The sequence below is a fragment of the Algoriphagus boritolerans DSM 17298 = JCM 18970 genome (assembly GCF_900108085.1).
GTDB classification, from domain to species: domain Bacteria; phylum Bacteroidota; class Bacteroidia; order Cytophagales; family Cyclobacteriaceae; genus Algoriphagus; species Algoriphagus boritolerans.
In genome coordinates this window covers 115,343-167,251 of record NZ_FNVR01000002.1, presented here as the reverse complement: position 1 = coordinate 167,251, position 51,909 = coordinate 115,343, and the positions used below count along the sequence as shown (strand labels likewise).

General features: G+C 43.8%; 39 protein-coding genes and 1 tRNA gene (1 of these 40 running past the window's edge). 15 read left to right on the top strand and 25 right to left on the bottom strand.

Annotation, left to right across the window (positions count from 1 at the left end):
• Nucleotides 1–6: 6 nt before the first annotated feature.
• Nucleotides 7–936 carry an L-serine ammonia-lyase, iron-sulfur-dependent, subunit alpha gene (gene sdaAA, locus C4S61_RS02790; RefSeq protein ID WP_103923279.1) on the bottom strand — a complete coding sequence of 310 codons (930 nt, stop codon included), beginning with the start codon at nt 934–936 and terminating at the stop codon, nt 7–9.
• A 277-nt stretch (nt 937–1,213) separates the two neighbouring features.
• Between sdaAA and C4S61_RS02785 the strand changes: the two genes are divergently transcribed.
• Both C4S61_RS02785 and lipA read left to right on the top strand, forming a co-directional pair.
• Nucleotides 1,214–1,942: a hypothetical protein gene (locus C4S61_RS02785; protein WP_103923278.1), complete on the top strand. Its 729-nt coding sequence runs from the start codon at nt 1,214–1,216 to the stop codon at nt 1,940–1,942.
• Nucleotides 1,943–1,997: 55 nt separating this feature from the next.
• Nucleotides 1,998–2,876, top strand: a complete 879-nt coding sequence (lipA, locus tag C4S61_RS02780; RefSeq protein ID WP_103923277.1) for a lipoyl synthase — start codon at nt 1,998–2,000, stop codon at nt 2,874–2,876.
• Nucleotides 2,877–2,927: 51 nt separating this feature from the next.
• Here lipA and gcvP read toward each other — a convergent pair whose 3' ends face one another.
• On the bottom strand, nt 2,928–5,822 hold the full coding sequence (gcvP, locus tag C4S61_RS02775; protein WP_103923276.1) for an aminomethyl-transferring glycine dehydrogenase: 2,895 nt from the start codon (nt 5,820–5,822) through the stop codon (nt 2,928–2,930).
• Between the two features lie 191 nt (nt 5,823–6,013).
• Between gcvP and C4S61_RS02770 the strand changes: the two genes are divergently transcribed.
• Complete coding sequence (locus C4S61_RS02770) at nt 6,014–7,510, top strand: M28 family peptidase (RefSeq protein ID WP_103923275.1); 1,497 nt, start codon at nt 6,014–6,016, stop codon at nt 7,508–7,510.
• 38 nt (nt 7,511–7,548) lie between these two features.
• Here C4S61_RS02770 and C4S61_RS02765 read toward each other — a convergent pair whose 3' ends face one another.
• The 3 genes from C4S61_RS02765 to C4S61_RS02755 all read right to left on the bottom strand — a co-directional run bounded on the left by C4S61_RS02765 (nt 7,549) and on the right by C4S61_RS02755 (nt 11,646).
• Nucleotides 7,549–8,694 (bottom strand): alpha/beta fold hydrolase, encoded by a 1,146-nt coding sequence (locus tag C4S61_RS02765; protein ID WP_103923274.1) that lies wholly within the window; start codon nt 8,692–8,694, stop codon nt 7,549–7,551.
• A gap of 2 nt (nt 8,695–8,696) precedes the next feature.
• A complete protein-coding gene (locus tag C4S61_RS02760; RefSeq protein WP_103923273.1) occupies nt 8,697–9,809 on the bottom strand; it encodes a DUF4221 family protein in 1,113 nt (370 codons plus the stop codon).
• A gap of 478 nt (nt 9,810–10,287) precedes the next feature.
• The gene (locus tag C4S61_RS02755; RefSeq protein WP_103923272.1) at nt 10,288–11,646 is read right to left on the bottom strand and encodes a DEAD/DEAH box helicase; all 1,359 of its coding nucleotides are present in this window, start codon (nt 11,644–11,646) and stop codon (nt 10,288–10,290) included.
• Nucleotides 11,647–11,780: 134 nt separating this feature from the next.
• On the opposite strand from C4S61_RS02755, the gene C4S61_RS02750 reads away from it, so the two are divergent.
• The 5 genes from C4S61_RS02750 to C4S61_RS02730 all read left to right on the top strand — a co-directional run bounded on the left by C4S61_RS02750 (nt 11,781) and on the right by C4S61_RS02730 (nt 18,043).
• Nucleotides 11,781–13,124, top strand: a complete 1,344-nt coding sequence (locus C4S61_RS02750; RefSeq protein WP_103923271.1) for a dihydroorotase — start codon at nt 11,781–11,783, stop codon at nt 13,122–13,124.
• 78 nt (nt 13,125–13,202) lie between these two features.
• A tRNA-His gene (locus C4S61_RS02745) sits at nt 13,203–13,278 on the top strand.
• A 344-nt stretch (nt 13,279–13,622) separates the two neighbouring features.
• Complete coding sequence (locus C4S61_RS02740; RefSeq protein ID WP_103923270.1) at nt 13,623–15,539, top strand: amylo-alpha-1,6-glucosidase; 1,917 nt, start codon at nt 13,623–13,625, stop codon at nt 15,537–15,539.
• A 12-nt stretch (nt 15,540–15,551) separates the two neighbouring features.
• Nucleotides 15,552–16,841, top strand: coding sequence for a glycosyltransferase family 4 protein (locus tag C4S61_RS02735; protein ID WP_103923269.1), 1,290 nt, complete (start codon nt 15,552–15,554; stop codon nt 16,839–16,841).
• A complete protein-coding gene (locus tag C4S61_RS02730; protein ID WP_103923268.1) occupies nt 16,838–18,043 on the top strand; it encodes a glycoside hydrolase family 57 protein in 1,206 nt (401 codons plus the stop codon). Before C4S61_RS02735 ends, C4S61_RS02730 begins: the two co-directional genes overlap by 4 nt.
• Before the next feature lie 52 nt (nt 18,044–18,095).
• Here C4S61_RS02730 and C4S61_RS02725 read toward each other — a convergent pair whose 3' ends face one another.
• The 9 genes from C4S61_RS02725 to C4S61_RS02685 form a co-directional block, all read right to left on the bottom strand.
• Nucleotides 18,096–19,142: a DUF4249 domain-containing protein gene (locus tag C4S61_RS02725; RefSeq protein WP_103923267.1), complete on the bottom strand. Its 1,047-nt coding sequence runs from the start codon at nt 19,140–19,142 to the stop codon at nt 18,096–18,098.
• 4 nt (nt 19,143–19,146) lie between these two features.
• On the bottom strand, nt 19,147–21,549 hold the full coding sequence (locus tag C4S61_RS02720) for a TonB-dependent receptor (RefSeq protein WP_103923266.1): 2,403 nt from the start codon (nt 21,547–21,549) through the stop codon (nt 19,147–19,149).
• Between the two features lie 10 nt (nt 21,550–21,559).
• Complete coding sequence (locus C4S61_RS02715) at nt 21,560–23,023, bottom strand: IPT/TIG domain-containing protein (protein ID WP_103923265.1); 1,464 nt, start codon at nt 23,021–23,023, stop codon at nt 21,560–21,562.
• Nucleotides 23,024–23,136: 113 nt separating this feature from the next.
• A complete protein-coding gene (locus C4S61_RS02710) occupies nt 23,137–23,844 on the bottom strand; it encodes a tRNA1(Val) (adenine(37)-N6)-methyltransferase (RefSeq protein ID WP_103923264.1) in 708 nt (235 codons plus the stop codon).
• Nucleotides 23,844–24,446: a DUF2179 domain-containing protein gene (locus C4S61_RS02705; RefSeq protein WP_103923263.1), complete on the bottom strand. Its 603-nt coding sequence runs from the start codon at nt 24,444–24,446 to the stop codon at nt 23,844–23,846. Before C4S61_RS02705 ends, C4S61_RS02710 begins: the two co-directional genes overlap by 1 nt.
• Before the next feature lie 75 nt (nt 24,447–24,521).
• On the bottom strand, nt 24,522–25,691 hold the full coding sequence (locus tag C4S61_RS02700; RefSeq protein ID WP_103923262.1) for a CynX/NimT family MFS transporter: 1,170 nt from the start codon (nt 25,689–25,691) through the stop codon (nt 24,522–24,524).
• Nucleotides 25,692–25,844: 153 nt separating this feature from the next.
• Nucleotides 25,845–26,876, bottom strand: a complete 1,032-nt coding sequence (gene hemH, locus C4S61_RS02695) for a ferrochelatase (protein WP_103923261.1) — start codon at nt 26,874–26,876, stop codon at nt 25,845–25,847.
• A gap of 123 nt (nt 26,877–26,999) precedes the next feature.
• Nucleotides 27,000–28,238 carry a cation:proton antiporter gene (locus tag C4S61_RS02690; RefSeq protein WP_103923260.1) on the bottom strand — a complete coding sequence of 413 codons (1,239 nt, stop codon included), beginning with the start codon at nt 28,236–28,238 and terminating at the stop codon, nt 27,000–27,002.
• Nucleotides 28,239–28,241: 3 nt separating this feature from the next.
• Entirely contained in the window at nt 28,242–29,069 is an 828-nt protein-coding gene (locus C4S61_RS02685; RefSeq protein ID WP_103923259.1) for a universal stress protein, read from the bottom strand.
• A gap of 209 nt (nt 29,070–29,278) precedes the next feature.
• On the opposite strand from C4S61_RS02685, the gene C4S61_RS02680 reads away from it, so the two are divergent.
• The 5 genes from C4S61_RS02680 (at nt 29,279) to C4S61_RS02660 (ending at nt 35,332) form a co-directional block, all read left to right on the top strand.
• Complete coding sequence (locus C4S61_RS02680; protein ID WP_103923258.1) at nt 29,279–30,865, top strand: M14 family metallopeptidase; 1,587 nt, start codon at nt 29,279–29,281, stop codon at nt 30,863–30,865.
• A gap of 9 nt (nt 30,866–30,874) precedes the next feature.
• Nucleotides 30,875–32,614: a M14 family metallopeptidase gene (locus C4S61_RS02675; RefSeq protein WP_103923447.1), complete on the top strand. Its 1,740-nt coding sequence runs from the start codon at nt 30,875–30,877 to the stop codon at nt 32,612–32,614.
• A gap of 221 nt (nt 32,615–32,835) precedes the next feature.
• Nucleotides 32,836–33,627, top strand: coding sequence for an SDR family NAD(P)-dependent oxidoreductase (locus C4S61_RS02670; RefSeq protein WP_103923257.1), 792 nt, complete (start codon nt 32,836–32,838; stop codon nt 33,625–33,627).
• Between the two features lie 6 nt (nt 33,628–33,633).
• Entirely contained in the window at nt 33,634–34,221 is a 588-nt protein-coding gene (locus tag C4S61_RS02665; protein WP_103923256.1) for a flavodoxin family protein, read from the top strand.
• Between the two features lie 124 nt (nt 34,222–34,345).
• Nucleotides 34,346–35,332 carry an SAM-dependent methyltransferase gene (locus tag C4S61_RS02660; RefSeq protein ID WP_103923255.1) on the top strand — a complete coding sequence of 329 codons (987 nt, stop codon included), beginning with the start codon at nt 34,346–34,348 and terminating at the stop codon, nt 35,330–35,332.
• Between the two features lie 112 nt (nt 35,333–35,444).
• Here the strand turns inward: C4S61_RS02660 and C4S61_RS02655 are convergent, their stop codons facing one another.
• The 7 genes from C4S61_RS02655 to gltX form a co-directional block, all read right to left on the bottom strand.
• Nucleotides 35,445–36,506 carry an aminotransferase class V-fold PLP-dependent enzyme gene (locus tag C4S61_RS02655; protein WP_103923254.1) on the bottom strand — a complete coding sequence of 354 codons (1,062 nt, stop codon included), beginning with the start codon at nt 36,504–36,506 and terminating at the stop codon, nt 35,445–35,447.
• The gene (gene aroQ / locus C4S61_RS02650) at nt 36,503–36,931 is read right to left on the bottom strand and encodes a type II 3-dehydroquinate dehydratase (protein ID WP_103923253.1); all 429 of its coding nucleotides are present in this window, start codon (nt 36,929–36,931) and stop codon (nt 36,503–36,505) included. Before aroQ ends, C4S61_RS02655 begins: the two co-directional genes overlap by 4 nt.
• Before the next feature lie 73 nt (nt 36,932–37,004).
• The gene (locus tag C4S61_RS02645) at nt 37,005–37,655 is read right to left on the bottom strand and encodes an outer membrane beta-barrel protein (protein WP_103923252.1); all 651 of its coding nucleotides are present in this window, start codon (nt 37,653–37,655) and stop codon (nt 37,005–37,007) included.
• Nucleotides 37,656–37,689: 34 nt separating this feature from the next.
• Nucleotides 37,690–40,446, bottom strand: a complete 2,757-nt coding sequence (locus C4S61_RS02640) for a TonB-dependent receptor (RefSeq protein WP_103923251.1) — start codon at nt 40,444–40,446, stop codon at nt 37,690–37,692.
• A gap of 45 nt (nt 40,447–40,491) precedes the next feature.
• On the bottom strand, nt 40,492–43,128 hold the full coding sequence (locus tag C4S61_RS02635) for a carboxypeptidase regulatory-like domain-containing protein (protein WP_103923250.1): 2,637 nt from the start codon (nt 43,126–43,128) through the stop codon (nt 40,492–40,494).
• Between the two features lie 88 nt (nt 43,129–43,216).
• Nucleotides 43,217–43,405, bottom strand: coding sequence for a hypothetical protein (locus tag C4S61_RS02630; protein WP_103923249.1), 189 nt, complete (start codon nt 43,403–43,405; stop codon nt 43,217–43,219).
• A gap of 7 nt (nt 43,406–43,412) precedes the next feature.
• Nucleotides 43,413–44,951 carry a glutamate--tRNA ligase gene (gltX, locus tag C4S61_RS02625; protein ID WP_103923248.1) on the bottom strand — a complete coding sequence of 513 codons (1,539 nt, stop codon included), beginning with the start codon at nt 44,949–44,951 and terminating at the stop codon, nt 43,413–43,415.
• Nucleotides 44,952–45,203: 252 nt separating this feature from the next.
• Between gltX and C4S61_RS02620 the strand changes: the two genes are divergently transcribed.
• On the top strand, nt 45,204–45,743 hold the full coding sequence (locus C4S61_RS02620; protein ID WP_103923247.1) for a hypothetical protein: 540 nt from the start codon (nt 45,204–45,206) through the stop codon (nt 45,741–45,743).
• Nucleotides 45,744–45,841: 98 nt separating this feature from the next.
• Here C4S61_RS02620 and C4S61_RS02615 read toward each other — a convergent pair whose 3' ends face one another.
• From C4S61_RS02615 to C4S61_RS02605, 3 genes are all read right to left on the bottom strand, one after another.
• A complete protein-coding gene (locus C4S61_RS02615) occupies nt 45,842–46,966 on the bottom strand; it encodes an App1 family protein (protein ID WP_103923246.1) in 1,125 nt (374 codons plus the stop codon).
• 87 nt (nt 46,967–47,053) lie between these two features.
• Nucleotides 47,054–47,998, bottom strand: a complete 945-nt coding sequence (locus C4S61_RS02610; RefSeq protein ID WP_103923446.1) for a pyridoxal-phosphate dependent enzyme — start codon at nt 47,996–47,998, stop codon at nt 47,054–47,056.
• Between the two features lie 258 nt (nt 47,999–48,256).
• Complete coding sequence (locus tag C4S61_RS02605; RefSeq protein WP_103923245.1) at nt 48,257–48,742, bottom strand: peptide deformylase; 486 nt, start codon at nt 48,740–48,742, stop codon at nt 48,257–48,259.
• Between the two features lie 262 nt (nt 48,743–49,004).
• Here C4S61_RS02605 and C4S61_RS02600 point away from each other — a divergent pair, with 262 nt between their 5' ends.
• Nucleotides 49,005–50,921 (top strand): ABC-F family ATP-binding cassette domain-containing protein, encoded by a 1,917-nt coding sequence (locus C4S61_RS02600; protein WP_103923244.1) that lies wholly within the window; start codon nt 49,005–49,007, stop codon nt 50,919–50,921.
• A gap of 818 nt (nt 50,922–51,739) precedes the next feature.
• Here the strand turns inward: C4S61_RS02600 and C4S61_RS02585 are convergent.
• Nucleotides 51,740–51,909, bottom strand: partial view of a nucleoside phosphorylase gene (locus tag C4S61_RS02585; RefSeq protein WP_103923242.1) — the final stretch only. The gene runs 694 nt beyond the window's last position; 170 of the gene's 864 nt are visible here — the last part of the coding sequence; the start codon falls outside the window, past its right edge; its stop codon occupies nt 51,740–51,742.

Below are 51,909 nucleotides of genomic sequence, written 5' to 3'. Positions count from 1 at the left end.
TTATAATCATCCCAGTGTGTGACGATCTTCGTCATGCTCGATTTCATCTGGAAGGATTTCAATATCCTGAATCAGAATACGATTGGAAATTTCCTGACCAGTTAAGGTGGCAGCCAGCCCTCCCATAGCAGTCTCTTTGTATCTACTTTCCATGGACGCACCAATTTCCCCCATGGCTTCTACACATTCATCCACAGGTATGACGGCATTGACATTGGCTAAGGCGATCTGAGCCGAGCTGAAAGCGATAGCGGCTGCACTTGCATTTCGAACCACGCAGGGAACCTCCACTAAACCGGCTACAGGATCACATACTAATCCAAGCATGCATTGAATGGTGATGGCAACAGCATTAAATACCTGATCTATTGAGCCTCCCAAACAATATACTATCCCGCCTGCTGCCATGGCTGCTGCCGAGCCCGTCTCTGCCTGACAGCCTCCGACTGCACCCGCCAAACTTGCCTTTTCCTCAATAATCAGTGCAATGCCTGCTCCCACCAAAAGGGCTTCAAGAATTTTAGAATCAGGCAAAGAATGGATTTCCTGAAGGGTCACCAAGGTCCCCGGCAGGATTCCAGAAGCGCCTGCAGTAGGAGCAGCAACGACTCTTCCCATACAGGAATTCACCTCTTTAGCGGCAAGGGCTCTCGAAATCAATTTTTGAAATTCAGGAGAAAGAACTGTAAGCGGGTGATTAAATACCTTTTTTGCTCCATTATTGATCATCCCAGAGCGAGAAGTCATTTCCTCTTCCAGGCCGGATTTCACGGCATCTTTCATCACAGAATAGGCATGCTGAAGGCCACTCCGGATTTTTTCCTCAGAAGAATTCTTTTGTTCTACCTCGTACTCGATCACAGAATCGACTAAGGAGACGTTTTGGCTTTCACAGTATTCCTTCCAGCCTTTGAAACTTTCAAAAAGGTAGCACATAACTTAATTGGGTTTATATTCTCAGAATAAATTCGTCCACGAATGGGTTCCGAACTGTCCTGAAATTTACAATAGATGGAACATAAAACGCAGATTCATTTAATTTTCTCAAGAATCAAGCAGTGCTGTTTTGCTCGAAAAAACATAAATGAAGGTACTTTTATTTTAGCCTAAATTCTCAAAAACTGAACTTTTTATAGTGCGCATAAACTCTTACTTTTAAAATTCAGTTAAATACTTAAACTCAATTATTGAGCTACATTTTCGACCCCTTCGAATGAGCAAGCTGAAATTAATCTTACCTGCATTTTTCCTATTCATATCACTTGATGCTTTTTCTCAACGAGATGATGTGGGAAACTATGAGTACGACAAAGAATATCTTTTTGGCGTAAACAAAAACACCAATGGAGGATTGATTGGAGGTATTTCCTTCAAAGCAGGTACTCGACTGGATGATTCCCAGTTTTCCTTTTGGGGAATTGAACTTTCAAACGTAAAAAGCCCAAAAGAATCCAGATACAATACGGTTCTCGGAAACAGCTATATTTTCGGAAAGTCCAACTACCTCTATGCGATCCGACCTCATTATGGGAGAGAGATCGTTCTTTTCAAAAAGGCCCCAAATCAAGGAGTGCAAGTAAGTGCTCTTGCAGCTGTCGGACCAAGCTTTGGGTTAATAGCACCTTACTATATTGAATATGCGGTCAGTCGCGTACAGACTGTGACCGAACAGTATAATCCTGAAGTTCACCAAAGTAGATTTAATATCTTAGGAACAGGCGCATTATTTGAAGGGCTGGGACAATCTGAATTGGCCATTGGTGCAAATCTAAAAGCCGCCCTGATGTTTGAGTTTGGCGTCTTCAGAAGCAGTGTCACAGGATTGGAAGTAGGGTACATGGTAGAAGGGTACAATAAAGAAATTCCCTTGATTTCAACGGCTGAGAACAATCAGCTCTTTCAATCAGCCTACTTTACCTTCTTCTACGGATTCCGAAAATAATCTCAATTGGGTTTTTGATCACCCTTAAATTACCTTTGTAGCAAATTCGAATACCATGATTGAATTACCCGTAATCTCTGAGGAAGCAACACGACGAAAAAAACCTGATTGGCTCAGGGTGAAGCTTCCTGTGGGAAAAGAATATGCCAAAGTCCGGAAACTTGTCGATGAACATAAACTCCATACCATCTGCGAAAGTGGTAACTGCCCAAATATGGGTGAATGCTGGGGGGCTGGAACTGCGACTTTCATGATTTTGGGAAATGTATGCACCCGCTCTTGTTCTTTTTGTGCTGTAGCTACAGGCAGACCGCCTGAATACGATACGGATGAGCCCCGAAGAGTAGCTGAAGCAATCCAACTCATGGGTGTAAAACATGCAGTGATAACCTCTGTAAACCGTGATGAACTCAAGGATAAAGGTGCCGAAATCTGGTATCAGACGGTGGTTCAGACTAAAGAACTTTCTCCCGAGACAACTATCGAAACACTAATTCCCGATGTCAAATCAAACTGGGATGCCCTCTATCGCATGATCAGCGGAGGTCAGGAAGTCGTGTCTCACAACATGGAGACAGTAGGAAGTCTCTATCGAAGAGTTCGTCCACAGGCAAAGTATGAGCGGTCACTGGAGCAAATTAAGCTGACAAAGGAGTTTGGCAAAAGAACCAAAACTGGAATCATGCTAGGGCTTGGTGAAAAAAAAGAAGAAGTCTTGACAGCAATGGACCATCTGGTCGAGCATGGATGTGATATTCTAACTTTGGGACAATACCTGCAGCCGACCAAAATGCATATCGAAGTAGCGGAATTTATTCATCCCGATCTATTCGCAGAATACCGGGAAGAAGGTCTTAGAAGAGGACTTAAATACGTTGAATCCGGACCCTTGGTAAGATCTTCTTACCATGCCGAGCGACATGTAAATGTATAAACAAAAAATGGCTGCCAATTGGCAGCCATTTTTTGTTTGAAAGAGTTGGAATTACGCCAATTCAGTCTCAGCCGCATATTCTTCGACAGGTATACAGCTACAAACCAAGTTTCTGTCTCCATAGGCAGAATCGATTCTTCGTACCGTTGGCCAAAACTTGCTTTCTTTTACGCAGGCGATAGGGAATACTGCTTTTTCTCTGGAATAAGGCATCGTCCATTCTCCGGTAAGCACCATAGCGGCAGTATGGGGTGCATTTTTCAACACGTTTTCTATACGATCAGCTTTCCCTTCTTCGATTTCTCGGATTTCTTCCCGAATCGAGAGTAAGGCATCGCAGAATTTATCCAACTCAGCTTTGGTTTCTGATTCGGTAGGCTCGATCATCAATGTTCCAGCAACCGGAAAGGAAACTGTTGGGGCATGATAGCCATAATCCATCAATCGCTTGGCAATGTCCTCCACCTCTACTCCAACTTCCTTGAACGCTCTGCAATCCACAATCATTTCATGAGCAGCACGTCCTTTAGATCCAGTATAAAGAATCGGATAATGCTCACTCAACCTTTCTTTGATGTAGTTCGCATTCAGGATCGCCATTTTGGTAGCATTGGTCAATCCATCTCCCCCCATCATTGCGATGTACGCGTAAGATATCGGCAGGATGCTCGCGCTTCCATAAGGGGCTGAAGAAATCGAAGATACTGCCTGGTCTCCACCTGTTTTAACCAACGGATTTCCAGGCAGGAACGGTGCCAAATGGCTTGCTACGCAGATTGGACCCATGCCCGGTCCACCTCCACCGTGAGGAATGCAGAACGTTTTATGCAAGTTGAGGTGACAAACGTCCGCTCCGATTCTACCCGGAGAAGTCAAACCTACCTGAGCATTCATGTTGGCTCCATCCATGTAGACTTGTCCACCATACTGATGGATCGTAGCACAGATTTCCTGGATTGCTTCCTCGAATACCCCGTGTGTAGATGGGTAAGTTACCATCAGGCAGGAAAGATCATCTTTGTGCTCTGTGGCTTTCACTTTCAGGTCATCGATATCGATATTTCCTTTTTCGTCACACTTCACTAAAACCACCTTCATTCCTGCCATCACAGCAGAAGCCGGGTTGGTTCCGTGAGCGGAAGTAGGGATCAAAGCGATATTTCGGTGACCTTCTCCACGATTCATGTGATAAGCCCGAATTACCATTAGACCGGCATATTCACCCTGAGCCCCTGAGTTAGGCTGCAAAGAAGTGTCTGCAAAACCGGTGATCTCAGTTAGCCAGGTTCTCAGATTGGTAAACAACTCTTGGTAGCCCAGCGTCTGATCCATCGGTGCAAAAGGGTGCAATTGACCGAATTCAGGCCAAGTGACCGGGATCATTTCAGCAGTAGCATTCAATTTCATGGTACACGAGCCCAAAGAAATCATGGAATGAACCAAAGAAAGATCTTTATTCTCCAACCGCTTAATATACCGTAGCATCTCGTGCTCGCTATGGTAATTGTTGAACACCGGATGAGTAAGATATTCCGACTTTCTGGTTAAAGCCTCCGGCAAATCCAACTGAAGATTTGCAACCAGTTGGTCCAAATCAAGGGTATGCTTTCCCTCTTCGGTAGCAAAAATATTCACTATAGTTTTGACATCTTCCAGTGATTTGGTTTCGTCAAAGGAAATAAACACCGAATCAGACTCATATCTGAAATTCATGTTGGCTCCTAAAGCCAGTCCACGCACTCTTTCTCTGGAAACTTCATTCATTTTGATCTGAATCGTATCAAAGAAAGTATGGTCTGCCACATTCAGCCCTACTTTTTTCAAAGCTTCAGCCGTTAGCTTTGCTAACCCATGTGCTCTTAACGCAATGTTTTTCAGGCCTTTTGGACCGTGATAGACCGCATAAAAGCTAGCCATCACACTCAAAAGAACCTGGGCAGTACAGATGTTAGAAGTTGCTTTTTCGCGCTTGATATGTTGTTCTCGGGTCTGAAGTGCCATTCGGTAGGCTTTGTTTCCTGCCCGGTCGATGGATACACCGATGATTCTTCCCGGTATTTGTCTTTTGAATTCATCTTTGGTAGCAAAAAATCCTGCATGCGGGCCACCGTAGCCCATAGGAACTCCGAATCGCTGCGCAGAACCAACGACTACATCTGCTCCCATTTCACCCGGAGAAGTTAATAGCGTAAGGGCCAGTAAATCTGAAGCGAAGGCAGTTAGTACTTTGTTTTCTTTTGCGGCAGCTACAATCGCTGAATAATCAGAAACTGCCCCATCCGAGTTTGGATACTGGAACATCACGCCATACAATTGAGGATCTGTCAAGTCCAGTGAAGATATCGCCCCAAAGACCAACTTAATGCCGATCGGCTCCGCTCTTGTCACCAACAGTGCTTTGGTCTGAGGAAAAACTTTCTCGTCTACAAAATAGCGGTTGGCGTTCTTCTTTTCTTTTGGCTTCACCGCATGGAGCATCGTCATCGCCTCCGCTGCAGCCGTTCCTTCATCCAATAGCGAAGCATTGGCAAGCTCCATCCCTGTCAATTCCATCACCACGGTCTGGAAGTTGATCAACGCTTCCAATCTTCCTTGGGCAATCTCGGCTTGGTACGGCGTGTAAGCCGTGTACCATCCGGGATTTTCGAGAACGTTTCTTAAAATAACTCCGGGTACGATTGTATCATAGTATCCCAAACCGATAAAGGACTTGAAAACTTTGTTTTTGGATGCAAGTACCTTGAAGTCTGCCAGAAATTCAGATTCCAATTTTGCCTTTGGTAAATCCAAGGGCCTAGTCAATTGAATCGATTCGGGAACAGTTTGGTTGATTAATTCCTCTAAAGATGAGGCGCCGATTTTCTCCAACATCTCCGCGATTTCCGCCTCGGTCGGGCCATTGTGTCTGCTCTCGAATTTGACAGCATTAGAAAGATTGATCTGCATAAAGAACGCTTGGGAATTGTGATGTATTTGGGTTTAAAACCATCCTGTTTTTACGAGCGCAAAGGTACTATTTCTAAGAGGAAAAGGGGTTGCGGCCGAGTAATAATTTACCATTTAACATCGGTTCTTGACAAACGGTTTTATCAAGGGCCAAAAATTTGTCTAGTTTAGCAGGCTAAAGAAAAAACGCGATGCATAAAAAATTAATACTAAGTGGTGTAATTGCCTTAGGAATGGCTTTTCCCTCTTTTTCACAAACTTCCCCACAAGTCAAATACGCAAATACTATCAGCGTAGAAGACTTGACTAAGCACCTAACTTACCTTGCTTCGGACCAAATGCAGGGCCGTGATACAGGGTCTGAAACAGGTAAACTTGCCGCTCAATATTTAGCGGATTTTTACAAAAACTTAGGTCTCACAGGACCGGTAAATGGAAGCTTTTTCCAAAGTGTTCCATTGGTCACTGCCAACTTCAGCAAGGTCACTTTGCAGGTCGGTAAATCCAAACTTGTCGAAAACGAGGATTTCGTCTTCACAGGAGACGGAAACATGGCAAAAACGGCCAAGTCTGAATTGGTATTTCTTGGCTTAGTCACTGATGAAAATCTGGCAAAAGTTGATGTAAAGGGAAAGCTTGTCGGCCTTTGGGCAGTAGGCGTTCGGAGCAATGATCTGGTGAAAAAAGTAATGGATGCAGGCGCTGCCGGAATTGTCATCGTTTCGATGGAAGGTCAGGCAAATTTCGACCGGATTGCCAATCGTTACAAAACTCTGGCAGGAAAAGGTAGAATAGGTTTTGATAAAGAAACGGAACAAAGACCAATCTTTATGGTGAGCTCCGACAAGATGGGCCAACTTTTCAACACTCCTGTGGAAAAATTGAAAGAAGCTGCAAAGTCAACTCCTGAATCCATCGCTTCCCAAAAAGTAATTTACCAAGTAGTAAAAACCAAAACTCCTGTAGATGCCGTCAACGTGATGGGATTTTTGGAAGGAACAGACAAAAAAGAGGAAGTACTCGTGATCTCCTCACACTATGACCATGTGGGTGTAAGCTCCACGGGTGAAGTATTCAATGGTGCAGATGATGACGGGTCGGGAACAGTCTCAGTGATGGAGATTGCAGAGGCTTTTGCACAAGCTGCCAAAGACGGGATGAAGCCTCGAAGAAGTATTCTTTTCCTCAATGTGACCGGTGAAGAAAAAGGACTTTTAGGTTCAGCCCATTATGGAGACAACCCGGTTTTCCCATTGGCAAATACGGTTAACAACATCAACATTGACATGGTAGGTCGTATCGACTACGAATACCAGAAAGAAGAAAACAAGGATTATATCTATGTGATCGGTTCGGAGATGCTTTCTTCTCACCTGAAGAAAATCAATGAATATAACAACATCACCTATACCAATCTGATCCTTGATTACCGCTATGACGCGGAAGACGATCCAAACAGATTCTACTACAGATCGGATCACTACAACTTCGCGAAGCACAACATCCCGGTAATATTCTTCTTCAACGGAGTGCATGATGACTATCACCAAGTGACGGATACGGTGGACAAAATCGAATTCCCTCTGTTGACGAAACGTGCACAGCTAATCTTCCACACGGCTTGGGATCTTGCCAACAGAGAGCAAAGAACTCCTGTGGATGGCTCGAATACCAGAACTGAGAGATAAATAGAAAGGTCCCGATTGCACGGGACCTTTTTTTGTTCCTAGTCTACACGGATATTGTTGTAATCTTTCCCAAGAAAAAGGAGGTTTAATTCTGTCAGGCTTTGATATGCTTTTACTTTCGATTCAAAATCATTTTCCAAAAAAGCTAAAAGTAAATCGGAGAATTCTTCTGCTTTTTTGGTCTTTTCCAAAGAATGTCCGTCTCTAAATAACACCAAAGTACTCCTCGGAAAAAACTCAGCAAGTACATCAACAACTTTTGGATTGATCAAGAGGTCATAAGCACTTCCAAGAATTATCACTTGACCTCCAAAGCTCAATCCCACATCATAGTTTGTCCCTATCAAAGAGAACCTTTTCTCCAAGTACGTTGTCCAAAACGGTTCACTTTTCTCTTTTAAAAAATTTGCAACAGGAAAATCGGAATTCCCATCAGCCATGAGTTCTATGGTATGCTCGAAGGCACGAACAGCAAAAGATGTTGGAAACTTTATTTCCATCGAATTTGAATGGTTTTCTTTAAAATCTTTCATCGATGAATCAATCAAACTATCTCTCAAGGATGGGTCAGAATTGAAATAATCCACGGAAGATCTGTAAGCAAATCCAAAGAATTCGGCATCAGTTAAAACGGTGGGTTGATTTTGAAAATAGTTTGAAAAATTCCAAAAACTAAGGTTCGTCTGAATATCCATTAGAAATGGATTGATGCAAATCAGTTTGTCGACGCTTTGAGAATAAGTAGACAAATAATGAAGCAAAATTCCGGTAGAGGAGGAATAACCAATTAGCATAACTTTCCTTTCACAAAGGATCTTCTTTCGAATCAACTCTATGTCTTGGGAAACCTGGTTTTGATTAAGCCAACGATATATTTTCTCCCAATCCTGATTTGCATTTTCATGAATAAATTTTTCAAGTTCTTTGGAAAAATGTCTTCCTGAAATTCGAACCCAATTGAATTCTGCTTTGATAGATTCACTTAAATCAAATCCCTGAAAGGCATAATCGATCGGGTCATCCACAGTGAAAACCGTCTCTCTTCTAGGATCAAATTCATTTTCAAAATGATAGGTGACTGTAATCTTCCTGCTTTGAGGATCTCCATGATCGAGCGGAACTATAATAGTTTCTGCTATGGGATTGAAAAAAAGTCCAAATATTAAATTAATCGCTGCAATCATTATCAGTTCTCCACCTGACCAAATTGAAAAATATGAAATACCAAATAATTTTCAGAGACCTTTTGGTTTCGAGGATGGGCATAATTCAGGTACAATCCATTTTCATTTACAAACCAATTATTGATTTGATAGGTGTAATTGGGGAGGCTGTAGTTTGAAATTAAATTAAGGTCGGAATCAAATACCGAGATTGAAATTTTCTTTTCAGTAAAGCCAGACTCAGGCAGAGAAGGATCAGGCGAATCCCAAATTCCTCTGTAAACCAAATTGCGGTAGTTATCAGGAATGGGAGTTAGGAAATGAGGGTTTTCAATTGCGTGTTCATCAATATTATCCAATGCTAGTAGTTCCGGGGTGAATTTCATCTCGTGTACCTTACTTTCCGATTTTTCCTGATTAACTCCATTTAGAGAGAGAAGCGTGGATTCGTATTGAAAATTATAGATCATTCGATCACCCATAAAATCTTGAAAGCCCAGATAGGTAATGAAACCTACATTTCCACTGACTTTTTTATAATGCTCCGTATGCCTAATAGAAAGAGGCTTTACTTCCAAAGTTTCAATATTCAAAGAAGCAACCAAAGGCAAAGCAGCCCTTTCTTCAAGGCTTTCTCCATGATGAATGAGGGAAAAGAAAATCAACTTTTGTTTTTGATGATACTTAAGTTTGAAATAAAAATTACAAACCGGATCACCCAAATTTTTATCTGAAAAAAGATGATACAGGTCAAATGAATTTACTTTTTGGCCACTTTCATTTAGAACATGAACTTTTCCTCGTTCATAAGCAAAAATCGAATCTGAATTATGCCAGTAAATTGATTCAATTGCTCCAACACCATTTGGCCCTTCAAAAAAGAGATTCTCTGATTTTAATACTTTTGAATTATCAAGATCAAAATAATCAAGGGAATGCTTTGATCCGTTGTAGGCGATTAACTTTTCTGTACCATCGTCCGAATAATTACTTAAGACCTGATAAGAGCTGAGTTGATCAGATGTGATTGGGATTACGACATCTTTTATTTCAGGAATCAACTCTAATTTGATAGGTTTTGAATTGCAGGAGATAATAAAAATAATTGGAATAATGGATAATTTGAGAGTTCTCATATTTGACAGAAAAGGATTAGGGTTGGATCTCTCCAACCCTTAATTTTTAACACGAGGCGTAAGAATCACAAGTTTGACTAGCAAGTGCTCCACTAAAACTACAGCCACTCATACTCATTGTAGAAGAGCACCAAACTCTGGTACACTTAATTTCTTCTCCTAAAACAGTCATGGAACATCCAGAACCATCACCGCCCATTCCTTGAGCCATTCCCTGACTAGGAATTAATGAGAATGAAAATAAAACTAGTAATGAAAAACAGGAAATCTTTTTAATTAGGTTCATTTCATCTGTTTATAATTTGATATTTATTGGTCAGATGGAATCTCGCATGCATTATAATCATCCCAGTGTGTGACTTTTTAGTCATGCTCGATTTCTTTTGTTGTTTAGATTAAACTTTTACTTAGTTGTTTGCAAACATTTCTAAGTTCAAGAAAAAAAAAAAAAACAATGCAACTAATTTTATTAAAAAAATTATTTCCCCTTATTCTTCTGGTTCTTCGTTTTCATCTGATTTCGGTTGGGTTTCTTCACATGCTTTTTGGCCCGAACCTTTTCCCCTTTACCGATATTGACTTTTGGAGGAGCTTTTTTCTCATGGAACGCACCTTTGTAATCCGGATTATCACGTTGTTTTAGTCGATCCAGTTCACGCTCATACCCTTGCTTTTCCTCAAAAGGTGTATCAGGAACATCCACCACACCCGGGATTGGCAATAAATCCACACGCATGCGAATGATATCCTCGATCCGGTCAAAGTGATAGATTTCAGCCGGATTCACAAATGTAATGGCTTTACCTTCCTGCTCTGCTCTTCCGGTTCGGCCTATTCTATGCACATAATCTTCATAGATCAGCGGCACGTCGAAATTGATCACGTGAGAGACCATCGTCACATCCAAACCTCGGGAAGCTACGTCTGTCGCCACCAAGATTCTCACCTCACCACCTTTGAAATCCTCAATGGAGTTGATCCGGGTGTTCTGCCCTTTGTTGGCGTGAATGACACGAATCTCCCCCAAGTGCTTTCGCTCCAAAAAGCTAAAAACCGATTCGGCATTTTTTCGGCTTCGTGTAAAAATGATCGCCCTGTTGATTTCCTCGTTTGCAAGCAAATGCTCCAAGAGGTTGATCTTGGTTTTGATATTTGGGACGTGATATTTGACTTGGCCGATGGTTTCGGCAGTTGTTGCCGATGGCGTCACTTCCACTCGTTCAGGAAATTCAAGAAACTCTGAGGCTAGGTTTTCCACCCGCGCACTGAAGGTCGCTGAAAATAGCAAATTCTGTCTCTTAGATGGAATCACCTCCAAAATAGACCGAATCTGAGGCATAAAGCCCATATCCATGATTTTGTCCGCCTCGTCTAGCACCATCGTCTTGATGTCTTTGGTGTAAATGGTGCCCTTTCGGTACAGATCCATAAACCTGCCTGGCGTGGAAATGATAATATCCACTCCGGCAGTGATGTTTTCGATTTGAGTTTTAGGGCCCAAACCTCCATAGAGGCTTACGATTCGCAGATCGGTATTTTGGGCAAGCTGCTTTGCTACTTCTTCAATCTGCATGACCAGCTCGCGAGTAGGCGCAAGGATGATTCCACGCGGATGGAGACCTTGTGCATATTTGACTTTCATCAGCAGCGGAAGGACATAAGCGGCCGTTTTTCCGGTACCTGTCTGCGCAATTCCGAGCACATCATGCCCGGCAAGGGCCAATGGGATTGCTTTTTCCTGAATCGGGGTCGGTTGCGTGTAGCCTGCAGCGGTCACTGCTTCGAGCAATTGTTTATTTAGCTTAAAAGCATCAAAACCTAAGGCTTGATCACTCATGTTTGTTATTTTTGGACAGAATTCGGTAATCGAAAATGAATGAAAAGATGAAATGCCCATGGGAATAAATCTCACACAGGGGGATGATTATTCATGGCATTCCATGTGACAATTCAAAATCAAATTATAAACACATGAAAAGTATCCTGATCACCGGTGCAAATATAGTCAATGAAGGCCGGATTTGCCCGGGCGATGTTTTGGTCAGGGATGGCCGAATCGCCAAAATCGGAACTGACTTAAGCGTTGAATCGGCTGATATTCACATCAATGGGGAGGGAAAACACCTTCTACCGGGAGTAATTGATGATCAGGTTCACTTTCGGGAGCCGGGATTAACCCACAAGGCAGAAATTTATACCGAAGCCAAAGCTGGAGTGGCGGGCGGCACGACCACTTATATGGAGATGCCAAACACAGTCCCACAGGCTGTAACAATTCCTCTATTGGAAGAAAAATACGCCCGAGCAAAGGAAGTTTCCCTCGCCAATTATTCTTTCTTTTTTGGAGGAACCAATGATAATCTGGATGAAATCCTAAAACTAGACCTACACAGGGTTTGCGGGCTGAAAGTTTTTCAGGGCTCATCCACCGGCAATATGGTAGTGGATAACATCGAGTCGCTGGAAGGAATTTTCAAGAATTACAAGGGACTTTTAGCAATTCATTCTGAAAATGATCACATCATCAAAGCCAATCTCGAGGAATTTAAGGCGATCTATGGGGATGATATCCCGGTGAAATTCCACCCCAAGATTAGATCTGAGGAGGCTTGTTACAACGCGTCGAGTCGAGCCGTGGCCATGGCTAAAAAATATGGAACCAGGCTCCACATTCTTCACATTAGTACTGCAAAAGAACTGGAGCTGTTTGACAATTCCATACCATTGGAAGAAAAGCGCGTGACCGCAGAGGCCTGTATCCATCACATGTGGTTTTCTGAGGAAGATTATGCGACCAAAGGCAATCTGATCAAATGGAATCCTGCGGTAAAAACCGCCCATGACCGGGAACAAATTTTTCAAGCGGTGCTGGATGACCGAATCGATGTCATCGCGACGGATCATGCCCCGCATACGTTGGAAGAAAAGTCTCAGGTCTATACCAAAGCACCTTCAGGTGGGCCTTTGAATCAGCATAGTTTGGTAGCGATGTTGGACTTTTTCCACCAAGGAAAAATCTCGCTGGAAAAAATTGTCCAAAAGATGTCGCATCATGTTGCGACCCTTTTTCAGATCGAGGAGAGGGGCTTCATCCGTGAAGGATATTTCGGGGATTTGGTTTTAGTGAATCTGAATTCTCCTTGGACAGTTTCCAAAGAAAACATTTTGTCAAAATGTGGCTGGTCGCCCTTTGAAGGACATACGTTCCAATCTAAAGTGACTCACACGATCGTTTCAGGACACCTGGCGTATGAGGAAGGAACATTTCACGAGGAAAAAAACGGCGAACGAATCACTTTTTTAAGAAAAAATTAAGTGCTGGCTTGCTCTAAATATTCTAATTTATTACTTTTGCAAACCATTTGAGACATCCACTTCCAAATGGGATTACACGGTGATTGTAGCTCAGCTGGTTAGAGCGCTGGTTTGTGGATCCAGAGGCCGCCGGTTCGAACCCGGTCTTTCACCCAAGCCCCTCAAATCGAGGGGTTTTTGTTTTGTAAAGGAGTGTGAGTTGGCACAACATTTGACAAATCCATTCCAAACTAAACCACACTCAGATGTTTACTTTGTTCAAAAATTCCCCAAAATTTCCGGTGGTCAAGCCAGTTAATATTCGTTTGGTTCAAAATTACTTTGTGAAATTTGAAGAATCCCTGAAAAATTTCGATGAAGTCCAGCGGGAAATGATTCATTCTTGACAGATCTGGCATTAGATTAAAAAAGGTTATGGAAACATAACCTTTTATTTTTCCACATAATTTTTCTTATCAATACAAAACTCTATTTTTAAATGTTTACAATTTTCCTCTTATGAGTTATATCCACTTTGATAAAACCCAATTAATCAACCTGAATTATTCCCTCGAACGAGAGATAATTCGGACGAATCGTTCTGGCACCTATACGAGTACTACAATTATCGGATGTAACACACGCAAGTACCACGGTTTATTAGTCGTCCCGCAGCCCCAGATCGATTCTCAAAACCATGTCATGTTATCCACTGTTCATGAGACGGTGATTCAGCATGGAGCGAGTTTCAACCTTGGAATAAATAAATATCCCGGTAATTACTCTCCCCGAGGTCATAAATATTTGGAGGATTTTGATTCAGAACCCATCCCAAAGCTTACTTATCGGGTTGGAGGAGTGGTATTGCAAAAGGAATTGATTCTCGACACCAACAGGGATCGGGTCATGATCCGGTATACGCTGCTTGATGCCAATTCACCTACTAAAATTCAAATTCAGCCCTTTTTAGCTTTCAGAGGTTATCACAGTCTATCAAAAGCAAACGACACCCTTAACAAAAACTTCACTAAAGTATCCTGTGGCACGAAATTTCAACTTTACAAGGAGTATGATCCACTTTTTCTTCAGCTTTCGAAGAAAAATGAATTCATATCCAAGCCTAATTGGTATCACAATATAGAATACATTCAGGAGCGGGAACGAGGGTATGAATACCAAGAGGACCTTTTTGTACCGGGTTATTTTGAATTTGAAATAGCAAAAGGAGAGTCTGTCATCTTTTCGGCGGGGCTGACGGAGGCAGATCCAAAAACTCGTCAAAAAGCCTTTCAAAAGGAAATCGCGCGAAGGATTCCGAGAAACAACTTTGAAAACTGCCTCAAAAATTCAGCCGGTCAATTCATCAGAGCCCGTAATGGTGATACAAGAATCATCGCAGGTTATCCTTGGTTTGGATGGTGGGGCAGAGATACATTCATCGCTGCACCTGGTCTGACCCTGTCAAACGGCGACACGGAAACCTTTCTTAAGATCATGGATACGATGTCCAGAGATCTCAAGGGACCTCTATTTCCAAACATCGGAAGTGGTGATTTCACCAATATGACTGCAATGGATGCCCCATTATGGTTTTTTTGGACGCTCCAGCAATACATTGTTTATACCGGCGACAAAAAAACAATAAAGGATCGCTATCTTGAGAAACTTCGAGGCATTATCGATGGCTATCGAAACGGAACCGAATACAACATCCACATGATGGATAACGGGCTTATCTGGGGAGGTCGAAAAGATGTGGCTTTGACTTGGATGGATGCGATTACTCCGGATGGTCCGGTCACCCCTCGTATTGGTAGTCCGGTCGAGATTCAGGCGCTTTGGTACAATGCCCTTTCCTTCTTCCATGAATTGAGCGGGGAAGAAGAGTTTGCGGTATTGGCTGCACAGGTTAGCGATTCATTCGACAGGGAGTTTTGGTCATGGGACTACGGTTACTTAGCTGATGTGGTAGATGGAGAGGAAAAGGATTGGTCTATTCGGCCAAACATGTTGTTTGCGACATCGCTTCCCTATACCATGCTCAGTGAAGAAAAAAATGATAAAATCCTTGAGCTGGTCAAATCCAAATTACTAACTACACGAGGGCTCCGGTCACTTTCACCTGATGATCCCGGATACAAAGGCTACTATTTTGGAAATCAAATAAGTAGGGACAATGCCTATCATAATGGAACGGTTTGGACTTGGCTTTTAGGGCATTTTGTAGAAGGTTATCTGAAACTTCATGGAAAAGCAGCCAAAAACTTTGTCCAAAAAATCATCAAGGGATTTGACGGAGTTATGACTCAATATGGAATCGGAACTGTAGCTGAAATTTACGATGGGGATCCTCCTCACCGCCCTAAAGGCTCTATTTCGCAGGCATGGAGCGTAGCAGAATTGCTCAGAATGATGGACTTAGTCAAAAGAATTTAAAATGACTTTTTTATGAGAGTTTTAATGTTTGGGTGGGAATTTCCACCCCATATTTCTGGAGGATTAGGCACCGCTTGCTATGGCTTAGTCAAGGGCATGAATCATCATAATCAGGAAGTAATATTCGTAGTACCCAAACTCTGGGGTGACGAAGAGCCCCTGGCTGACTTTGTAAACGGAAGTGATGTTCGGATTGATTATCGCGAGAAGCGGTTTAAGAAATTTTGGAAAAACCTCACATATCTGGAAGTAAGCAGCTTTTTGGTGCCTTACTTAGGTCCTGAGCAGTTTAAAAAATTTACCGATTACTCGATTCATGATCGGACGGATGTAGAAGAAAGTATTTTCTCGGATAAATTTGAATTCAGCGGAAAATACGGCAAAAACCTCATGGAGGAAGTTTCCCGATACGCGCTGGTAGCGGCTCAGATTGCCCGTGACAAGAGTAACTTTGATATCATTCACGCCCACGATTGGCTGGCCTTCCCTGCTGGTATTGCAGCCAAAGAAATAAGCGGAAAACCATTGGTGGTCCACGTTCATGCCACGGAGTACGACCGTTCCGGAGAAACTGTAAATCAGCCTGTTTATGACATCGAGCGGGCAGGTATGCATGCTGCAGACCATATTGTCGCTGTGAGTCAACTCACCAAAAACATCATCGTCAGGAAATACGGAGTGCCGGCCAGTAAGATTACCGTGCTTCACAATGCCGTCCTTGATGCAGACATCATCAAATCAGAATACGAAAAAAAGGTGCCTGAGAAAATTGTGACATTTTTGGGACGGATTACTTTCCAAAAAGGTCCTGAGTACTTTGTGGAAGCCGCAAAAAAGGTGATCGATCGAGACCCAAACGTCCGCTTTGTGATGGCAGGTAACGGTGACCTTCTGAATAGGATGATTGACCGAGTGGCAGAGCTACGAATGGCTACGAAATTCCATTTTACCGGATTCTTAAAAGGGGATGATGTGGATCATATGTATGCGATTTCAGACGTGTATGTGATGCCGTCGGTATCAGAGCCTTTTGGAATTGCTCCGCTTGAGGCGGTTCGTCACAATACCCCGGTGATTATTTCCAAGCAATCCGGAGTAGCAGAAGTACTCAGAAATGCCATTAAGGTTGATTTTTGGGATGTAGACGCCATGGCTGACGCTATTTTTGCACTGCTGCATTACGAGGGTATTTCCAAAATGTTTAAAGAGCTGGGAAGCGAGGAACTGAAAAAATTAAAATGGGAGCATGTGGCTGCCAAACTAATCTCTGTATACGAAAAAACTTTAGCCGAACGATCATGAGAACCATCTGCTTTTACTTTCAGGTGCACCAACCTTTTAGATTGAAACCTTACCGGTTTTTTGATATTGGAGAAGATCACTATTATTGGGATGATTACCTAAATCGAAATGTGATTCGCAAAGTAGCCCAAAAATGCTATTTGCCCATGAATGCTTTGCTCCTCGAATTAATCCAGAAATATAACGGGAAATTTAAGGTTGCCTTTTCGCTCTCAGGCACCTTTTTGGACCAAATGGAAGCCTATGCGCCGGATGTGCTCGAAAGTTTCCAGAAGCTAGTGGCTACAGGGCAAGTCGAGCTACTCAATGAAACCTATACGCACTCCTTGGCTGCGCTCAAAAGCAAGGAAGAATTTAACCGCTTAGTCAAAAAACATCAGGATAGGATAAAGGAGCTTTTCAACGGATATACTCCCAAAGTATTCCGAAATACGGAGCTGATCTATTCTGATCAAATCGGTGCAATGGTGGCAGAACTAGGCTATGAGGCAGTTTTGACCGAAGGAGCAAAGCATGTTCTCGGATGGAAAAGTCCAAATTACGTCTATACCAATGTCATAGAACCAAAGTTGAAAGTCCTGCTTAAGAACTTCCTGCTTTCCGATGATATTGCATTCAGATTCAGCAATAAGACTTGGCCGGATTACCCGCTGACGACGGATAAATTCGTTAAATGGATCAACGCGATTCCAAAAGAAGAACAAGTCTTGAATCTTTTCATGGACTACGAAACCTTTGGAGAACATCAGTGGGCCGAGACAGGTATTTTTGAATTCATGAGACACTTGCCGGCAGCAGTATTGGACCAATCCAGTTTCACCTTTTCCACCCCTTCAGAAGTAGCTGCATCTGCACCCGGAGTAAGTAAAATTCATGTACCCATTCCAATCTCATGGGCGGATGAGGAGCGGGATTTGACTGCATGGTTGGGTAACGATATGCAGGATGAAGCCTTTGACCGGCTGTATGAAATGGAAAAGTTGGTAAGAGAAATCGATGATCCGGAGATCCAACGCGATTGGGGATACTTACAGACGTCGGATCACTTCTATTACATGTGCACCAAATTCTTCTCCGACGGATCAGTTCATGAGTATTTTAGCCCGTATGATACCCCCTATGATGCATTTATAAACTTCATGAATGCATTGAGTGATTTCATACTTCGCGTGAAGGAAAAAACTAAAGAAACGAATTCCTGATTTTCAAAGAATATTTTGGAAAAGCATGAGAAAATCCCGGTTCGGGATTTCCTTATGGATTCCAGTCAAATGGAGGATTCACACTAGCCCCTGACACGGTTCTACAATCGTCCGGTATGATCCCGGCATTTTGTTGAAAAGTCAGGTCAGCTTTACTGATATAAATCCGCCTAGTGGATTCCCCGGCTGCCATAAAATAGCCCAAAACCACTTCATCAGGATTGTCCAGGCTGATCATATTGCCACGGATTGTAGCCGGAGGAGGATCGAAAATTGATCCACTGATCTCTGCTTGCTGCTTCACCAGACGGAGAAATCTAAACGCCTCCTGTGAAATGGCGTATTGCTTCAAATCAACTCTCAGTGTATTCACAAAGCGAAGCCCGTTATCCTCGATAAAGGCGGCAGGAATTCGGGTGTTCAACCCGTTAAAATTATCATCCTGAGCAATAAACAAGCTTTGGTTGCCTGTGCTCTCAGTCCGGTAACACACCGAGCAGCAATCTTTAGGCGCAGAAGTACGAAACTCCCGATCCGTGAATAAATCCGGTCTTGCCTCCAGCACATGAACTACCGGACTCAATCTCCAGAAATAAAAATTATTTTGATCTGCTGGATCATTGATTTCGGAGATGAGCTGAACGCCAGATCTTGGAATTATTTCTCCTTCTACGGGGATAGTGACGGTTTTAACGCCAATATCTTCAATCTCAGGGACAGATTCTACCCGCTCTGGCAGTGAAGTGTAGACTCTTTCATCAGCGGTTTGGATTTGGAGTGTATAAGATTTGCCGATTTCAGCCTGGAAACCAACAGGGGTAAAATAACTTCCCCTGCTATCCTGGCCCTCGGCCAAAAAAGTGATTCTGCCCTCATCGTCACGCACCACTACCGTAGCACCCGTGACCGGCCGGATCAAGCCTTCAAATACACTTCCGTATGTATCGCTTCTTGTCAGTGTAATAGCATGAGGTCCGGGACCGGTATGAATCAAACCTTCCACGGTCAACAACTGCTGTCCATCAGGCACTGTCACCTCATAGGGATCGATGCAGGCCATTGGCAAAAGAAGGAAAAGATTGATCAGTCTTTTTAGCATCAGATTAAAATTTAATTGAATAACTCAAACTAGGAAGCGGCACACCCAAAATGGCTAAACGCAGCGCTTGAGGAGGAGCATTTTCGGCATCATCAAAGAAGATAGAGAAAGGATTCTTTCGACCATAAACATTCAGGACCGAAAACGTCCAATCCCCGTCAAAGAAGAGTCCTTTACCTTTGAGTTTGAAGTTGACTGAAAAATCCAAGCGGTGAAAATCAGGAATGCGCTGCTGATTTCGAGAATTAAAATAGGCCAGGTTATTACCTGAATAATCAAACTTCGCTTCGGGGAAAGTCACTGGACGGCCTGTATTGTAAGCAAAAGTTGCTGAGATGGAGGTATTCGTACTGACTTTATAATTCCCGATCAAAGTCAAATCATGGGGTTTGTCAAAATTGGAAGCATACCATTCGCCGTTGTTTATATTCTCCTCTTCGAATGGCGTGATGACCCGTCGGAGTGTTCGAGAATAGGTATAAGAAACCCATCCGGTCAATCTCCCGAGGTTCTTTTTGACATAAAGTTCCACGCCATAAGCCTGACCTTCCGCGGGTATGAGTTCTGTTTCCAGATGATTTTGCATGATCAGGGTCGCTCCGTCTTTGTACTCTACCACATTCTGAAGGTCTTTGTAATAGACCTCGAGGGATGTTTCGAAGATATTCCCCTTGAAGTTGTTATAGAAGCCTAAAGAATACTGATCAGCAATCTGAGGTTCCAGGAAGTTGTCGCTGAGCTTCCATACATCCGTTGGTGCAATGGTCGCCGTGTTGGATATCAAATGGATAAACTGGTACATTTTGTTATATCCAAGTTTGACCGAACTTGATTTGCTGAAAGAATAGCGGAATGAAGCTCTAGGGCCAAGACCATTGTAGGTTTGGATGGGTTCTCCTTCTCCAAAAGCTGTTTCGCTGATCGCACTTCCATCCGAGACCGGCTTAGTTTCTTCGTACTGCCTGACTGTTCGTGGCCCCAGATAGCGGTAAGTATCATAGCGAATGCCATAAGAAAACCCGAACTTTTCTCCCAATTCAAATTCATGCTGAAAGTGAATTCCAGCTTCTTGACCTAGCTCATCCTGGACTTTCTGAGGTAAAATCTCTTGCTCGGCTCCGGTAGGAACCAATTCCCCCGGTTGGATTTTTACCTGCTTAAATTCACCCCCAAAGAAGATTTTATTGGTCTCATTGAAATTATACCCCAGAAAAAGTTTTCCTCCCAAATCCTGAATTCCTGACTTGATTTCAAAATCATTGATCCCACTTTGGTTGAAGATTCCGTAGTCATAGAGCGAATAGTAGCCCAGTGCCTCCAAACTCAACCTGGAACTAAGCTTGCTTTTCCATTGAAGGGAATGGGCTGTATTTTTCCATGAGATAGTCGTATCCGAGGCAAACGCAAAGTCATCATAGCTGGTGTAATAGCTGTATGTGAATTCATTGTTTTCAGAGACTGGAGCGCTAATCACCAGATTTCCGTCATAAAAGTTTGCCTGAGAATTCTTTACTGTTGGATTGCTGAGGGAGTTAAGAAACCAATTGATATAGGATAGTCTGAATCCACCCAAAATCGAAACTTTATCCTTGATCAATGGCCCATTCAGTGAAAGCTTACCTGAATAATTACTTAACATCAAGTCGCCTCCCCACTTATCCACACTTCCGGCTTTGGGTAGAATATCCAAAATCGCTGAACTTCTGCCACCAAATCTGGCAGGCACTACCGCTTTGTACAGCGTAACATCATTGACCACATCGGCATTGAAAGCTGTAAACAATCCAAACATGTGAGAGGGATTGTAGATCGGTGCACCGGCAAACTGAATCAGGTTTTGATCGACTCCTCCACCCCGGACATTCAGCCCTGAGGATGCTTCACCTACTTGACTGACTCCCGGTAGGGTGGCCAAAGATCTAACAATATCTATTTCTCCCAGAAATGGAGGCAATTCCCGAATCGTATTCATGTTCAGATTAATTGCCCCCATATCAGTTGATCGGATATTTTTCTCCGGATCCCGACCAAAAATCACCACATCATCCAACTGAAAGTCCTCTTGAAGCATCCGAATGGACATTCTACCATCACCCACAGCGGTGATCGGGTAGTCGATTGTCTCGTATCCTACATACCGAAATTGGATAGTGTATTCTGCACGATCAAGTATGAGCTCAAAGCTGCCGTTGTTATCGGTGATTTTCGTGACATCCAATTCAGGCACTGTTACGGTAGCCCCGATTAATGCCTCTCCGGAAATCGCATCGATGATTCGTCCGGATATTTTTATCCCTTTGAGTTGACCGATATCCCGACCAATGACTTCTCTTTTGGTAGGTGCAGTAGTCTGTGCCCAGGCTCCTTGTCCTATCAAAAAGATTAAAAGCAGTATAATTCTATTCATAGAATTGGTTTTAAATGCCATTAGGATCAAATCGATACAGCTCCATCGGAAGTATTCCGGCGATGGATTCTTCAGGTGCACGAAGGATGTAAATCTGGCCTTCGAATGTGAAATACCCGGCATTGATGCTTTGGGGCAATCCCGGAATAAAGTTCTTAGCCTTCCATGCAAGCGTATTAAAGTCAAGCTCCCAAACTTGTTCTACTCGCCTATAGAGTCCGATGTATACTTTGTCTCCGACCACTTGTGCCATACCATAGCCATTTCCCAATGATCCCGGATAGAAAGTAAGAATCCTCCAGGAATCAGAGGCGGGAGTATATTCCCAAATCGCACTGTCGGAAGCAATAAAATAGGCTTTGTTTCCTTTTGTAAACCAAGCTAAGCTGTTGGAAATATCGATTGGTGCAGGGGACTGAGTAGCCCAGGACTGAGCATTCGGACTGTATCTCCAGACAGTTCGGGTTCCGACCCCTTCACCCCCTGCGAGAAACAATTCCCCATTGAGCTCAAAAGCCAAGGAATTCAGACTGTTAGTCGGCAAATTTGGCAGTTGGGTAAAGGTACTGCCGTCAATTCTCCAAAAGTCACGCTTGAAGTCGAATACTTCTCTGTCGATTTCTATTACTCCTCCTCCCAAGTAATTGGAAGTAGCAAAGGCTCCAACCCTGCTTTCAGCTGGAAAAGAGACGGGGGTCCAAGTACCAGATTGAGGATCCAAGCGCTGAAATCCCTGATAATAACCGGCATCAAGTCTGCGGGTCCCCAAGCCCACAAAAAAACCGGATTGATTGTCAAAAAAGACGTTGCCATAGATTCGCTGCCCCTCTGGAAACTGCCCCAAAAGGGTGTATTTCCCCGATTGATATTCAAATGCTTGACCGAACTCCAGAACTTGATCCTGAATCTGAACCCGAACTTTCACCAAAGGCTCTCCGGCTGCCTCCGGAATTCTGACTCTTAGTCGGGACTCAAAAAGGTTTTGTAGGACCGTTGCTTCCTGGTTCCCAAAAAATACCCGTGTGCCATCCGGCAGATTTCGGCCTTGAATAATGATTTCTTCACCGGCCTTGGCAAAAGTCGGCTCATAAGACTCAATGACTGGAGAAAGCGTTTGGATCTCGATTGTTTCACCGACCAATTCTACTCCGTCAACAGAAGCAAAAGCTCTGACAAAATAGCGCTGATTTATCGCCAGGCCTGCCGTTTCTCCAATGAATCTTCCCGGTCCTTCTTTTATCCCCAGGGAAACTAGAATCGGAGACGAAAAATCTTCACTGGTAGAAAGTTGAAACCCATGATCCGATGCAGAAATAGGTTGATTGGTAATCAGTCTACCTAAGACCCGGATTTTTTCTCCACTTACAAACACCACTTCCTCTGTAGCAACTACAACAGTGGCGTCTTCTTCCTCAGTACAAGCCCACCCAGCCAGAAGCATTAAAAATATGCCTAGTGACAGTAATCTTCGCATAAAATGTGGTAGTAGTAGTGGCCAAAAATATAAAAAAGCAGGTGTAATTCAACCGAGCAAAAAAAATGCGTTGATATTTTAACAAAAATCAAAAGGATAAAAACCAAAAACCCTCAATAACCCAATAAAAATCCGGAAAGTAGGGATGCATATTCACCGGAATAATTCGAATTTTCGTTTTTGAGAACCAATTCCTTGTCTTTTTTAACCGCTTTATGGAATGTAAACTCACTAACCTCCCGATGAACAGGTTTGATTTTGGAATCCCTAATCATAATTTTTTGAGAGAGAAACAGACTGACATTTTGAGCTAAATCTTCCAAAGACTTCGATTGACGGGGCGGGAGAATTACCCAAAAAGTCCCCGACTCCTCCAGCAATTCAGTAACCTTTTTTAAAAGCGCGTCAAAGGACAGTTCATCCGTATGGAGCGCTTTGTTTCGTTTTGTATCAGCAGATTTCAGATGATCTGGGAAAAATGGCGGATTGCTCACAATTAGATCAAATCTATCGCGCGACTGGAAATCCTGTATTCGACCGGGAATCAATGTTAGCCTTTCGGAAAAAGCACTTTCCTGAAAATTTTCCCCCGCCTGAACAGCCGCATCCTCATCAAGCTCCACGGCCGTGATCTTAGCTTGAGGAAATCGCTGCGCTAGCATCAGCGCAATAACGCCCGTACCTGTCCCGATATCGAGAATGCTGGAAGGATTTTCTGCTTGTGCCAAAGCCCCCAGCAAAACTGCATCCGTGCTGATCTTCATCGCACAGCGATCTTGATGGATTCGGAACTGCTGAAACTGAAACCAGGAATTTGCCATCAATTCCGTGCCTTACTGAAAAATTTACTGCGGAATCCGGCACGATCTTCCATCGTATTGAGCTCGTCTTCTGAGACTCTTTTCACGCTTTCAATGGTATAGAAGGCCTTTTCGTCCACTTCTTTTACCTTGGAAATAAATTCCTGCAGGGTATCCCGCTTCATGACTGTAAAGAGCAGATTTACTTTTCCAAACCGTCCTTCGCCCCCGACATTGGTGAATCGGTAATTCTTCATTTTCATGAATTCCAGGAGATCAGGATGGGGTTGGGGTGTGATTACCCGCACCAGGACACGGCCGATGGCGAGTTTTTCTTCCAGTGCCATTCCTACAAATGTCCCCGTGGCAAATCCTCCGGCGTAAGCAATGTAGGAGAGCGGGTTATTTACATTTTGGAAAATCTGCCCGATCGCAAGTAGCCAAATCATCGCTTCAAAGAAGCCCAAAATAGGAACGATGCTCTTTTTCCCATTCATCATAAACATGATCCGGAGCGTGTTGATCGAAACGTCCCCGATACGCGCCACAAAAATCAAAAGTGGCATCAGGACATAATTGAGAAGGTTTTCAGAAATTCCGAGGGAGTGAAACAGGTCTTGCATAGCAGTTTTAGAACTTCCACAAAAATACCGCTTTTCTCCGGCTTGGTAGCTGAAAAATACGGGAAGAGGCAAAAATCAAATCTTGCAATTCCTTCCTGCAGGCAATCCAAACCCGATAAACTGAACAGTCATGATGAGTAAAAACCAGATCAGGATTTCCCAATTATCAAACAAATCCAAAGAAATCCCAAAAACCAAGGGACCCAAAGCAGCCAAAATATAGCCCGCAGACTGGACCATTCCCGATAGTTTGGCGGTGGTCAAATCCTCAGCCGAACGCAGCGAAATCAGCGTGTAGGCGATACTTAAACTTGCACCACTTCCTACCCCGATGATGGTCAATGCTACAAAGGCAATGAGTTCGTTTTGGATAAAAAGTGCACTGTAACCAACCAGATAACTAATGCCTACAATCAGGATGACCCTGGATTGTTCTTTGAGACGAATCAAATAATTGGGAACGAAGAATGTCCCGATCAGGGAAATCAACTGCATGTAGGAGAGGGCTATTCCGGCTTTGACCGGACTCATTCCTCTTGCGATCAGCATATCGGGAAGCCAGGTTACCATGGTAAAATACATGACGGATTGAGCTCCCATAAACAGCGTGACTTGCCAAGCCAATTTTGATTTCCATACGTTTTTTGCCTTGAGCAAATCCCCTTGATGCCCGGCATTTCTACTCCTCATCTGCGGAATCCAAACGACCAAAGCTAAAACCATCAAAACCACCCAAGAAGCCAGGGATCCTCTCCAACCTAGTCCCAAGTCAACCGCTAAAGGCACACTGAACCCTGATGCAACAGCAGCAAAAAGCGACATTCCTGTCGAGAGAATGGCTGTCATCAAACCGATTTTCTCCGGAAGGCGTGCTTTGAAAAATGGAATCATCAGCACATTGGCGATCACGATACCAATGCCAGTCAGTGCCGTCCCAATGTAAAGCAGCTCGATTCCACCAAGAACTCTCAGCACCACACCGATGGCCAAAAGTAGAATTCCGAGAAAGATAGCTTTACCATGGCCTAGCTTTTTACCGATACTTGGAGCAAAAAGAGAAAAGACCGCAAATGTCACTAAAGAAAGCGTGGTCAAAAATCCCGCAAGACCATTTGATATTCCCAGATCTTCCCGGATGAAAGGGATCAACGGCCCAACCGAAGCAATAGAGGTCCTCAGATTGATCGAAATCAGAACGATTCCGAGGATTAGCAATGCTTGGCTAGGTAGCTGGCGATTTTGCAAGGGAAGGTACGATTGAAGTTAGGAAATACGAATTACGGACTTTTCTTCACACTTGAACTCCAAGGTCAGAACCATCATTGGAGGAAGAAGATATTTAAGAATAAAATAAAAGTTCTCAATTACCTCTTATTTCGTACCTCGAATCTCCTAAATTCAAGTCCTGCTCTCCACTAAATCCTTCACACAATCCACCCAGGTATCATTCGAATTTAAACTAGGTACTAAATCCCAATGCTCTCCTCCGAGTTCTTCAAACTGCTCTTTGTATTCCTCACCTACCTCCACGGTAGTTTCCAGGCAATCTGCCACAAAAGCCGGGGAGAAAACGAGTACTTTTTTTACTCCTTCTTTGGCTAATTCCTTGATCGTGTTCTCTGTATAGGGTTTGATCCAGGGATCTTTTCCCAGTCTGGATTGAAAGCAAGTCAGGACTTTGTCTTCCGGTAATCCCAATTTCGCTGCGACCAAGCGTGTCGTCTGAAAGCACTGTGCACGGTAGCAAAATTGGTTTTTCAGGCCGTATTTATTGCAGCAGGTACCTAACTGACAGTAGCCTTCTACACTACCTTTTCGAATTTGTCGTTCCGGTAACCCATGATACGAGAATAGAAACTTATCGTAGTTGTGCTTTTGCATAGCTTCCCGACCTAATTCAGTCCAAGCCTCCAGAAAAAGTGGATGATCTACATAATTACTGATAAATGTAATCTCAGGAATAATCTGCCAGGTGCGTGCGATCTCCATGACCCGATCGATTACCGAACCATTAGTCGCCGAAGCATATTGTGGAAAGAGCGGAAGGACGATTATCTTTTTGACCTTGGCCTTCATCAGTTCTTCCAGTCCCTTTTCGATACTTGGATTCTGATAGCGCATCGCCATGGCGACAAGGTATTTCTCAGGATCGAGTTTTTTGATCAGTTTTTCCTTGAGATCTTGGGTGTGGAAAAGTAGCGGCGAACCTCGATCTGTCCAAAGTTTCCGGTATTCACCTGCTGACTTTGGAGCACGAAAAGGGGCAATAATCAGATTGACAAGCATCCAGCGGGGAATAAAAGGGAAATCGATCACTCGTCCATCCATCAAAAACTCCCGAAGGTATTTCCTCACATCACCGGTTTTGGTGCTGTCTGGAGTTCCCAAATTGACAAGTAGAACGCCTATTTTTGCTGAATTTTTCGCCATTATTCTGGATCTTTTTGCTTAAGAAAGCCCAAAAATAGTCCGTTTGTTTGGTTTCTGATGATTGAACTTTTCTAAGTCCTATACTTCGGTTTCCAAAATCTCCGTCCGGTACATTTCTGTTTTTTAGGCAGCAGGCTTTTTTCGCAGCGCCCACTTCATCAGCGGTCCGCTTGTCATAGATGTGACTAAAGCCATCACTACGAGGGCAACGAATAGCTTTTCATCAATCAAGCCGTTTTCCAATGCAATCAATCCCAAAATGATTTCCATTGCGCCTCGGGCGTTCATTCCAAAACCTACAGCCATAGCTTCTTTGAGTGGATAGCCAGACCGTAACGCACCATAGCCACTCCCGATGATTTTCCCCAGGAAAGAAATCACGATAATTACCGCTATGAGAAGAAAATCAAAGTTTGTGAAGAAGTTTATTTTCAGCCCGATGGACACAAAGAAAAGTGGCGCAAAGATATTGTTGATAAACTGATGAATAATTTCCTTGGCTTTTTCGGAAAGGTGATCTGAATCGCCTAAGGCAACCCCAAAAAGAAACGCTCCGAAAATAGCATGAATTCCGAGCCATTCGGTAAATGCAGCCAGCAGAAAACAAAAGGAGATGGATAAAGATAATAGCCCTCCGGGCCAGGCTAATTTTTTGTTGATCCATGGCAAAACACGATTCAGCAGCCCTTTGCCAAGCGTCAACATGAAGATGGTAAACAACAATGTGATCCCAATGGTACTTATTAAGGAAAGGTTTCCGCTTTTGCCCATGAAGGATAATATCACCGAGAAAATCAGCCAGCCAATGATGTCATTGATCATGGCACCGGCCACGATGACCATGCCCATTTTAGTTTTGAACAAATCCATGTCCATCAAAATCCGGACGACCACCGGCAAGGCTGTAATGGACATCGCCGTACCCATAAAGAGGGAGAAAAGAAGCCTGTTTCCCTCGGCAAGTCCGAAGAATGACGGAAAGAAATAAGGGATGACAAAGCCCAAAATAAACGGAATTATGAGGCCTAGGATACTGATATTAATGGCAGATTTGCCCTGAGACAAGACCAGGTGAAGCTCCACCTCCAGACCTGCTATAAATAGCAGGAGGATAACGGCCATCTGCACAATTCCATCAAGGGCAAGATTCGCGGAGGGATTACTTTGAAACAAATAGGTAAAGAAGTCGGGAATGATCATTCCCAAAATCGTAGGCCCCAGTACGATTCCCGCTATAATTTCACCTACTACGGCAGGCTGTTTGAATTTCTGAGCTATTTCTGCAAAAACTCGGGCAGACAGTAGCATTGTAGCTAACTGCAGAAGTAGGTTGATGACTTCTTTATGTGCTAAGCTTTCCATATTCTACTTCACGATTAAAAGGTTGCAGGGGAGTTCCGATAGAATCTCCTCCAAGTCATGGGGAAATAGACGGTCTATAAAAGTGTAGCCATTTTCATCCCCCATGATCAGTAAATCTGCATTGATGGATTCGCAGTATCTTACCAATTCAACTGCCCATTTTCCTGCGGTAATTTTAATATTGATCTTGAGTCCACTTTGATCCAATCCGTCAAGAATCTCTTGGACGTAGCGAATTTCTTCTTGAACGAGCTTTCTTCTTGTATTAGAGACTTCGTCTTCAGATCCTTCGCCGGCAGTGGCCATTTGAAGGCCGTAAAGCTTAATTTCATTGAGAATATGTACTTGAGAGGCTTCTTCCGCCTGACAGAATTTCAAGCCTTTTTCGATGACTCTTGGGGTGACTTCCAATTTGGTACCGTTGATGACCACTTTGGAAAATCGGGTGGTCTCAACTTTAGGATCAATTAAAGTCAAGACGGAACAAGGTGATTTTCGGATTACTTTTCGAGCGACAGACCCCAAATAATAGGTGAATAGCCCTTCTTTTTTCAATGCCCCAAGTACCAACAAGTTAATCTGCTCCTCTTCACAGGTTTTGAGGATGGTTTTGGCTGCTTTTCCTTCTTTCCAGATCGTTTTGACTCGTCCCAGATCAGCACAGTGCCGCTGGAGAATTTGCTCCAAATTGGATTCAAGCTCGGGTGTTTTTACACCCACATGAATGAGTACCAGCTCTCCCTGAAAAATCCCAATCAATCTTCGGGCTTCAGCAATCAGAGCCTCCATCCTAGGCGAAAATGCTATGGCGAGAGCAACTTTTGAGTACATATATATTCTTCTTAGTTTTTCTGAAATACGGCAATTTTAACCAAAGGACAAACCACAATTTGATACTTTGCCACTTATCCATTAGAAAATCCACTTGAGACTGATTTCTTTTCCCTGAAAAATCGCATCCTGAATTGTTACTTATTTTCATAAACTTCCCTTGAATTTTTATTTCTTTTATTCAGAAATAACCCGAAACTAATTTTCCTATGCGAAAACTCTTACTCACCGGGCTAATGCTGGGAGGTATGATTTGTGCCGATGCCTTGGCGCAATCAGATTATCCCACACTAAGCCAGGTCACCCAAAGGCTCCAAAAGCTTGGGGGCAATTCCTCCGTGGAGCTAACATCTCTCACCAAAACAGCCGGTGGCAAAGACATCCATGTACTCAAAGTAGGTACAGGCGCAAAAGACCAAAAACCTGCCATCGCAGTAGTTGGTGGAGTGGAAGGATTTCATGTGCTCAGTGTGGAGTTGGCACTTCAGTTTGCAGAGCAGCTTGTGGCTGAAAACAGCAGTGTATTGGAGAAAACCACCTTTTACATTTTTCCAAACATGTCTCCCGATGCCTACGAGCAATATCATGCTGCGCTCAAGTATGAACGAAGAGGAAATGCGGTAGCGATGGATCACGACCGTGACGGAAAGTCCGGTGAAAGCGGCTACTCCGACCTCAACGGCGACGGCATGATCACCTGGATGCGCGTAGAAGACCCGATGGGCGACTGGATGGTCTCCAAAGACGATGAGCGGGTTCTTATAAAAGCCGATCGATCCAAAGGAGAAGCCGGAAAATACCGGGTCTTCAAAGAAAGCAAAGACGACGACAAAGACGGTGAATTTGCCGAAGATCTACAGGAAGGCATCGCCTTCAATCGATCATTGACTTACAAATTCCCTGTTTTTCAGCCATTAGCAGGCGACATTCCGGTTTCGCAAAATGAAAGTAGAGCAATGCTTGATTATCTTTTTGAGCAATGGAATATCTTCGCTTTTGTGACTTTTTCTCCTGCAAATAATTTGAGCTCACCGCTGAAATACAATGCGGGCGATGCCAAAAAGCGGGTCGTAACATCCATTTTGGAAAAAGACCAGGCCATCAATGCGATGGTCTCCGGCCTCTACAATGAGACAGTGAGCCAAAAAGCATTTCAGCAATCCAATCAGGGAACTGACGGGGATTTCTTCCAGTGGGCCTATTTTCACTTTGCCAGACTGAGCTTCAGTACACCGGGATATTGGACTCCTGAGTTCCAAGGACAAACCAACCCAGAAGCCAACTATTTGGCTTGGGCTGACTCTTTGGGTTGGGATTCATTCGTGCCTTGGACAGCAGTAAAGCATCCTGATTTCCCCAATCAGAAAGTTGAAGTAGGTGGAATTAAGCCATTTGTGATGGTCAATCCTCCTTTTGAAAAAGTAGCAGAAATCGCAGCTGAGCACACCTCCTTCATTCTAAAGTTGGCTGAAATGCAGCCACAGTTGGAATTTCATAACCTAAAGACAGAGTCATTGGGAAATGGACTGACTCGAATCACAGTGGATTTGTTCAACAACTCCCCCCTTCCCACCCATTCGGAAATGGGCGCCAGGTCCCGCTGGCTGCGAAAAGTGCGAATTGACATCGATGCTGCTGCTGACAAGCTGGTCTCCGGCGACAAAATCAAACTTGTGGATTCGATGGATGCTTTTGAAAAAACTTCCCTGAGCTGGATTATTCGTGGGTCAGGAAATATTACGATCAAAGCAGGAGCTCCCCACGCAGGCTTTGCCACTCAAACTGTAAAACTCTAAGCCATGAATATGCTAAAAACAACAAAACTAATCGTTGCCTTGGCTTTAGGTGCATTGTGTCTAGACGCATTTCCCGCCCATGCTCAGCAGGAGAATTTCTTCCGGGCAATCGGCTCACCCCATCAGCCAAAAGTAGAAATAGCCTGGAACCGCTACCACAGCGCAGAAGGTCTGTGGGATTGGATGAAAAAAATTGCAGCTGCTCATCCAAACCTGGCTAAAGTCGAATCCATCGGAAAATCTTACGAGGGCCGGGATATCTTGACACTGACTATCACGGATTTTTCCGCAGGAAAAGATACCGACAAACCCGCCATGTGGATCGATGGAAACATCCACTCCAACGAAGTTCAAGGCGGAGAATTCTCTCTTTATGTAGCTTGGTATTTGACTGAGATGCATGCTGACACGAAGTTTATCCAGGAATTGCTTCGGGATAAGACATTTTACATCACCCCAACCATCAATCCTGACGCCAGAAACAACTTCTTTAAGGAGCCAAATACCGCTAACTCTCCAAGATCAGGTATGATCGTATTGGATAATGACGGTGACGGTCAGGCCGGTGAGGACATGATGAATGACCTCGATGGAGACGGACACATCACGATGATGATCCGCAAGTCGCCAACAGGCCGATTTATCAAGGATCCTTTGGATCCAAGAAGACTGATGGCAGTGGGACCTGATCAGGTAGGCGAATACGAAATGCTGGGACAGGAAGGCATGGATAATGACGGTGACGGAGAAGTCAACGAGGATGGCATTGGATATTATGATCCCAACCGCGATTGGGGTTGGAACTGGCAGCCGGATTACATTCAGCGGGGCGCCATGCGTTATCCGTTCACTTTGCCGGAGAATCGTGCGGTGATGGAGTTTGTGATGAAGCATCCTAACATCGCCGGAGCACAGAGTTTTCACAACTCAGGAGGAATGATTCTACGCGGACCGGGTGCAGAGGAAGATCTGAATACTTATAATAGAGATGACATTCGAATCTATGACGCGATCGGTAAAAAAGGAGAGGAAATGATTCCTGGCTATCGTTATCTGACTGTTTATAAGGATTTGTATTCGGTTTTTGGAGGCGAATTGGATTGGTTTTATGGCAATCGGGGCATCTTCACTTACACCAATGAATTGATGGTTTCCTACCTTTATTTCAACAAAGAAGCGGGAAGAGGCAATCAGGATGAGCAACTCAAGGTGGATCACTTGTTGACTTTCGGAGATGCTTTTGTCCCTTTTGAGGAATATAACCATCCGCAATTCGGGACCGTGGAGATCGGTGGATTCAAGAAAAACTTTGGCCGTGCCCATCCGGGATTTTTGCTGGAGCAGGATGCACATCGTAATTCGGCATTCACCATCTATCACGCATACCATACTCCAAAACTTTCTGTGATGGATGTGAAAGAAGAGGATCTTGGGGGAGGATTGAAAGCGATCACAGCGACCATTTTCAATGAGCGCATGATGCCTACCCACGCCAGTCAGGATTTGAAGTACAAAATCGAACGCCCTGACTATGTGACAATCACCGGTGCAAAAGTAATTGCAGGATTTGTCGTAGAAGATGAAGACATGAAGAAATTCAAAGAGCAGAAATCCTCTCCTGAGAAAATGGCCGTTGAGAATATTCCAGGAATGGGAGCAGTAAAAGTGAAATGGATCGTCTCTTCTGCATCAAACTACAGCATCACTGTCGATTCCGCCAAGGGCGGAAAAGCGAGCTGGAAGAAGTAAGAGATTACTATTTAATATTTTGGAAAATCCCGCCGACCGGAATCAGCGGGATTTTTTTGTTCTGTAAAGAAAATCAAAGCTTTCCGAAACTATCTTTTGCAGCCAGAACGACTGCATTCAAAAGTTCATTATTAGATAATTAGCCCCATGACGGATTAAAGCATTTTTTGAAACCAATCGATATTAGTTTAACTTGATACGACTACTATCAACCTTCGGATATGGAACAAAGCAATCAAGTCGTCTGGATTACTGGCGCTTCCTCTGGATTGGGAAAAGGCATGGCATTGGAATTCGCCTCCCAGGGTGCAAAATTGGCCGTTTCAGCTCGTAGAATGGACTTATTAGAGGAAGTAGTAAAAGAAATCGAGGCAAAAGGCGGAATAGCCAACGCCTATCATTGCGATGTATTGGACTCCCAAAGCATAAAAAATTGTGTGGATGAAATTATCCGCGATTTTGGTAAGTTGGATGTAGCGATCGCCAATGCTGGTTATGGAGTTTTGGGGAAAATTGAAGACCTGAATGAAGCAGACTGGAGTCGCCAATTGGCGGTGAATGTGACTGGATTGGCGCTTTCCTGCAAGTTTGCTTTGCCGCATCTCAGAAAAACAAAAGGTCGGCTGGTTTTGCTGGGAAGTGTTGCGGCCTTTGTTCCAAATCCTGGAACTGGGGCCTATGGGGCATCCAAAGCGGCCGTTCATAACATGGGAGAGTCCCTTCAAATGGAATTGAAAGGAACCGGGGTTTCCTGTACGATTATCCATCCGGGCATGGTCGAAAGCAACATTACCAGAGTTGATAACGAGGGAAATTTCCATCCAGAACGACAGGATCCCCGCCCGGCAAAATTGATGTGGACTACAGAAAAAGCTGCGAAAGTGATGGTCAAGGCTATTGAGAAGAGGAAAAGTGTATTTGTTTTCACAGGACACGGAAAATTCATTGTTTTTCTTGCAAAATATTTCCCAAGCCTAGGGAGAATGATTAAAGATAAAATGTCGCCAAAGTAATTGAAAATGAGGAAGTTCACGTTGTTTCTATACTTTTTGATTGGATCGATTTTCAGTTCTTTTTCTCAAGAAAATCCTGTTGTTCTGATCACCTATTATTCCCAATCCGGAAATACTGAAAAACTAGCACAGGCAGTGGCTAAAGGTGCCAAGTCGGTACCTGAAGTCGAAGTAAAACTTTTGCCCATCGACCAAGTCGGGGAAAGTGATGTATTGGAAGCTTCGGCCATCATCGTGGGATCACCAGTTTATAATGCAAACGTAGCTCCGGCGATTCAGGAGTTTATCAATTCCTGGCCCTTTGAGGGATCACCGATGAAAAATAAAATCGGCGCAGCCTTTTCTACAGGCGGAGGAATATCGATCGGTGAAGAGCTGGTTATGCTGAACATCCTCCATTCCATGCTGATCTATGGGATGATCGTAGTGGGTGGGGAAGAAACTGAGACCGCATTTGGAGCTTCAGCAGTAACTGGTGAGGGACCTTTTGGAGAAGGGGAAATGGACGATTTATTCTTAAAAAAAGGGTTCGGTTTAGGAAGCCGAGTGGCTAAACTAGTTGTCTCCTTCCATAATCCTCCAGATTGGAAGTGACCAAACCAACTGGAATTTATTGAAGATCAGCATCCTGTTTTTTTTTTCTTGAAAAGAACCAGTAACTTTTAGATTACTGAAAATCAATTTTTTATACCCCAGTATTAACCCAAACAAAAAACCAATGGAAGAAACAGACATCAACAAGGAGCTTTTGACCAAAACATGGAGCGGTTCGAGTGTAAGTGAGCGCGAAGGACAGGCCTGGGATAAGAAGAAGGAAATGGACTTCACTTATACCAATATTGACAAGTTTATCCGATATAGCCTTGGCGAAAATCCGGTATTCAGCAATGCGATGTATCTGGGAGATTATTCCATGTCTCTGGAAGAAGCCCAGCGAAGAAAACATGAATTTGTTACCAAAGCTTTGGATATTAAGCCAGGAAGTCGGGTTTTGGACTTAGGATGCGGATGGGGAGGATGGCTCAAATACCTCAAAGACGTCGTCGGAGCGGAAGGCATAGGAGTCAATCTCTCCGACGGTCAGGTGAATGCCTGCCGGCAAAATGGATTAACTGCCTATATTAAGGACGCGCGATATATTAAGCCTGAAGATTTTGGAACCTTCGATGCGATCACCGCTTTCGGGAGTTTTGAGCATGTGGCCTCTGTCAAAGATTATCTTGACGGCCGACAGGATGAAGTTTACGAAGACTACTTCAAGCACGTGTACAATCTGCTCAAACCAGGCAGAAAGTTCTACATGCAAACCATGACTTTTGAGAAAAATATGATGCCATTTGATCAGATTGACATCAATGCACCTAAGGATTCGGACAGCTACATTATGGCTCTTTTACTAAAGCATAATCCGGATTCATGGATTCCGTACGGATATGAGCACGTCGTTCGAACTGCAAGTCCGTATTTCAAAAATACTTATTACAGTGATGGAAGATTGGATTATGTCAAAACGAATCGGGAGTGGACGAAGCGTTTTTACAAATTCAGCCTGAAAAAATACCTGTGGTTTGCCTCTTTGGTTCCAAAATTATTTACTGATAAGGAATTCAGACATCAACTAGCCATTTTGCGGGTACGTCCAAATCGGGTTTGCTTTGAGCGAGAGATCATGGGACACGCCAGACTTGTTTTCGAGCGATTATAAAAATTTGATTTTGAGAAAAACGAAAAACACCCCGACCAGATCAATTTGGCCGGGGTGTTTTGATTTTAAATTAAACTTGATTATCAGGTTGTCGAAAGTTTTAATTCAGAAATTAGGCTTGGTAATTTTTCAGAAATTCAATCAGGCGGTCAAACTCTTCATCTGTAATCGCCGGAAAATTGGCAATCCGGAAACTCGTGGGTTTCAATGGGCCATACCCGCTTCCCAACTGCATTCCTTCTTTTTCAGCAGCCTTTTTTACCGCTGAGATCAACTCTTCGGAACCAGCGACTGCCATCACAGTGGTGCTTCGGGTTTTGTCGTTATCTACCAGCATTCTGAATTTCTCAGATTGCGCAATGGTATTCTCCAACTTTCGCATGCGGGCTCTCAATCTGGCGTCCACATGCTGGATTTCGACAAGATCTTTCAAAACCCTACTCAAAAGATAAATCCCCAAAACGTTTGGCGTATAATGCGTCTGGTATCCTGCCGCATTTTCCAGCATAAAGTTCAAGCTGTTGTATCGCCCTTTTTCGCCTTTTCGCTGCGTTTTTTCGATAGCTTTCGGAGATACTATCAACACCCCCAAACCCGCGGGAAGACCAAAGCACTTTTGTACCGAAGCGTACCAAATATCGGCTAGCGCAAAGTTCAATTCAATTCCGCCCATGCTGGAAGTGGTATCGACTGCAATCATTTTTTCCGGATATTTCTCTCCAATTGCGGCGATGATCTCCATCGGAACCTGAGATGCATTAGCAGTTTCATTTTGAGTAATTGCAATCAAGTCAAATTCTTCATTTATGTCCAAACCGGCGACATCGACTGATTGATTTGCCTCGAGCTTCAAAGCTGAGGTGGCTGGAATGATATGCTTGGCGTAGTCCACCCACTTTTTACCAAAAGAACCCGAATAGATATGGAAGCTGGCTTGCTCAACAACAGACTGGGAAATGATTTCCCAACTTTCCGTAGCAGATGAGGTGAAAAGCAACTTATAATCATCCGGCATGTGAAGCTTCTCACGCATGAGGTGTTCGGTTTCCTGATAGAGTTGCATAAAGGCTCCACTGCGGTGGTTGGCACTTAGGATTCCCTGATTGTAGGCGTCCTGCAAATAGTGTGGAAGCGCGTCATAGACTTTGGACGGTCCCGGAGCAAATGTGATCATAGGTCTGGAGAGTTTAGAAAATACAGCACGCCAAGTTCGTATCCCTTGAGCCCAAGACCTGAAATCATCCCGACACAGGACTTAGAAATGATGCTCTTGTGGCGAAACTCCTCACGCTTGTAAATGTTGGAAATGTGAACCTCGACTGCAGGTGTGGTGACACCGGAAATCGCATCCGAGATCGCCACAGAGGTATGCGTATAGCCTCCGGCATTGAGGAGAATAGCATCGAAACTGAATCCCACCTCGTGGATTTTATTGATCAGCTCCCCTTCCACATTGCTCTGATAATAATGAAGCTCCACTTGAGGAAAACGCTTTTGGAGATTTTCGAAGTAGTCTTCGAATGTCTCACTACCGTATATTTCAGGCTCCCGCTTTCCGAGCAGATTGAGATTGGGACCGTTGATGATTTGTATTTTCACTGATAGATAGGTTTAAGGGCTTTGGCTCAAAGTTAAGTAGTCCGCTGAAGCATACAACCTCAGTTGGCGAACTTTAAAACTTGGGTTCTCTTATTCTGAAAAGGTAAGCTAGCGTAAACTCCAGGTTCGTAGAGTTCATGTCGTAAATCCTGTCCTGAGCCTCCGGATTGGTGAAGTCATAGGCAAATCGGACTTCTCCGGATATCGTGCTTTTGCCAAAAAGCTTCGATATACCAGCACCTGCAGTCATTCCATACATAAATCTATTTGGATTATCTCCCGATCCACCGTAAGTGGGAAGTTCCGGTGGATTCAATCCATCAAACTGTCTGGAAATATCTTTGGCTTGGAGCAAAAAACCCAGATGCGGTCCAAACTTGATCTGAAACCTCCCCGACCTTCCTGCAAAAAAACTTGCCAACAAGGGCATCTTGAGATAAGTCAGTTCAGTCTGATTCAGTTGTTCATTTGCATTCAACTGCCGAAATCCAAGTGTAAGCTGCTGAATATTCAGCTCAATTCCGGCATTTTTTGAATTGAAATACTCTGCCACAAAAGCAAAAGTCGGCGAACCGACACCCTCCACAGTTCTAGCTCTAGTGGAGGCCAATGGTTGATAACTGTATGAAGAGGTGGAATATCCTCCTCTTATGCCTACACTCAGCTGAGCAAATGCTCCAAAAGAAAGCGACAGAAAAAAGAGGAGAACCAAAAACTTTTTCATGGTCAAATTTAAGGATATCCTGATCAATTGACACCTACCTCTGATTGAGGATAAAGGTCCCAACGATAACCTCCCCGTCAATTCCCAATCCTCGAACTTCCACCACTACCGGACCTTCCGAATCATTGGTAAAAAAGGAAAAGCTGACTGTGCCTTTTTCATCTGCAACCAGGAATGGGTTCCAGTAAAGCGTCTGCCGATCGTCCTTTTCAACAGGCTCAGAGATCTGCTCGTAGTCTACAGGAACAAAATTTCCTGTCGGCTGATATCCTTCCACGACAAATTCCTTCAACCCAGGCTGACCGGCTAGTCCATCCAGACCCGAGTCCAGATTATCCTTCAGATAGACTGCGATGATTCCATTCCTTCCCTGATCTCCGAGCATCGGTGCCATTCTAGTGACCACTTCCACCCGATCTATGTCAAATGGATTGATGCTCCTTAGGTTATCGGCTGCTGTTGCTCCCCCAGTCACTCCCATGATGGCTCCATTCACCATGATCAGAGGCTCCATGCTGCCAGAGCCAGAGACAGCCCCTCCACGAATCCGGATGGACTGTTGCCCGGTCGCACCGGTGGTATTTACACGCATACTGGGCACATTTCCTACCAGACTGTTGACCAAATCTGTATTACTGCCAGTTTTGGTCAATTCCTCACCGGTGACTATGAAATCCGGATTACCATAAATAGCTGGTTTGGTGTTGGAATTAGTTTGTTTTGAAACAGGCTGGACTTCCTCCAAAGGTTCAAAAACTCTCACCGGAGTGGCAAGTGTGATGAATTTTGGAAAATACGAATCCAAAGGAAGTGCTATAGGAGCTTTCAATGGTGTGAATAGGTCTATATTCAGCGGCTTCCCTTTTTTGTCAGAGGCCGAGAAAGCCAACTTCATCGGACCATAAAATTCCATTTCCTCCAACACAAAATTCCCGTTACTTCCTGACTCCAGGTCGATCATTCCCTGAAAATCATTGACAAAAGCGGTAACCTGTGCCGCTGTTCCTTTGCCTTTTTCGTCGGTCACAGTCCCTGTCAGATTTAGGCTTTTTTCGATAGGATAAGAAAATCGATCCAATCCCAAAGTTTCTGGAACGCCCTGAAGATCGAGGGAATTTTCCATCTCGACAGTTCTCCTGACCGGAACTACCTGCCTTGCATCCCAGACTCCTACAGAAAGTGTAGCAGGAATTGCCTGACCTTTTTCATTGCTTACGTTCAGCGTGACGGTGACTTTTTCCCTCGGACCAAATTGTGATTTGTCGGCTTTAATTGCAGCTCCTCGATTGACCCATGTGGTAACAGTCTCCTCCGGGGCGATTCGTTTGTATGGATCTAGGATGCTGATGGGTTGGAGAAAATACTGGTTGGGTCCATAGTTCCGCATCCAGTTAGTGTAAGCCCGGATAAAATACTTTTCCCCTGAAAGAGAATCCGCCAGATAGAAGTCACCGACTACAATACCATCGCGAATCTGGAATTTTTTCTCGATTACGATATCCCGATCCCCACTGATCAATTCCACATGGAGCACTTTGCTGAGTTCATCCCGCAGATAGGAGTTTCCATAGGCAAAATAACCCTTGAAAAAAACCTGATCTCCAGCGTAATAATAGGGTTTGTCGGTATGCAGATAGACTTTTTCCTGGTAGTTCTTGGCGGTTTTTGCGAGATCTTGCAGTTGGATGGCTTTTTGAGCATTGTAATCCAATGGGAGCAGATTGGAAATCCGCTTGCGATCCATATCCCCGGAGAAAATCAAATCCTGAGGATTCATCACCATCCCATTTTCACGGACCTTCACTTTTCCACCAGTTACTTCCAGCCAAGAAATGGGGTATGGGGCATCCTTATACGTATTGGCTTGCGCAAAACCCTTTTGGTAATGAATTTCAATTCGGCCTTTGAGATTGATAAAGTACTGTCCAGGAGGACTGGTCGGCGTCACCAAGGGATCGGCTTTGTACACGACCACAGAATTTCCCAATTCGTTGGCAAAAATATCACTTCGCATATTCCGGCTGGCAGATCCTCCACCTTTGTCTCCATAAAGGTAAAAGCCCTCCCTTTCCTGGCTTCCATTCAGGATGGCTCGAAACATATTCATGGGTGATTTGCGATAGACATCTGCTCGGTTTTTTTCCCAAGTGGATTTTTCAGTATCAGAGGCAGGATTCATTTCTTCGAATCTTGCTGCACCCACAATTCGATAATTGGTCGGAGAGTCAAAAAACTCATTCAGATTAAAAGTGATTTTGTAGCCTAAAAATCTGTTTTCAATCTCAATTGGTAAGTCTGCTTTGGCGGTAAAAGCTCCCTTTTCGCTGGAGGCGGGAAAATCAATTACCCAGGGATTCAGAATTTGGGTTTTTGCAGCCGCTTCGTCAATTCCGATAAAAAGGTTTTCGAACTTCCTCAAATCCCGCTCCCATGTTTTGTCGCGGGAGGCTTTGATCTCGACGTCATTTAATTCCGTTGCAAAGGGCTTCATCGAGAGATTTACTGTCAGATTTCCTCCGGCATTTAGGGTTACTTTCCGGGTCTCTGCGACATAGCCCATAAATGAAAATCCAACTTCCAACGGTCCAGGTTCAAGACCTGAAAGGACAAATTTCCCATCTAAGTCAGTGACTGTAGAGATCGTGGTGTTATTGATGAAAACATTGCAAAAGGGGAGCGATTCGCCGGTTTCTGCATCTTTGACCAATCCTGTGATTGTGCCCGTTTGGGCAAAAGCAAGGTTGAAAAATCCAAAAAAAGCCAGAAGGAGAAAATAGGCATTTTTATTCATAATTGTGGCGGTTGGTTTAGCTGTTACAAGTAATCGATTTTTGAATCATTTTCCCAGCGAAGATGATCCATTGATCAGGAAGGACCCATAGATCGGCTCTCCGAGGTCGGTAATTCCCCGGATTTCAACCCAGATCGGCCCTGATTTCTCATTCAACTGAAATTCAATTTGTTGACTCATGCGGGATTCCGTAGCGATAAGGTAGGGATTCCAATAAAGTGTGGGCTTAAATTCAGTAAGAAATGGAAACCCGGCTCTGGATTTTTCAAGTTCTTCGAAGGCTTGATAGGCAGGAAAACCATCCAGATTAAAGATGGTATAGTTATTCATATTCGCCTCCATGGCTTTGGTTCGATCCAAACCGGATTTTAAGATGATGGAAATAATTCCGTTTCTCCCTTGATCACCATATTGAGGCACCAGCCTCCGGATGATTTCTACCCGCTCAATGGAGAAAACGTCCAAACTACTGATCACATCAAACGCGGTCTGTCCTCCTCCCGTACCTCCAAATGTACCCCCTCCTGCTGAATTGATCGGTGCACCATTGATTAAAACCAATGGCTCTCCGCCACGGAAGCGAATCGCCGGAGGAGCTCCATAAACGGTCATTCCAGGTACCTGCGCTGCCAAAGCATACAAAAATTGGATCGGAGTTCCGTTTAGAAATATATCTTCAGTTTTGACTACGCGATCCGGTCTCCCATAGATCATGGGACCCACCGAAAGCTCTCGCTTATCTTCGATGATCGCTTCCTCCATTAAGATTTCCCCGACCTCCAAATCCCGGAGTGGCTGAATGTCCGGGGAAGGTTTGATCCCTCTGGGGACTACAGTGGGGAATTTGAACGATTGAGGAAGGGATTGAAGGGGGTAATTTTTGATATTCAAACTGACATTTCTCACCGGGCGTGCATCCTTGTCAGTAGCCTGTAAGGCGATTTCAAAATCTCCTTCAAAATTGGAAGGGGGCAATTCAAAATTTCCTGATTTATCCGTTCCAATCGATCTGACATCGTTGTAACCGTTGATAAATGCTTTCAGGCTGCCGGGAATTGCCTGACCACTGGTATTCAATAATTGGCCTCGGAGCGAAAAGCCGGTTTCAGGAAGAATGGGGAAATCTTCTATCGGAGTCTTTGCCAATTTCGGCTGAAAACTCTCCTCCATCGTTTTGGCATCAGAAATGGCTACTGCCTGATTCAAATCCAAAACCGTCACCGAAAGATTGGCATTGACTGGGTTTCCGCCAGGGTTGAAGGCCATGATATTAAGTTTGACCTGTTCTCCTCCTTCATAGGACTGCTTGTCTGAAAAAACACCAACGCCCACTGCTTCTGGCTGAATTTCGGTCCCTTCTGGCTGAAACTGGTGACTGAGGATCTGAATAGGCTGAAAAAAGTCCCCTTCAGAATAATTTTGCCCCCAGGCAGTATACGCTCTGAGGATGAAATTACCTGATTCCTGAATATTCGGTAATGCCAAATGACCCGCCGCGACTCCTCCGTTGATTTTAAATACGCGATGGATCCACTGATAGCCTGTGCTATCCAAGATCTCTACGTGCAGGACCTTGCTCAATTCATCAGCCATCAGGGGGTTTCCATAATTCAGATAGGCTTTGAAATAAAGGTTTTCCTCCGGCCAGTAATGCTTCCGATCCGTGTGAACAAAGATTCGCTCCTGCATCGACTCGGCAGTCTTTTCCAAGTTTGCCAGTTTGATCAGTTTTTCTGCGTTGAAATTGGCGGGTAAACCGAAAATCGGGTTCCTATCCGAGAACACGCCACTTAGAAGCAAAGCTTCAGCATTTACCGGTGCTCCATTGAATTTGACTTCAAGCTTTTCACCCGAATAATTCAATACCCCCTTCCTGCCATCGGGTAAGTTTACCGTCAATGGCTTGGTGAAACTCAGAAGGTAATCTCCCGGATTTCCGGCGAAAGACACTTCAGGATTTGGATTCGTTTCAAATTTTTCCACCACACCCGTCATCAAATCAGAGAGGTATTTCTGTGGAGATTCCTGATAAACATCCATACGTCGCTTACGCCAGACTGGGGCTTGTCCTTCCGCTCCAGGCAGCTCAAAATAGCTGTAGTTTGCAGTGATTTTCGCTCCAGAGCCCAGGATGAAAGGTTCGAAATAGGTAGAAATCAGGTAGCCGGTTTCATTATTTGAGAAAAAAATCGGACCTATCGAATGAACCCTATAGCTCTTATCCTCCAGTTTTTCAAACAGCAGTTTGTCAGGATTGAGCAGGGCAATTTCCCTCTTTTTGAAATCGGATCCGACAAAGATTTCCATTAACTGATCCAGAATTTTGTCTGACTGACCTTTGGAAAGGTCGGCTCCTTGTGGACCCAATTCGGTGATTTGAGAAAGCTTGATTTCAAGGGTTTTCTGAAGTCCTGCTTTTAATAAGAGCATTTCGCGATGGGTTACCCACCCATGTCTCCATACTTGGATTTCCCATTTCCCCTCCGGTACACCTGTAATCACAAAGCTCCCAAGAGAATCTGAAAATGCCTGATAGGTAGTATTTGGAATGAAAATATGGACATCCTGCAGCGGATTGCCTGTGATTTCATCCGTGACTTTGCCCTGGATTCGGGAAGTTTGTCCGGTTACAAATGCTGCTTGGAAAAAACAAAGCAGCGAAAAAATGATTCTATAGCTCATTTTTACAAAGGTTTAAAGAATGTCGCTTCAAGTATATAAAAAAGCTCCAATCTGGAGCTCTTAGTTTTGTTTTTTAACATTCAGAAAATTATTTATCTGATTTGAGGTCATCTCTGTCTTTTAATTTTTTATCCTCCACATTCTTGTTAAGAAATTCATTGATCTTGTCAATGGGAAAACTGGACGAAATCTCCCCGAAGGAATTGATCTCCATTTTAAAGCCCTTGAGCTCATCATGAACTCGTGGCTCTTCTTCTTTTTTCTTTTTCTTTGCCATGTTATGGTTATGCTGCGACTGTCAAGGTATTTAACGCAAATCGGATTCTTTTGGCCACTTCGGCACTTCCTAAGATAGCAAAAACTACCATCAAATCCGGTCCTGCACCGGAACCTGTCACCGCAAGTCGAACCGCCTGCATCACTTTCCCCAATTTAATTCCTTCAGCCTCTGCTGTTCTTTCCAACAATGCTTTTGCAGAAACTGCATCAAACTCACCGCTAAAGCTATCCAAAGCAACTGCATATTTTCCAAGCAATTTTGCTGCATCAGCAGTCCACTTTTTGGAAGCCACTTCTTCGTCAAAACCAGTCGGAGCAATGACAATAAACTTGCTCTCTTTCCACAGATCGGCAGGGAAAGTCACCCGCTCTTTAACAAGATTAAGGATTGGGTCGATTTTGTCCGAGGGAATCACTATTCCATCTTTTTTCGCATCGGCAAGTAAGAACACCGCCAGTTCTGCAATTGGTTTGGATTTTAGGTATTGCTCATTGTACCATTTTGCCTTGGCGATGTCGAATTTCGTCCCTGACTTCCCGATTCGCTCTACAGTAAACGCTTCCACCATTTCATCCAAAGTGAAAAGTTCCCTTGCGTCACCGGGATTCCAACCTAAGAATGCGAGGAAATTCAAGAAAGCATCCGGCAAAAAGCCTTGCTCACGAAATCCTGAGGACTTTTCTCCGGTAAAAGGATCTACCCAATTCAATGGAAACACCGGGAATCCCAACTTATCCCCATCCCGCTTAGAAAGCTTTCCATTCCCGTCCGGCTTCAGCAAGAGCGGCAAATGGGCAAACTGAGGCATGGTATCTTCCCATCCGAAATATTTATAAAGCAAGACATGAAGCGGGGCAGATGGCAACCACTCTTCACCACGAATCACGTGTGTGATTTTCATCAGATGATCATCCACGATATTGGCCAAGTGATAGGTCGGCATGCCGTCAGACTTCATCAGGACTTTGTCATCCAAGGTGCTGGTGTGAACCAAGACCCAACCCCGGATCATATCATTGAGCCGTACTTCCTCATTTCTGGGAATCTTTACGCGGATCACATAGGGATCACCGGACTCCAAGCGCGCCTTCACCTCCTCGGGCGGAAGCGTGAGGGAGTTTTTCATCTGAGTTCGGGTGATGCTGTTGTATTGGGGCTGGACCACGCGGGCAGCAGTCAAGCGCTCACGCATGGCTTCAAGCTCCTCAGGAGTATCAAAAGCATAATAGGCATGCCCCTTTTCCACCAAATCCAGCGCGTACTGCATGTACATCGGCTTGCGCTCTGACTGACGGTAGGGTCCACAGTCTCCCGGATTCCAAGGGCTTTCCACAGGAGAAATTCCCAGCCACTCCAGAGATTCCTTGATGTAATCTTCTGCTCCGGGTACGAAGCGGGTCTGATCGGTATCTTCGATGCGGAGGAGAAACTTCCCTCCCATTTTCTTGGCAAAAAGGTAATTGTAAAGGGCGGTGCGGACGCCGCCGATATGCAATGCTCCGGTCGGAGATGGAGCAAATCGTACGCGAACTTCTCTGTTCATGGATGTCTTATTCTCAGCTAAAAACCCGCAAATCCGGGTTTTGGTTTGGCCAAATCAGGGGGCAAAGATAAGGAAATGTCGGGGAATGGGCGATCAAAAAAGGGAAAGTATAAATGATGGGAAAGCATATCCATAATATAAATGAAACTATTTGAAATTTTATCTTCTGATTTTATAAGTATTTTCAACTATTTCTTTCCTCCTTATATACAGATTGCTTCAATTCCCGTATGATCTATAAAAATCCCGCCAATGATTTTCCTAAAAGTAATCCTTGCTAGTCTACTGTTGATTGGATTTCTAGATACCAAGAAAGAGTGTCGAAATGAATACGATCTAATCAATTATCTAGCCTGCGAAACAAATGAAAATGCGCTATTAGATGAGCGGTTTCTTTCTTGGGAAGAATCGGGCTTTAATTCTTATTCAGATTTACCTACTACAATTAAAAACTTAAGCAACAGCAAGAAAAGTTTTGATTTGGACAGCCTTTTGGACGAGAATGATAGGCGAAAAATTGAACAAAAGTTAAAATCCAACAAACACCTTTTAATAGATATAAAATGTCTTAACTGCAAAGATAAATTAAACAAAACTAAAGGATTTGTACCTAAAAAGACTATTTTCTCTTATTCCTATCCCATTATTTCGGAGGGTATCGACAAAGAAATCTACGGGATAATCCTTGAAAGTGAGGTGTTTGAAATTAATTATACGCTAAGGCTAAAGGTATTTAAAAAGCAAAACGAGTCCTGGGATTTAGTCTATCAGGAGGACTTGGCATTTTCATAGCAACTTAAACATAGTAAGAGGCGGTCTAGAAAATTGAGATAGCCTCTTACTATTTTAAACCCTCTTTAAATAACAAAATTGAGCTCGCAATTCTGAACCTATTCCTTCTCATCCTTGACTCTCTGATCTTTGATTTTTTCCGTATCACTTGGCAAAATCCATCCTTTCGAAAGGGCATGTGCCGCAGCGGCTGTGGTGTCTTTAACCAAAATCAACTCGACACCTTGAATGAGGTATTCTGCAATTAAATCAGTTAGGTCTGACCCCGAAACATCCCGAATATAGACTGCCAAAACCCTCCCCGGATGGGTTTTCACCACTTCAAAGTAAATCTGCGGATCTTTCTGCCCACTGTCTCCAATCAGGATAAAGGACAACTCCTGAAACACCTCCAAAATATGATTGATCTGCTTCAGCTTGTGAACTTCATGACTTCCGGCAATAAACTGATCCCGTGATAAACCTATATCCCGAAGCATCAAAGGTCCTTTGGGAATCCCGTGCGCGTCCAAAAACTCCATTAGAAAATCATAAATATTCCAAGGACTGCTCGACACGTAAAAAATCGGGTTGCTAACAATTTCATCCCGTCCCTTGCGCAGCGCATCGTAGAATTCCGACACTCCGGCAAATGAAATCCGGGTGTGCGCATTCTGGGTAAAGGTCACTTTCAGCATTTCCCACATCCGCATTGCACCCGTGGTCAGAATCGTGTCATCGATATCGGAAATGATCCCATAATCTGGATTGGCGACCGGAAAGTAAACTTCTCCAATGGCAACAACCTCAGTGGCTCGTCCAAGCAGATCATGAAGCAATCGCAGCCGTATGGGTTGCCAGCCTTGACTCCATTCTATTTCTTCCAATGAAAGTATAATCTCAAAGTACCCTTCTTCATCTGTGGTGACTTTGATGGTTTTCCCTCCGAATTCTGCCTCCACGTCCACTCCGGGAAATACGATCGTGAGAAAGCGTTTCCTCATTTTCCGGAAATTCCGCCAAAATCGATCCTCAGGAGTGGATGCCTGAATATCCCGATCTGCCAAAACTCTCCCTGCCAAGTACAACTCTTTTCCATTTCCATAGCCCGCATAAGGTTGGATTTGTACCTTTTTCACAAACCCGACTTTCACCCAAACCCAAAGCTTAACCTTCGAAACTTGCTGCTTCAAAAAGTAGAGTAAAGGGAGAATGCGAAATCTAGAAAAGATGGAAGAAGGCATAGGGTAAAGATTTAGATTTTTTGGTTGATCACTAAGCTAAATCTTTATCAAAACGTATTTTTTGATGGATTCTAAATTTGATGGATTCTAAAACGGCAATTTCCCCAAATCCACATTTCCACCGGAGAGGATAATTCCGACTTTTTTCCCGGCAAATCGGTCCTTATTCGCCAGTAAAGCCGCCAAAGGAACAGCACAGGAAGGTTCAATCACGATCTTCATCCGCTCATACACCAGGCGCATCGCATCGATGATCTGCGGATCGGTAGCCAGCAGAATATCATCCACATACTTTAGAATTAGCTCGAAATTCAGTTTTCCCAGCGAAGTCAGCAATCCATCGGCAATGGTATTTGGATCGGTTTGGGGAATTATTTCTCCTGCATGAAAAGATCGATACGCATCATCCGCTCCCGTAGGTTCTCCTGCGATTACTTTAATTTCAGGATTTAGATAGTGAGTTACCAAAGCGGTACCGCCCAACAAACCTCCTCCTCCCACCGGGGCCATCACAATGTCCAGATCAGGCTGATCCTCAAGTATTTCCAAAGCGCAGGTTGCTTGTCCCTCAATCACATCCATAAAATCATAGGGCGGGATAAAAGTCGCGCCAGTTCGGGCTACGACAGCTTCCAGCGTAGTTTCCCGCGCTTTGAGATTGGGTTCGCACTCGATGATTTCTCCACCATAGCCTTTGACGGCTTTCTTTTTGATCTCGGGTGCATTGGAAGGCATGACGATGTAGGAAGGAATTCCCGCCACACTTGCAGCACGGGCAAGGGCAGCGGCATGATTTCCCGAACTGTGAGTCGCTACTCCTTTTTCTCGCTGCTCGGGGGTAAGTTTCATGACGGCATTGGCGGCACCACGGGCTTTGAAGGCGCCGACTTTTTGGAAGTTTTCGCATTTGAAAAAAATCTCACAACCTGCGATTTCATTGATTGCGGTGGAAGTGAGAATCGGGGTTCGGTGAATAAAGGACTGAATGCGGTCATGCGCCGCACGGATATCGGAGAGGGTGGGGAAATTCATGGGGTAAAGATATGACAAGGGAAATACAATGGAAATACTGTAGAAATAGACTTTGCTTCGCAAAGTGAAATAGGGCCGAATTGTAGGTTTAGAGCTTGAATCGGCTCAATAGAAGTATAAAAACATCAAAATACGGCTCATTTTCACTTTGATTTGAGCCGTATTTGAAGCTAAAGTGAGCTGATTTCAATTGATTTTCATTTTTATTTCACCCGACGGAGTCGGGTTTTTTCTACAGCATTTCTACCTTATTTCAACCTATCCTTTCCACCGAAAACTCTTCTCATCAATCGCCCGCATCGTGCACAGAATCCCGTCCAGGTGATCATATTCATGCTGAATTAATTCCGAAATCGCTCCTTCCACGGTCCATGTTTGCTTTTCCCAGTATTCATCCCGGTATTCCAAACTCAGCGATTGGTGACGTTTTACATTGACCAGAAGATTGGGAAAACTCATGCAGTCATCCCAAAGCTCGAATTTTTCATCGCTCAGATTCTTCAATTCGGGATTCAAAATGATGTAGGGCCGATCCAGATTTAGGTAAAACATCCGCTTCATGATGCCCAATTGCGGTGCGGCGATTCCTCTCCCAAACCCATAAACCCGTCGGATATCTTCCATGGCTTCGTGGAGTTGTTGTGTCCATTCTGGCACAAGCGGAAGATCCGTTTCGAACACAGGTTCACAGACTTCGTAGAGTCTAGGATCCCCAAGTTTGAGGATGTCGTGGATGGTTTTCATTAGGTAAATATGGGATATGATGCTCGAAATATACTTCGTGGGTTTTAATAGAGATATGCTTTGCGAAATACAATGGAAATATACCTCCCTGCGGTCGGTGAAATAAATTAATATATGCAGCGCTCCTAACATGAAGCTTCGCAAAATATTTCGTCCGACGAAGGAGGACTTATTTCCAATGTATTTCTATGTATTTCTCATCTCCCATATTTCATTCTTTTCAAATACCAAGGAATAGCCCTATTTCCCTTACTTTTGCCCCATGAATTACCTTTCAGTTGAGAATCTCAGTAAGGCTTTCGGGGAACGAAAGCTTTTTTCAAATATATCCTTCGGCATTTCCCAAGGTCAAAAAATAGCACTTGTCGGCATCAACGGCGCTGGAAAGTCCACCCTGATGAAGATCATCATGGGTCAGGAAATCGCCGACACCGGCCAAGTCGGCATCAATCAGTCGGTTAAAATCGCCTACGTCCATCAGAACCCGGTGTTTGAGGGTTCGCTGAGCATCTATCAGACCATCTTTGACCAAAGCAACAGTGAAATCCTAAAGGTGATCGAGGACTATCACAAGGCACTTTTGGACTCCGAGCATGGGATTGACAACTCGGATAAGATGTCTGACCTTTTTGAGAAAATGGATGCATTCCAAGCTTGGGATTTTGAATATCAGGTGAAGGAAGTGCTCGGAAAACTTGGCCTGCATGACACCGATCTACCTGTTGGCACGCTCTCAGGAGGTCAGCGAAAGCGAGTTGCGCTAGCAAAAGCTATCCTCGAGAAACCTGATTTGCTTTTACTTGATGAACCTACCAACCACTTGGACTTGGAGACGATCGAGTGGCTGGAGGATTATTTGGCCAAGGCCAACCTTTCACTATTTATGGTGACTCACGATCGATACTTTTTGGAGAAAGTCACCAATGAAATCCTCGAACTCGATCAGGGCAAAATCCACCGCTATCAAGGCAATTATGGCTATTTCTTAGACAAGAAAGCCGAGCGGATGCAAAACGAGGACATCGAAATCGAGAAAGCCAAAAGTCTCTATAAAAAAGAGTTGGACTGGATTCGCCGTCAGCCAAAAGCCCGTGGTACCAAAGCCAAATACCGTGTCGATGCCTTCGAGGAAACCAAAGAAAAAGCCTTTGCCAAGCGGGAAGAGCGGGATATTGAGCTGACAGTTTCTACTCAGCGGCTTGGAAATAAGATTCTCGAAATCGACAAAATCTCTAAAGCGTACGGAGATAAGACCCTTGTTAAAGACTTTTCTTACGTATTCAGAAAGAAAGACCGTGTAGGAATAGTCGGGCCAAACGGTGCCGGAAAGACGACTTTTCTGCAAATGATCACGGGCTTGAATCAACCCGATTCAGGTAAAATTTCTGTGGGTCAAACGACGGCTTACGGCTATTACCGTCAGGAAGAAGACCGATTTGATGAGGAAAAGCGCCTGATCGATGTGGTAAAAGAAGTGGCTGAAATTGTGACTTTGGATAAGGGTCAGACGATTACGGTAAGCCAGTTTTTGACCCAGTTTGGCTTTCCACCCAAGCAGCAATTCACCCCGATCGCCAAAATGAGTGGCGGGGAGCGCAGACGCCTTCAACTCTTGATGGTCTTGATCAAGAATCCGAACTTCCTGATCCTGGATGAACCTACGAATGATCTGGATTTGATGACGCTGAATATCCTGGAGGAATTTTTGGACACCTTTCCTGGCTGCCTAATCATTGTCTCTCACGACAGATACTTCATGGATCGCTTGGTTGAGCACTTGTTTGTGTTTGAGGGAGAAGGAAAAATCCGTGATTTTCCGGGGAATTATACGGATTTCAGGGAATGGGAAAAGGAGAATGAAACTAGTAGCAAGTATCAAGACACAAGTATCAAGACTCCAGAATCGAGTATCGAGAAGCAAGAAACTAGAGTTGAGAAGTCCGAGGCTACACCCAGGGTAAGGGCGAGCTTCAAGCAAAAGCAGGAGTTCAAAAAGGTGACGGAAACGATGGCAAAGCTGGAGGCTGAAAAGGCTAAAATATCCGAAGAAATAGCTGCCGGAATTTCCGATGTCAACCAATTGATGACCAAATCCAACCGCCTTCAGACCATTGACAAGGAACTTGAGGAGTTGGAACTGACTTGGTTGGAACTGAGTGAATTGGAGGGGATTGAGTAAAGTTTCGCCGCTACGACACAAAGGTTTATCGAAATTTAAGAAATAGGGTAAAAGTAGGTTTGGATTAACTTATGTTTTTATAGATTCGTTAAATAGCTTATCTTAAACTAATTAGAATAGAAATTATGGAAACTTTCGTCATTGAGTCCAAAAATCCAGAAGATTCCAGAGCAATAAAGGCGTTTTTGAAATCCCTTAATATAAATTTCAAGTCTTCCAGTTCCATTTCTATAGATTCTTTGGAAATAGCGAATGGAATCGCTGAAGGTTTTATAGAAGCTAAAAAGATCGAATCGGGAGAGAAAGATGCGAAAAGTTACTCTTCATTTAAAGAATTAATGGATAAGCTATAAGCTAGTTCCCACTTCCAATTTTTTGAAAGAACTAAAAAAGCTTAGAAAGAAATATGCCTCAATTGAATCTGATCTGGAAATTTTGGGAAATCAACTTTTTAAAAATCCTCAATTGGGAGTAGAAGTTTACAAAAACTGCTAAAAGATCCGATTTTCGATCAAAAGCAAGGGTAAGGGGAAAAGCGGGGGAGGCAGGTTAATAACTTGGGTGAAAGTGGAAAAAGAACGAATCTACCTACTTTCAATTATTGACAAATCAGACAAGGAAAATGTAACCGACCAATATATCAAAGCACTTTTGGAGTCCTTGGATAGTTGAGAGTGTTTCAAATTGAAAACTTTGTGACTTTGTGGCAAATTTCAAACCCTTCCCTTCAAAAAATCCTGCCGTAACTCCTCCGGAAACTTCTCAATAAGGAGTTACTTTATCCTTTAGCGATTCGAAAATTTGCTCAGTCAACAAACTCATTTGGTGAATATTTCCAGCGCTTTTTGAATCAACCGATCCACTGTTTTATCAGCATCGGGATCAAATTGCTTCAAAGGTCGATTCGCTACGATGGCATTTAGGCTTAAAATTTGATGACCTAAAAGTTCTCCCATGGCATAATAGCCTGCTGTCTCCATTTCGAAAT

Excerpts from the sequence above, each read along its gene's own strand:
- sdaAA (WP_103923279.1), bottom strand. The coding sequence starts at position 936 with ATGTGCTACCTTTTTGAAAGTTTCAAAGGCTGGAAGGAATACTGTGAA.
- C4S61_RS02785 (WP_103923278.1), top strand. The coding sequence starts at position 1,214 with ATGAGCAAGCTGAAATTAATCTTACCTGCATTTTTCCTATTCATATCA.
- lipA (WP_103923277.1), top strand. The coding sequence starts at position 1,998 with ATGATTGAATTACCCGTAATCTCTGAGGAAGCAACACGACGAAAAAAA.
- gcvP (WP_103923276.1), bottom strand. The coding sequence starts at position 5,822 with ATGCAGATCAATCTTTCTAATGCTGTCAAATTCGAGAGCAGACACAAT.
- C4S61_RS02770 (WP_103923275.1), top strand. The coding sequence starts at position 6,014 with ATGCATAAAAAATTAATACTAAGTGGTGTAATTGCCTTAGGAATGGCT.
- C4S61_RS02765 (WP_103923274.1), bottom strand. The coding sequence starts at position 8,694 with ATGATTGCAGCGATTAATTTAATATTTGGACTTTTTTTCAATCCCATA.
- C4S61_RS02760 (WP_103923273.1), bottom strand. The coding sequence starts at position 9,809 with ATGAGAACTCTCAAATTATCCATTATTCCAATTATTTTTATTATCTCC.
- C4S61_RS02755 (WP_103923272.1), bottom strand. The coding sequence starts at position 11,646 with ATGAGTGATCAAGCCTTAGGTTTTGATGCTTTTAAGCTAAATAAACAA.
- C4S61_RS02750 (WP_103923271.1), top strand. The coding sequence starts at position 11,781 with ATGAAAAGTATCCTGATCACCGGTGCAAATATAGTCAATGAAGGCCGG.
- C4S61_RS02740 (WP_103923270.1), top strand. The coding sequence starts at position 13,623 with ATGAGTTATATCCACTTTGATAAAACCCAATTAATCAACCTGAATTAT.
- C4S61_RS02735 (WP_103923269.1), top strand. The coding sequence starts at position 15,552 with ATGAGAGTTTTAATGTTTGGGTGGGAATTTCCACCCCATATTTCTGGA.
- C4S61_RS02730 (WP_103923268.1), top strand. The coding sequence starts at position 16,838 with ATGAGAACCATCTGCTTTTACTTTCAGGTGCACCAACCTTTTAGATTG.
- C4S61_RS02725 (WP_103923267.1), bottom strand. The coding sequence starts at position 19,142 with ATGCTAAAAAGACTGATCAATCTTTTCCTTCTTTTGCCAATGGCCTGC.
- C4S61_RS02720 (WP_103923266.1), bottom strand. The coding sequence starts at position 21,549 with ATGAATAGAATTATACTGCTTTTAATCTTTTTGATAGGACAAGGAGCC.
- C4S61_RS02715 (WP_103923265.1), bottom strand. The coding sequence starts at position 23,023 with ATGCGAAGATTACTGTCACTAGGCATATTTTTAATGCTTCTGGCTGGG.
- C4S61_RS02710 (WP_103923264.1), bottom strand. The coding sequence starts at position 23,844 with ATGGCAAATTCCTGGTTTCAGTTTCAGCAGTTCCGAATCCATCAAGAT.
- C4S61_RS02705 (WP_103923263.1), bottom strand. The coding sequence starts at position 24,446 with ATGCAAGACCTGTTTCACTCCCTCGGAATTTCTGAAAACCTTCTCAAT.
- hemH (WP_103923261.1), bottom strand. The coding sequence starts at position 26,876 with ATGGCGAAAAATTCAGCAAAAATAGGCGTTCTACTTGTCAATTTGGGA.
- C4S61_RS02690 (WP_103923260.1), bottom strand. The coding sequence starts at position 28,238 with ATGGAAAGCTTAGCACATAAAGAAGTCATCAACCTACTTCTGCAGTTA.
- C4S61_RS02685 (WP_103923259.1), bottom strand. The coding sequence starts at position 29,069 with ATGTACTCAAAAGTTGCTCTCGCCATAGCATTTTCGCCTAGGATGGAG.
- C4S61_RS02680 (WP_103923258.1), top strand. The coding sequence starts at position 29,279 with ATGCGAAAACTCTTACTCACCGGGCTAATGCTGGGAGGTATGATTTGT.
- C4S61_RS02675 (WP_103923447.1), top strand. The coding sequence starts at position 30,875 with ATGCTAAAAACAACAAAACTAATCGTTGCCTTGGCTTTAGGTGCATTG.
- C4S61_RS02670 (WP_103923257.1), top strand. The coding sequence starts at position 32,836 with ATGGAACAAAGCAATCAAGTCGTCTGGATTACTGGCGCTTCCTCTGGA.
- C4S61_RS02665 (WP_103923256.1), top strand. The coding sequence starts at position 33,634 with ATGAGGAAGTTCACGTTGTTTCTATACTTTTTGATTGGATCGATTTTC.
- C4S61_RS02660 (WP_103923255.1), top strand. The coding sequence starts at position 34,346 with ATGGAAGAAACAGACATCAACAAGGAGCTTTTGACCAAAACATGGAGC.
- C4S61_RS02655 (WP_103923254.1), bottom strand. The coding sequence starts at position 36,506 with ATGATCACATTTGCTCCGGGACCGTCCAAAGTCTATGACGCGCTTCCA.
- C4S61_RS02645 (WP_103923252.1), bottom strand. The coding sequence starts at position 37,655 with ATGAAAAAGTTTTTGGTTCTCCTCTTTTTTCTGTCGCTTTCTTTTGGA.
- C4S61_RS02640 (WP_103923251.1), bottom strand. The coding sequence starts at position 40,446 with ATGAATAAAAATGCCTATTTTCTCCTTCTGGCTTTTTTTGGATTTTTC.
- C4S61_RS02635 (WP_103923250.1), bottom strand. The coding sequence starts at position 43,128 with ATGAGCTATAGAATCATTTTTTCGCTGCTTTGTTTTTTCCAAGCAGCA.
- C4S61_RS02630 (WP_103923249.1), bottom strand. The coding sequence starts at position 43,405 with ATGGCAAAGAAAAAGAAAAAAGAAGAAGAGCCACGAGTTCATGATGAG.
- gltX (WP_103923248.1), bottom strand. The coding sequence starts at position 44,951 with ATGAACAGAGAAGTTCGCGTACGATTTGCTCCATCTCCGACCGGAGCA.
- C4S61_RS02620 (WP_103923247.1), top strand. The coding sequence starts at position 45,204 with ATGATTTTCCTAAAAGTAATCCTTGCTAGTCTACTGTTGATTGGATTT.
- C4S61_RS02615 (WP_103923246.1), bottom strand. The coding sequence starts at position 46,966 with ATGCCTTCTTCCATCTTTTCTAGATTTCGCATTCTCCCTTTACTCTAC.
- C4S61_RS02610 (WP_103923446.1), bottom strand. The coding sequence starts at position 47,998 with ATGAATTTCCCCACCCTCTCCGATATCCGTGCGGCGCATGACCGCATT.
- C4S61_RS02605 (WP_103923245.1), bottom strand. The coding sequence starts at position 48,742 with ATGAAAACCATCCACGACATCCTCAAACTTGGGGATCCTAGACTCTAC.
- C4S61_RS02600 (WP_103923244.1), top strand. The coding sequence starts at position 49,005 with ATGAATTACCTTTCAGTTGAGAATCTCAGTAAGGCTTTCGGGGAACGA.